This is a genomic window from Pseudomonas sp. IT-P176, assembly GCF_949767245.1.
Taxonomy (GTDB): Bacteria; Pseudomonadota; Gammaproteobacteria; order Pseudomonadales; family Pseudomonadaceae; genus Aquipseudomonas.
Genome location: NZ_CATKPN010000068.1, coordinates 222762 through 280432 on the forward strand (window position 1 = coordinate 222762; position 57671 = coordinate 280432).

General features: G+C 61.4%; 50 protein-coding genes (2 of these 50 cut by a window edge). 20 read left to right on the plus strand and 30 right to left on the minus strand.

Annotated features, from left to right (window positions below; genetic code table 11):
• Positions 1-387 carry the 5' portion of a 30S ribosomal protein S2 gene (gene rpsB, locus ACM6IP_RS20235; protein WP_003219330.1) on the minus strand. It extends 351 nt beyond the left edge of the window, so only the first 387 of its 738 coding nucleotides appear in the window; its start codon is at positions 385-387; its stop codon lies off the left edge, out of view.
• A 371-nt stretch (positions 388-758) separates the two neighbouring features.
• Here rpsB and map point away from each other — a divergent pair, with 371 nt between their 5' ends.
• From map to dapC, 3 genes are all read left to right on the plus strand, one after another.
• Positions 759-1541, plus strand: a complete 783-nt coding sequence (gene map / locus ACM6IP_RS20240; RefSeq protein ID WP_095166785.1) for a type I methionyl aminopeptidase — start codon at positions 759-761, stop codon at positions 1539-1541.
• Positions 1542-1579: 38 nt separating this feature from the next.
• Entirely contained in the window at positions 1580-4282 is a 2703-nt protein-coding gene (locus ACM6IP_RS20245) for a [protein-PII] uridylyltransferase (protein ID WP_095166783.1), read from the plus strand.
• A gap of 163 nt (positions 4283-4445) precedes the next feature.
• A complete protein-coding gene (gene dapC, locus ACM6IP_RS20250) occupies positions 4446-5645 on the plus strand; it encodes a succinyldiaminopimelate transaminase (protein ID WP_159994031.1) in 1200 nt (399 codons plus the stop codon).
• A gap of 7 nt (positions 5646-5652) precedes the next feature.
• Here dapC and ACM6IP_RS20255 read toward each other — a convergent pair whose 3' ends face one another.
• Positions 5653-7284, minus strand: a complete 1632-nt coding sequence (locus tag ACM6IP_RS20255) for a Na+/H+ antiporter (protein WP_414862162.1) — start codon at positions 7282-7284, stop codon at positions 5653-5655.
• Positions 7285-7573: 289 nt separating this feature from the next.
• Between ACM6IP_RS20255 and ACM6IP_RS20260 the strand changes: the two genes are divergently transcribed.
• The 6 genes from ACM6IP_RS20260 (at position 7574) to ACM6IP_RS20285 (ending at position 14186) form a co-directional block, all read left to right on the plus strand.
• Positions 7574-7882: an arsenate reductase gene (locus ACM6IP_RS20260; RefSeq protein ID WP_232534623.1), complete on the plus strand. Its 309-nt coding sequence runs from the start codon at positions 7574-7576 to the stop codon at positions 7880-7882.
• A gap of 33 nt (positions 7883-7915) precedes the next feature.
• Complete coding sequence (gene dapD, locus ACM6IP_RS20265; RefSeq protein ID WP_095166776.1) at positions 7916-8950, plus strand: 2,3,4,5-tetrahydropyridine-2,6-dicarboxylate N-succinyltransferase; 1035 nt, start codon at positions 7916-7918, stop codon at positions 8948-8950.
• Positions 8951-9102: 152 nt separating this feature from the next.
• Positions 9103-10308 (plus strand): aminotransferase class V-fold PLP-dependent enzyme, encoded by a 1206-nt coding sequence (locus tag ACM6IP_RS20270; RefSeq protein ID WP_414862163.1) that lies wholly within the window; start codon positions 9103-9105, stop codon positions 10306-10308.
• A complete protein-coding gene (locus ACM6IP_RS20275) occupies positions 10305-10721 on the plus strand; it encodes a SufE family protein (protein WP_414862164.1) in 417 nt (138 codons plus the stop codon). Before ACM6IP_RS20270 ends, ACM6IP_RS20275 begins: the two co-directional genes overlap by 4 nt.
• A gap of 550 nt (positions 10722-11271) precedes the next feature.
• Positions 11272-12471: a YcaO-like family protein gene (locus tag ACM6IP_RS20280; RefSeq protein ID WP_414862165.1), complete on the plus strand. Its 1200-nt coding sequence runs from the start codon at positions 11272-11274 to the stop codon at positions 12469-12471.
• Positions 12459-14186, plus strand: a complete 1728-nt coding sequence (locus ACM6IP_RS20285; protein ID WP_414862166.1) for an ATP-binding cassette domain-containing protein — start codon at positions 12459-12461, stop codon at positions 14184-14186. Before ACM6IP_RS20280 ends, ACM6IP_RS20285 begins: the two co-directional genes overlap by 13 nt.
• A gap of 24 nt (positions 14187-14210) precedes the next feature.
• Here ACM6IP_RS20285 and tcdA read toward each other — a convergent pair whose 3' ends face one another.
• Positions 14211-15023: a tRNA cyclic N6-threonylcarbamoyladenosine(37) synthase TcdA gene (gene tcdA, locus ACM6IP_RS20290; RefSeq protein WP_371917577.1), complete on the minus strand. Its 813-nt coding sequence runs from the start codon at positions 15021-15023 to the stop codon at positions 14211-14213.
• 220 nt (positions 15024-15243) lie between these two features.
• Here tcdA and ACM6IP_RS20295 point away from each other — a divergent pair, with 220 nt between their 5' ends.
• The 4 genes from ACM6IP_RS20295 to ACM6IP_RS20310 all read left to right on the plus strand — a co-directional run bounded on the left by ACM6IP_RS20295 (position 15244) and on the right by ACM6IP_RS20310 (position 20468).
• Positions 15244-17835, plus strand: coding sequence for a glycosyltransferase (locus ACM6IP_RS20295; RefSeq protein WP_401130075.1), 2592 nt, complete (start codon positions 15244-15246; stop codon positions 17833-17835).
• 210 nt (positions 17836-18045) lie between these two features.
• Positions 18046-19197 carry a succinyl-diaminopimelate desuccinylase gene (gene dapE / locus ACM6IP_RS20300; RefSeq protein ID WP_414862167.1) on the plus strand — a complete coding sequence of 384 codons (1152 nt, stop codon included), beginning with the start codon at positions 18046-18048 and terminating at the stop codon, positions 19195-19197.
• Positions 19197-20006 (plus strand): putative RNA methyltransferase, encoded by an 810-nt coding sequence (locus ACM6IP_RS20305; protein ID WP_414862168.1) that lies wholly within the window; start codon positions 19197-19199, stop codon positions 20004-20006. The genes dapE and ACM6IP_RS20305 overlap by 1 nt, the downstream gene beginning before the upstream one ends.
• 84 nt (positions 20007-20090) lie before the next feature.
• Positions 20091-20468: a hypothetical protein gene (locus tag ACM6IP_RS20310; RefSeq protein ID WP_065932867.1), complete on the plus strand. Its 378-nt coding sequence runs from the start codon at positions 20091-20093 to the stop codon at positions 20466-20468.
• Positions 20469-20724: 256 nt separating this feature from the next.
• On the opposite strand, the gene ACM6IP_RS20315 is transcribed toward ACM6IP_RS20310, so the two are convergent.
• Positions 20725-20934 carry a cold-shock protein gene (locus ACM6IP_RS20315; RefSeq protein WP_095166762.1) on the minus strand — a complete coding sequence of 70 codons (210 nt, stop codon included), beginning with the start codon at positions 20932-20934 and terminating at the stop codon, positions 20725-20727.
• 247 nt (positions 20935-21181) lie between these two features.
• Here ACM6IP_RS20315 and plsB point away from each other — a divergent pair, with 247 nt between their 5' ends.
• Both plsB and ACM6IP_RS20325 read left to right on the plus strand, forming a co-directional pair.
• A complete protein-coding gene (plsB, locus tag ACM6IP_RS20320; RefSeq protein WP_414862169.1) occupies positions 21182-23683 on the plus strand; it encodes a glycerol-3-phosphate 1-O-acyltransferase PlsB in 2502 nt (833 codons plus the stop codon).
• 51 nt (positions 23684-23734) lie between these two features.
• Positions 23735-24145, plus strand: a complete 411-nt coding sequence (locus tag ACM6IP_RS20325) for a YbaY family lipoprotein (protein ID WP_414862170.1) — start codon at positions 23735-23737, stop codon at positions 24143-24145.
• Positions 24146-24255: 110 nt separating this feature from the next.
• On the opposite strand, the gene ACM6IP_RS20330 is transcribed toward ACM6IP_RS20325, so the two are convergent.
• The 3 genes from ACM6IP_RS20330 to ACM6IP_RS20340 form a co-directional block, all read right to left on the minus strand.
• Complete coding sequence (locus ACM6IP_RS20330; protein WP_414862185.1) at positions 24256-25617, minus strand: Fic family protein; 1362 nt, start codon at positions 25615-25617, stop codon at positions 24256-24258.
• A 112-nt stretch (positions 25618-25729) separates the two neighbouring features.
• Complete coding sequence (locus ACM6IP_RS20335) at positions 25730-28789, minus strand: efflux RND transporter permease subunit (RefSeq protein ID WP_414862171.1); 3060 nt, start codon at positions 28787-28789, stop codon at positions 25730-25732.
• Positions 28790-28795: 6 nt separating this feature from the next.
• The gene (locus ACM6IP_RS20340) at positions 28796-29896 is read right to left on the minus strand and encodes an efflux RND transporter periplasmic adaptor subunit (protein WP_159994017.1); all 1101 of its coding nucleotides are present in this window, start codon (positions 29894-29896) and stop codon (positions 28796-28798) included.
• 94 nt (positions 29897-29990) lie between these two features.
• Between ACM6IP_RS20340 and ACM6IP_RS20345 the strand changes: the two genes are divergently transcribed.
• Positions 29991-30626 (plus strand): TetR/AcrR family transcriptional regulator, encoded by a 636-nt coding sequence (locus ACM6IP_RS20345; protein WP_159994015.1) that lies wholly within the window; start codon positions 29991-29993, stop codon positions 30624-30626.
• A 27-nt stretch (positions 30627-30653) separates the two neighbouring features.
• Here the strand turns inward: ACM6IP_RS20345 and ACM6IP_RS20350 are convergent, their stop codons facing one another.
• Positions 30654-31436, minus strand: a complete 783-nt coding sequence (locus ACM6IP_RS20350; protein WP_095166750.1) for a class I SAM-dependent methyltransferase — start codon at positions 31434-31436, stop codon at positions 30654-30656.
• A gap of 93 nt (positions 31437-31529) precedes the next feature.
• Between ACM6IP_RS20350 and ACM6IP_RS20355 the strand changes: the two genes are divergently transcribed.
• Positions 31530-32150, plus strand: a complete 621-nt coding sequence (locus tag ACM6IP_RS20355) for an energy transducer TonB (RefSeq protein WP_414862172.1) — start codon at positions 31530-31532, stop codon at positions 32148-32150.
• A 3-nt stretch (positions 32151-32153) separates the two neighbouring features.
• Here the strand turns inward: ACM6IP_RS20355 and ACM6IP_RS20360 are convergent, their stop codons facing one another.
• From ACM6IP_RS20360 to ppc, 7 genes are all read right to left on the minus strand, one after another.
• Positions 32154-32855 (minus strand): extensin family protein, encoded by a 702-nt coding sequence (locus tag ACM6IP_RS20360; RefSeq protein WP_414862173.1) that lies wholly within the window; start codon positions 32853-32855, stop codon positions 32154-32156.
• Between the two features lie 13 nt (positions 32856-32868).
• Positions 32869-33690 carry an isocitrate lyase/PEP mutase family protein gene (locus ACM6IP_RS20365; protein WP_159994009.1) on the minus strand — a complete coding sequence of 274 codons (822 nt, stop codon included), beginning with the start codon at positions 33688-33690 and terminating at the stop codon, positions 32869-32871.
• Between the two features lie 34 nt (positions 33691-33724).
• Positions 33725-34585 (minus strand): DUF72 domain-containing protein, encoded by an 861-nt coding sequence (locus ACM6IP_RS20370; RefSeq protein ID WP_401130086.1) that lies wholly within the window; start codon positions 34583-34585, stop codon positions 33725-33727.
• Complete coding sequence (locus ACM6IP_RS20375; RefSeq protein WP_095166743.1) at positions 34585-34881, minus strand: hypothetical protein; 297 nt, start codon at positions 34879-34881, stop codon at positions 34585-34587. The genes ACM6IP_RS20370 and ACM6IP_RS20375 overlap by 1 nt, the downstream gene beginning before the upstream one ends.
• Before the next feature lie 153 nt (positions 34882-35034).
• Entirely contained in the window at positions 35035-35709 is a 675-nt protein-coding gene (tsaB, locus tag ACM6IP_RS20380) for a tRNA (adenosine(37)-N6)-threonylcarbamoyltransferase complex dimerization subunit type 1 TsaB (RefSeq protein ID WP_095166741.1), read from the minus strand.
• Positions 35710-35802: 93 nt separating this feature from the next.
• Entirely contained in the window at positions 35803-36450 is a 648-nt protein-coding gene (adk, locus tag ACM6IP_RS20385) for an adenylate kinase (RefSeq protein WP_095166739.1), read from the minus strand.
• Positions 36451-36738: 288 nt separating this feature from the next.
• Positions 36739-39369, minus strand: a complete 2631-nt coding sequence (gene ppc, locus ACM6IP_RS20390) for a phosphoenolpyruvate carboxylase (protein WP_095166738.1) — start codon at positions 39367-39369, stop codon at positions 36739-36741.
• 215 nt (positions 39370-39584) lie between these two features.
• On the opposite strand from ppc, the gene ACM6IP_RS20395 reads away from it, so the two are divergent.
• From ACM6IP_RS20395 to ACM6IP_RS20405, 3 genes are all read left to right on the plus strand, one after another.
• Positions 39585-39929, plus strand: coding sequence for a pilin assembly protein (locus ACM6IP_RS20395; protein ID WP_095166736.1), 345 nt, complete (start codon positions 39585-39587; stop codon positions 39927-39929).
• 284 nt (positions 39930-40213) lie between these two features.
• Positions 40214-40627 carry a DUF4398 domain-containing protein gene (locus ACM6IP_RS20400; RefSeq protein ID WP_095166735.1) on the plus strand — a complete coding sequence of 138 codons (414 nt, stop codon included), beginning with the start codon at positions 40214-40216 and terminating at the stop codon, positions 40625-40627.
• 54 nt (positions 40628-40681) lie between these two features.
• Positions 40682-41470: an OmpA family protein gene (locus tag ACM6IP_RS20405; RefSeq protein WP_159994001.1), complete on the plus strand. Its 789-nt coding sequence runs from the start codon at positions 40682-40684 to the stop codon at positions 41468-41470.
• A gap of 157 nt (positions 41471-41627) precedes the next feature.
• On the opposite strand, the gene ACM6IP_RS20410 is transcribed toward ACM6IP_RS20405, so the two are convergent.
• The 15 genes from ACM6IP_RS20410 to ACM6IP_RS20480 form a co-directional block, all read right to left on the minus strand.
• Positions 41628-41957, minus strand: a complete 330-nt coding sequence (locus tag ACM6IP_RS20410; protein ID WP_095166731.1) for a hypothetical protein — start codon at positions 41955-41957, stop codon at positions 41628-41630.
• Positions 41954-42868 carry an alpha/beta hydrolase gene (locus ACM6IP_RS20415; protein ID WP_095166729.1) on the minus strand — a complete coding sequence of 305 codons (915 nt, stop codon included), beginning with the start codon at positions 42866-42868 and terminating at the stop codon, positions 41954-41956. The genes ACM6IP_RS20410 and ACM6IP_RS20415 overlap by 4 nt, the downstream gene beginning before the upstream one ends.
• 45 nt (positions 42869-42913) lie before the next feature.
• Positions 42914-44191 (minus strand): flavohemoglobin expression-modulating QEGLA motif protein, encoded by a 1278-nt coding sequence (locus ACM6IP_RS20420; protein WP_095166715.1) that lies wholly within the window; start codon positions 44189-44191, stop codon positions 42914-42916.
• Positions 44192-44217: 26 nt separating this feature from the next.
• The gene (locus ACM6IP_RS20425) at positions 44218-44778 is read right to left on the minus strand and encodes a hypothetical protein (protein WP_095166713.1); all 561 of its coding nucleotides are present in this window, start codon (positions 44776-44778) and stop codon (positions 44218-44220) included.
• A 53-nt stretch (positions 44779-44831) separates the two neighbouring features.
• Positions 44832-45548 (minus strand): TetR family transcriptional regulator, encoded by a 717-nt coding sequence (locus tag ACM6IP_RS20430; RefSeq protein WP_320333736.1) that lies wholly within the window; start codon positions 45546-45548, stop codon positions 44832-44834.
• A gap of 97 nt (positions 45549-45645) precedes the next feature.
• Positions 45646-47148, minus strand: coding sequence for a lysine--tRNA ligase (gene lysS / locus ACM6IP_RS20435; RefSeq protein ID WP_095166709.1), 1503 nt, complete (start codon positions 47146-47148; stop codon positions 45646-45648).
• 115 nt (positions 47149-47263) lie between these two features.
• Positions 47264-48359 (minus strand): peptide chain release factor 2 gene (prfB, locus tag ACM6IP_RS20440; protein WP_143501160.1). Its coding sequence is split into 2 segments (ribosomal slippage): positions 47264-48286 and positions 48288-48359, totalling 1095 coding nucleotides; the frame shifts between segments, so codons are not numbered across the junction.
• A gap of 107 nt (positions 48360-48466) precedes the next feature.
• The gene (locus ACM6IP_RS20445; protein WP_095166707.1) at positions 48467-49468 is read right to left on the minus strand and encodes a response regulator; all 1002 of its coding nucleotides are present in this window, start codon (positions 49466-49468) and stop codon (positions 48467-48469) included.
• Between the two features lie 48 nt (positions 49469-49516).
• Complete coding sequence (locus ACM6IP_RS20450) at positions 49517-50527, minus strand: chemotaxis response regulator protein-glutamate methylesterase (protein ID WP_414862174.1); 1011 nt, start codon at positions 50525-50527, stop codon at positions 49517-49519.
• Positions 50524-52815: a hybrid sensor histidine kinase/response regulator gene (locus ACM6IP_RS20455; RefSeq protein ID WP_320333735.1), complete on the minus strand. Its 2292-nt coding sequence runs from the start codon at positions 52813-52815 to the stop codon at positions 50524-50526. The genes ACM6IP_RS20450 and ACM6IP_RS20455 overlap by 4 nt, the downstream gene beginning before the upstream one ends.
• Positions 52812-53495 carry a chemotaxis protein CheW gene (locus ACM6IP_RS20460; protein WP_159993989.1) on the minus strand — a complete coding sequence of 228 codons (684 nt, stop codon included), beginning with the start codon at positions 53493-53495 and terminating at the stop codon, positions 52812-52814. Before ACM6IP_RS20460 ends, ACM6IP_RS20455 begins: the two co-directional genes overlap by 4 nt.
• Entirely contained in the window at positions 53492-54769 is a 1278-nt protein-coding gene (locus ACM6IP_RS20465) for a CheR family methyltransferase (protein ID WP_320333734.1), read from the minus strand. The genes ACM6IP_RS20460 and ACM6IP_RS20465 overlap by 4 nt, the downstream gene beginning before the upstream one ends.
• On the minus strand, positions 54766-55302 hold the full coding sequence (locus tag ACM6IP_RS20470) for a chemotaxis protein CheW (protein WP_095166697.1): 537 nt from the start codon (positions 55300-55302) through the stop codon (positions 54766-54768). Before ACM6IP_RS20470 ends, ACM6IP_RS20465 begins: the two co-directional genes overlap by 4 nt.
• Positions 55302-56924 carry a methyl-accepting chemotaxis protein gene (locus ACM6IP_RS20475; RefSeq protein ID WP_414862175.1) on the minus strand — a complete coding sequence of 541 codons (1623 nt, stop codon included), beginning with the start codon at positions 56922-56924 and terminating at the stop codon, positions 55302-55304. The genes ACM6IP_RS20470 and ACM6IP_RS20475 overlap by 1 nt, the downstream gene beginning before the upstream one ends.
• Positions 56925-57190: 266 nt before the next feature.
• Positions 57191-57671, minus strand: the 3' portion of a protein-coding gene (locus tag ACM6IP_RS20480) for a tellurite resistance TerB family protein (protein WP_401130101.1). 194 nt of this gene lie beyond the right edge of the window; 481 of the gene's 675 nt are visible here — the last part of the coding sequence; its start codon lies beyond the right edge, outside the window — the gene reads right to left on this strand; its stop codon occupies positions 57191-57193.

Genomic DNA, 57671 nt, shown 5'->3' on the forward strand with positions numbered 1-57671 from the left:
CAGCTTGGCGAAAGTACCGTCTTCGGCTTGCACTTCAAGGTCACGCAGACGCTTGATGGAAGCACGGATGGTTTTGAAGTTGGTCAGCATGCCGCCCAACCAGCGGTGATCGACGTACGGCGAACCGCAACGTGCTGCTTCTTCAGCAACGATCTTGCCAGCGGAACGCTTGGTGCCGACGAACAGAATCTTGTTTTTGCCCTGGGCCAGACGCTCTACGAAAGTCAGAGCTTCGTTGAACATTGGCAGGGTTTTTTCAAGGTTGATGATGTGGATCTTGTTACGCGCGCCGAAAATGTATTTACCCATTTTCGGGTTCCAGTAACGGGTCTGGTGACCGAAGTGCACACCGGCCTTCAGCATATCGCGCATGTTGACTTGGGACATGATAGTTCCTTAATAAGTCGGGTTTGGCCTCCACGTATCCCAATGACCAACCAGCAGCTTCAGCTGAAGGCACCCAGGTCATCGTGTCGACACGTGTGTGGATTTAAGCCTTTCGGGGCATCCCCGGAAAGCGGCGCATTTTATACCACAGCAAGGCTGAAAACGGAACCCGGTTTCTCAAAACCGGGCCAGCGCAGGTGTTCCAGCCCTTGGAATCGCTCCAGAATGCGCCATTCTATAGAGAGAAGCGATGCATGCCGCCACGGATTTGCCGTGATCGTCTGTTAGAATCGCCTTTTTCAGGCCTGCGCACCGCATCACGCAGAGCCCATTCCGTATAGCAAGCGCCACTGAGCGTAGAGAGAGCCTGTATGACCGTCACCCTCAAAACCCCAGAGGACATCGCCAAAATGCGTATCGCCGGCAAACTCGCCGCCGATGTGCTGGAAATGATTGCCGAACACGTCAAGCCCGGGATCACCACCGAAGAGCTCGACCGCATCTGCCACGACTACATCGTCAACGAGCAGCAGGCCATCCCTGCCCCGCTCAACTACAAAGGCTTCCCGAAGTCGATCTGCACCTCGATCAACCATGTGGTCTGCCACGGCATCCCGAACGAGAAAGCCCTGAAAGACGGCGACACCCTGAACATCGACGTCACGGTGATCAAGGACGGCTACCACGGCGACACCAGCCGCATGTTCCACGTCGGCAGCGTGCCGGTCTGGGCCGAGCGCCTGTCCCAGGTCACCCAGGAATGCATGTACAAAGCCATCGAGATCGTCAAACCCGGCTGCCGCCTGGGCGATATCGGCGAAGTGATCCAGAAGCACGCTGAAAAGAACGGTTTCTCGGTCGTGCGCGAGTTCTGCGGCCACGGCATCGGCAAGGTGTTCCACGAAGAGCCACAAATCCTGCACTACGGCCGTGCCGGTACCGGCATGGAACTGCAAGCCGGCATGACCTTCACCATCGAGCCGATGATCAACCAGGGCAAGGCCGACACCAAGGTCCTGGGCGATGGCTGGACCGCCATCACCAAGGACCGCAAGCTCTCGGCCCAGTGGGAACACACCCTGCTGGTGACCGAGACCGGCTACGAAATCTTCACCTTGCGCAGCGATGACACCATCCCTCGCGTTTCCGCCTGACCTGCCGTTCCCAGCCTTATAGAAAGGAAAGCCAATCGATGCCGCAGGTGGATCCCGAACTCTTCGACCGCGGCCAGTTCCAGGCTGAACTGGCCCTGAAGGCAAGCCCGATTGCGGCTTTCAAGAAGGCCATCCGCCAGGCTCGCGAGGTGCTGGATACGCGCTTTCGCAGTGGCCGGGACATTCGCCGGCTGATCGAGGATCGTGCCTGGTTCGTCGACAACATCCTGCAAAAGGCCTGGGACCAGTTCGACTGGAGCGAAGACGCCGACATCGCGCTGGTCGCGGTCGGCGGCTACGGCCGGGGCGAGCTGCACCCCTATTCCGATATCGACCTGCTGATCCTGCTGGACAGCGCCGATCACGAAGTTTTCCGCGACTCCATCGAACGCTTCCTGACCCTGCTGTGGGACATCGGCCTGGAAGTAGGCCAGAGCGTGCGCTCGGTGGACGAGTGCGCAGTGGAAGCCCGCGCCGACCTGACGGTTGTCACCAACCTCATGGAAAGCCGCACCATTGCCGGCCCCGAGCACTTGCGCCAGCGCATGCTCGAGGTCACCAGCACCGCACACATGTGGCCAGCCAAGGAGTTCTTCCTGGCCAAGCGCGCCGAACAGAAAGCCCGTCACCACAAGTACAACGACACCGAATACAACCTGGAACCCAACGTCAAAGGCTCGCCCGGCGGCCTGCGGGATATCCAGACGATCTTGTGGGTAGCCCGCCGCCAGTACGGCACCCTGAACCTGCGCGCCCTGGCTGGCGAAGGTTTCCTGGTGGAGAGCGAGAACGCCCTGCTGGCCTCCTCCCAGGAGTTCCTGTGGAAAGTCCGCTACGCCCTGCACATGCTCGCCGGACGCTCGGAAGACCGCCTGCTGTTCGACCACCAGCGTTCGATCGCCGGCCTGCTGGGGTTTCAAGGTGAAGACGCCAAGCACGCCATCGAAAATTTCATGCAGCAGTACTATCGGGTCGTCATGAGCATTGCCCAGCTCAGCGACCTGATCATCCAGCACTTCGAGGAAATCATCCTCGCCCCGGCCGACGAAGCGCCGCCGCAGCCGATCAACTCGCGCTTCCAGCTGCATGACGGCTACATCGAGGCCATCAACACCAACGTGTTCAAGCGCACGCCGTTTGCCATGCTGGAAATCTTCGTGCTGATGGCCCAGCAGCCGGAAATCAAGGGCGTACGCGCCGATACCATTCGCTTGCTGCGCGAACACCGGCACCTGATCGACGACACCTTCCGCAACGACATCCGCAACACCAGCCTGTTTATCGAACTGTTCAAGTGCAAGATCGGTATCCACCGCAACCTGCGACGGATGAACCGCTACGGCATCCTCGGCCGCTACTTGCCGGAGTTCGGTTTTATTGTCGGGCAGATGCAGCATGACCTGTTCCACATCTATACGGTCGATGCCCATACCCTGAACCTGATCAAACACCTGCGTAAGCTGCAGTACACCCAGGTGTCCGAAAAATTCCCGCTGGCCAGCAAGCTCATGGCCAAGCTGCCCAAGCCGGAGCTGATCTACCTGGCCGGGCTGTACCACGATATCGGCAAAGGCCGGCATGGCGACCATTCCGACATCGGCGCGGTGGACGCGGAAGCCTTCTGCCAGCGCCATCAGCTCCCTGCCTGGGACAGCCGCCTGATCGTCTGGCTGGTGCAAAACCACCTGGTAATGTCGACCACCGCCCAGCGCAAGGACCTGTCCGACCCGCAGGTGATCCACGACTTCGCCCAGGCAGTCAGCGACGAGACCCGCCTCGACTACCTGTATGTACTGACCGTCGCGGACATCAACGCCACCAACCCGACCCTATGGAACTCCTGGCGCGCCAGCCTGTTGCGCCAACTCTACACCGAGACCAAGCGCGCCTTGCGCCGTGGCCTGGAAAACCCGGTAGACCGCGAGGAGCAGATTCGCCAGACCCAAAGCGCGGCCCTGGACATCCTGGTTCGCGGCGGCACCGATCCGGACGACGTCGAGCAGCTCTGGTCGCAACTGGGCGACGACTACTTCCTGCGCCACACCGCCGGCGATGTCGCCTGGCACAGTGACGCGATCCTCCAGCAACCGGCCGACGGCGGCCCGCTGGTCCTGATCAAGGAGACCACCCAGCGCGAGTTCGAAGGCGGCACGCAGATCTTCATCTATGCACCGGACCAACACGACTTCTTCGCCGTGACCGTGGCCGCGATGGACCAGCTCAACCTGAACATTCACGACGCCCGGGTCATCACCTCGACCAGCCAGTTCACCCTCGACACCTATATCGTGCTCGACACCGATGGCGACTCGATTGGCGACAACCCGGCCCGGGTCAAGCAGATCCGCGACGGCCTGACCGACGCGCTACGCAACCCGGACGACTACCCGACTATCATCCAGCGTCGGGTGCCGCGCCAGCTCAAGCATTTCGCCTTCGCGCCCCAGGTGACGATCCACAACGACGCCCACCGCCCCGTGACCGTGCTCGAGCTCAGCGCCCCGGACCGCCCGGGCCTGCTCGCGCGGATCGGCGGGATATTCCTCGAGTTCGACCTGTCGCTGCAGAACGCCAAGATCGCCACCCTCGGCGAGCGCGTGGAAGACGTGTTTTTCATTACCGACGCCCACAATCAACCGCTCTCGGACCCAGAGCTGTGCCGCCGACTGCAGGATGCAATCGTCGAGCAGTTGAGCGTCAACCAGGAACCGGATATCAAGCTGTCGCGCCTGAGCATTTGACTCCCAGCTTCCCCCTGTGGGAGCGGGCTTGCCCGCGATGGCGCCAGCACATTCAAGACCCACAGTGGCTGATCCACCGCTATCGCGGGCAAGCCCGCTCCCACGCTGGATCTGCTGCATTACACAGATTGCATTCATTTAATGACGCCATCGAGACTCACCGATGAACAACGCTCTGAACCAGCTCCAGCCCTACCCGTTCGAAAAGCTGCGCGCCCTGCTCGGTGCTGTCACGCCCAACCCTGACAAGCGCCCGATCGCCCTGTCCATCGGCGAGCCGAAACACCGCTCGCCAAGCTTCGTCGCCGAAGCCCTGGCCAGCAATCTGGAAAAAATGGCGGTATACCCGACCACCCTCGGTATCCCGCAGCTGCGTGAAGCCATCGCCGGCTGGTGCGAGCGGCGCTTCAACGTACCCGCCGGTTGGCTCGACCCGGCGCGCAACGTGTTGCCGGTCAATGGCACCCGTGAGGCACTGTTTGCTTTCACCCAGACCGTGGTCAACCGTGGCGATGACGCGCTGGTGGTCAGCCCGAACCCGTTCTACCAGATCTACGAAGGCGCCGCGTTCCTGGCCGGGGCCAAGCCGCACTACCTGCCGTGCCTGGACGAAAACGGCTTCAACCCGGATTTCGACGCTGTTTCGCCGGACATCTGGAAACGCTGCCAGATCCTGTTCCTGTGCTCGCCAGGCAACCCGACCGGTGCATTGATCCCGGTGGACATCCTGAAAAAGCTGATCGCCCTGGCTGACGAATACGACTTCGTGATTGCCGCCGACGAGTGCTACAGCGAACTGTACTTCGACGAACAAACCCCACCACCTGGCCTGCTGAGTGCCTGCGTGGAACTGGGCCGCCAGGACTTCAAGCGCTGCGTGGTATTCCACAGCCTGTCCAAGCGCTCCAACCTGCCGGGCCTGCGCTCGGGCTTCGTGGCCGGAGATGCCGAGATCCTCAAGGGCTTCTTGCTGTATCGCACCTACCACGGCTGCGCCATGCCGGTCCAAACCCAACTGGCCAGCGTTGCCGCCTGGAACGATGAAGAGCACGTGCGCGCCAACCGCACCCTGTACCGCGAGAAGTTCGACGCAGTGCTGGCGATCCTCAGCCCGGTGCTCGACGTCCAGCGCCCTGACGGCAGCTTCTACCTGTGGCCGAACGTCGGCGGCGACGACGCCGCCTTCTGCCGCGACCTGTATGTCGAGGAGCACGTGACGGTAGTGCCGGGCTCTTATCTGTCTCGCGAAGTCGACGGCTTCAACCCGGGTGCCGGTCGCGTTCGCCTGGCCCTGGTTGCGCCCCTGGCCGAATGCGTGGAAGCCGCCGAGCGGATTCGCGCCTTTATCCAGCGCCACCCGTAAGCCGGCGTCACTTCACCGGCCCCAGGTTGGCCTCGCTCAAATCGAGGTCGGCCAGCACCTCGCGCAGCACGTCATCACCGATCTGGTGATGACGACTGAGCCGGTACAACTCCAGACTCTGGGCCCGCAGCGCATTCAAGCGCAGGCGCCGCTCCAGCAAGTCCATCTGAAACGCCAGGGCCTGGGCTTCGGCGGAATCGTTGAAAACCTCCAATTGATGCCGGTACTCGGACATGATCCGCGCCTTGAGCTCGGCAGCCAGTGCAGCCTGCGCCGCATCCTGCGGATTGGCCTCCTCGGCCTCCAAGGCATGAATCGCCGCCTCGGCGGTCTTGCGCCAGGCGTCGCGCACCTCTTGCCGGCGCTTGTCGTCCGGACTCTTCGGCAGGCCGCGCAACAGCAGCGGCAAGGCGATGCAGGCCGTCACCAGGGACAACAGGATCACCCCGGCGGCAATGAAGATCAGCAGGTCGCGTTCTGGAAATGCCTCGGCGCCCATCAGCATCGGCACCGACATCACACCCGCCAGCGTCACCGCCCCGCGCACGCCACCCACCGTCAACAGCCAGCAGGAACGAGCGGTCGGCACCTCGGTCAGCTCGCCCTTGCCACGCCAGCGCCGCAACAGCACCGACAAGCGCCAGATGCTCTGCACCCAGATAAAGCGCAGCATCAGCAAAGCGAGGAAAATCGCCAGCACTTCCAGGCAACGATAAAACAGGGTCGGCCACAGCGTGCTTTCGTGACTGACCACGGCCTTGATGATGTCCGGCAGTTGCAGGCCCAATAGCAGGAAAATCAGGCCATTGAAGGCGAACTCCAGCAGCGACCAGACACTGCGATTGAGCAGCCGGGTACTGGTCTGGCGCGGCAGCAGGTCAAGCCAGCTCTGCATCATCCCCGCCGCCACCGCCGACAGAATGCCCGAGACACCCAGGCGCTCGGCCAGCACATAGGCGGCAAACGGCAGTAGTAACATGAACACCACGTGGGTCGCCGGGTCGTCCCAGCCACGGGCGATCATCCAGGCCCGCAGACGGCCGACCAGCCAACTCAGGGCCACGCCCACCAACAGCCCGCCAATCGCCACCAGGACAAAGGTCAGACTGGCATTGGCCAGGGAGAACGCTCCGGTAATGGCGGCCGCCAGGGCAAACTTGAAGGTCACCAGGCCCGAGGCATCATTCATCAGGGCCTCACCCTGCAGCATGTGCATCAAGGGCGTAGGCAAGCGGTTCTGGGAGATTGCCGAGACTGCCACGGCATCGGTCGGCGACAACACCGCCGCCAGGGCGAAGGCCACCGGCAATGGAATGCTCGGCACCAGCCAGTGAATGAAGTACCCCGCCCCGACCACGGTGAACAACACCAGCCCCACCGCCAGGGTCAAGATCGGTCCACGCAACTTCCACAGCGCCCGCTTGGGCATGCGCCAGCCATCGGAGAACAGCAGCGGCGGCAGGAACAGAAACAGGAACAGTTCGGGATCGAGCGCCACATGCAGCCCCAGTGTCGGCCACGCGAGCAGTGCCCCGGCGGCAATCTGCACCAGCGGCAACGGCAGTGGAATCACCCGGCCCACCAGACGCGAGACACTGACCAGCATCAGCAGAATGAGGACGGTATAAGCGGTTTGCATAAAACAACAGTTCCCGGACAGTCGACGTGCAACAGCACACATCAGGCAACAAGTTGCCGTTGAAGTGCCATATTAGACGCTTAAGCTAGCCTTCGACCTTTGCACAAAGGTCGCACCTGACCCGGTAACCTGTCGCACAATCGTTTTATGGCCGTCGTCGCCGACGCCGAACCCCCTCGGTCATGGCATAATCCTTCACCTTTTAGTTCCAGCACCTCCAAAGGGGGGCAATTCCTTGACCGCTTCAAGCAAAACGTTGCACCTTTTCGGCATCAAAGCCTGCGACACCATGAAAAAGGCGCGCACCTGGCTCGATGAAAACGCTGTCAGCTTTGATTTCCACGATTACAAGACGGCCGGAATCGACCGTGAACACCTGACCCAGTGGTGCAACGAGCACGGCTGGCAAGTGGTGCTCAACCGTGCAGGCACGACCTTTCGCAAACTCGACGACGAACGCAAAGCCGATCTCGACCAGGCGAAAGCTATCGAACTGATGCTCGCACAACCCTCGATGATCAAGCGCCCGGTGCTCGATCTCGGTGACCGAACCCTGATTGGCTTCAAGCCAGATATCTACGCGGCCGCACTCAAGTAAGGCAGCCCGTTCAATTTTGTTAGAGGTAATTGCATGTCCACTACCCTGTTCAGCGTGGCCTTTGGTGTTGGTACCCAGAATCGTCAAGGCACATGGCTGGAAGTGTTTTACGCCCAACCCCTGCTCAACCCGTCGGCCGAATTGATCGCCGCCGTTGCCCCGATCCTCGGCTACACCGAAGGCAACCAGGCCATCGCGTTCACTACCGCCCAGGCCGCGCAACTGGCCGAAGCCGTGAAAGCCATCGATGCCACCCAGGCCGCCCTGCTGACCCGCCTGGCGGAAAGCCACAAGCCGCTGGTCGCCACCCTGCTGGCCGAAGACGCACAACTGAGCTCCACCCCTGAGGCCTACCTCAAACTGCACCTGCTGTCCCACCGCCTGGTCAAGCCGCACGGCCTGAACCTGGCCGGGATCTTCCCGCTGTTGCCTAACGTAGCCTGGACCAGCCAGGGCGCCATCGACCTCGGCGAACTGGCTGAACATCAACTCGAAGCGCGCCTGCGTGGCGAGTTGCTGGAAGTGTTCTCGGTGGACAAGTTCCCGAAAATGACCGACTACGTAGTGCCGGCTGGCGTGCGTATCGCTGACGCCTCGCGGATCCGCCTGGGTGCCTACGTGGGCGAAGGCACCACCGTGATGCACGAAGGTTTCGTCAACTTCAACGCCGGCACCGAAGGCCCGGGCATGATCGAAGGCCGCGTGTCGGCCGGCGTGTTCGTCGGCAAGGGTTCGGACCTGGGCGGCGGCTGCTCCACCATGGGCACCCTGTCGGGCGGCGGCAACATCGTGATCAAGGTCGGCGAAGGCTGCCTAATCGGCGCCAACGCTGGTATCGGCATTCCGTTGGGCGACCGCAACACTGTCGAGTCGGGCCTGTACGTCACCGCTGGGACCAAAGTGGCCCTGCTGGATGAAAACAACCAACTGGTCAAAGTGGTCAAGGCTCGTGAGCTGGCCGGTCAGTCCGACCTGCTGTTCCGCCGCAATTCGCAGACCGGCGCCGTGGAATGCAAGACCCACAAGTCGGCCATCGAACTGAACGAAGCGCTGCACGCTCACAACTAAGCGTCACTCGAATACCTGTGTAGGAGCGAGCATGCTCGCGATGGACGTCAACGATAACGCGGGAAAGCAGACAGCCCGCATCATCCATGCGTTTTTCGCGAGCATGCTCGCTCCTACAGGGGTTCGGCGTACCTCCTGCAGGGCCCGATAACATGTTGATCCTCTCACCCTGGCGCGCCGATTTCCCGGCCATCGCCGCCCTGCAACGGCAAGACCAGACCTATCTGGACAACGCCGCCACCACCCAGAAACCCCAAGCCCTGCTCGACGCGCTGGCGCACTACTACGCCAACGGCGCGGCCAACGTCCATCGGGCGCAACACCTGCCCGGCGCCCATGCCACGCAAGCGTTCGAAGACAGCCGCAACAAAGTCGCGCATTGGCTCAATGCGCAAACCAGCGGGCAAATCATCTTCACCCACGGCGCGACCTCTGCGCTGAACCTCCTGGCCTATGGCCTGGAACACCTTTTCCAAGCGGGCGATGAAATTGTCATCAGCGCCCTGGAACACCACGCCAACCTTTTACCCTGGCAACAACTGGCCAAACGTCGCGAGCTGAAACTGGTGGTACTGCCACTGGACGTCGACGGCGTAATCGACCTGCAGGCCGCCAGCACACTGATCGGGCCCCGCACCCGGTTGCTGGCAGTCAGCCAATTGTCCAACGTACTGGGGGCCTGGCAGCCACTGGCGCCCCTGCTGGCCCTGGCACAGGCCCACAACGCCTTGACCGTGATCGACGGTGCCCAGGGCGTGGTTCATGGCCGGCACGACGTGCAGGCGCTGGGCTGCGACTTCTATGTGTTTTCCAGCCACAAACTCTACGGGCCCGATGGCCTGGGGGTGGTATTTGGCCGCAACGCTGCCCTTGAGCAATTGCGCCCCTGGCAGTTCGGCGGCGAGATGGTGCTGGATGCCAACTACCACGACGCACGGTTCCGCCCGGCGCCCCTGGGCTTTGAAGCCGGGACCCCGCCGATTGCCAGCGTGATCGGCCTGGGCGCAACCCTCGACTACCTGGCAGGGCTGGATCAGGACGCGGTGTCGGCCCACGAAGCGGCGCTGCATGAGTACTTGTTGAAGGGCCTGCAGGCGCGCAATGGCATCCGGCTACTCGGCAAACCCCAGCTGGCACTGGTCAGCTTTGTCGTCGAGGGCGTGCACAACGCCGACCTGGCCCACCTGCTCACAGAACAGGGAATTGCCGTGCGCGCCGGTCATCACTGCGCCATGCCATTGCTCAAGAGCTTCGAGCTGGCCGGGGCCATTCGTGTGTCGCTGGCGCTGTACAACGACTCCGAAGACCTTGAGCGCTTCTTCGAAGCCCTGGACCAAGCCCTGGAGCTGTTGCGATGAACCTGCCCGCCGAGGCCGTCAACGCCCTGCACACCTTCCAGGCCGCCGCCGGCTGGGAACAAAGGGCGCGCCTGTTGATGCAATGGGGCGACCGCCTGCCGCCCTTGAATGAAGCCGACAAATCCGAAACCAACCGCGTGCACGGCTGTGAAAGCCAGGTGTGGCTGGTGGGTGAACTGCACGACGGTCACTGGCAGTTTGCCGCGAGCAGCGATGCACGGTTGATTCGCGGGCTGGTGGCATTGCTGCTGGCGCGGGTCAATGGCTTGTCCGCGCAAGAGTTGCAACAGGTGGACTTACCAGACTGGTTCAACCAACTGGGCCTCAGCCGCCAGCTCTCACCGTCCCGCAGCAATGGCTTGAACGCGGTGTTGCAGCGGATGAATGAGTTGGCAACAGCACTTTTTTTATAAAAGCTTCATCAACACCAAAGCGAGATCCCACTGCTTGCCTTCTCCCGCCATATATAGTCGAAATAACTGGATATGCTCAGACCTAAAATGGAGCTCAGAATAGTTAACACCACTCAAACCCATTAAACATCTTAAGCTTTTGAAATAACACAACAAAATCAAAAACCTCAACAAAAACAAAAAACATAAAAGATTCACCCCACCCAAACGTAGGAACAAACCCACATTCGCATGGGAAGTTTCGCAACACCTTTCGATTGTAAAACAATCTCCAAAAAGCATTAATAACTCACTTGCGACAATTCAGCGCAAGTGCGGCGCTTACTCAAAAGCACCGCCTTATCAAAAAGGGAGTTAACATCATGGGTAAAAGACGTACCGAGATAGTCCCTGGGGATGTAATGTCACAGGTAATAGGGAGGTCAGATGGATTCCTGAAAAGCGAAGAAAAATTCTTTGCCTTTCTGACAATCTGACACTCACTGCAAGGTACCAGTAACCAGTGCCGAAAGGACGACCTTTCGGCACTCATAGCCTCACGAGGTTACTTATGTCTGAACGAGAATTTACTCCCTCTATCGCGTTAACAAAAATCAGAAAAATCATTCAGTCACTAAACCTAAACTCAAAAACACATTACAGCGACAAACACAAACTAGTAGCGACCGCCGAACTTTTCGACGAGAACAACAAATACATACAGTCAGGCGCTGGAAAAGGACCCAACGCGCTTGTCGGAGCACTAGCTGAAAGCATCGAACACTACAGCACATTCCAACAAACCAAAAATCAAACAACTCATCAACATTGTGAGTTAATCGCCACACAAAAAGGAGCTGAGCATGACGGATTTTTAACAGGACTTCCATATAGAGCAGGCTCAATAGAAGCGTTCAAACTCACAACCCTAGACGACGAGAAGACACTTTATATTCCGAGTATTATTCTCAACCCAAACATTGAGAGAGACTCATGGGACGGTGACAATCCAAATATGCAATTCCTGTCTCGCTATTCATCCAACTCGGGGATTGCATTTGGCTGCACCAAAGCCGAGGCACTTCTGCACGGAACCAATGAAGTTGTTGAAAGGCACATTCTTTCTTGTTTTTTCATGGCAGTCTGCACGATCGGTCCACCCCTGAAGCTGTATACACCGTCAAAGGCATTACTCAGGAACGCATTAGAAAGTAATCCCCATGCCCTTTCAGTAGCTGAAAAATTACAAATAATCATCATCAAAGACGTGATGAACATTTACTTCTCTGTAGCGCTACCTAAATCTGGCCCTGGACATCTTCACCTTTCACCGATTGGCTCAGGTTGCTCGCTGGATATTTGCACCGCAGTTCAACGGGCTGTAACTGAACAACATCAAGTAAATACTCTATATGACGATGCGCAAGAAATAATCGACCGCAGATCGTTAGACTTCCTGAACAGATCAAAAGTACTAAAACACTTAATTGCCTTTGAAGCTGTAACACACCTTAAGCTTCCAACACTTGACTTGCCGACAACGAACATCGTCACGAACGTTCCACTGCAACTAAGAATCCTGGAAAACAACCTATTAGCCTCGGGCAGATCCATACACCACAGAATAGTTTCTCGATACTCAGACGACGGCATCGTTTGCCAAGCGTACGTTCCTGGATTAGAACGTTTTAATCTAATTAGAAATGGGTCTTGGGTTGCACCTCAAGAGATACTTCGGCAAGCACCAGCAGGCATCCAATGCAGACCCTAATTAGAACAACCTGCAAAAATCACTCAGCATTACTCATATCAACGACAGTTACAATAATAGCGCTAAAAATATTAGCACTAACACCGCCTCTATTATTGGGAAACATTGTCGACACTCTAGGCAATGAAGAACCATCAACTCTAAACACCCTCCTGTTTCTGACTACTGCTTTTACACTAGCCGGCTGCATCCAGGCACTTATCAATCCCTTACAAACATTTCTTTTATCAAGACTGGTCCAGCACGTAGTGAAAGACGCATCCATCCACTGGATCGCCCAATTAATGCGCAAGGAGTTCCTGCAGTTCAGCGCATGGCGTATCGGCCATTTTATAAAGTCAGTCGAAAGGGGAATTACCGCGCATGAACAACTGCTGACCTTCTTTGTGACCATCGGATTCCCATTGTGCCTCGAGTTTCTGATCGTCGCAGGGGCCTTCATCTATATGGGGGGAGCAGGCATCTTTTTCGCCATGGCCAGCTTGGGTGTCTTCTATCTGTTTATCGCCCATAGGATCATCCGGTGGCGCAGAAAACACATAGATGCCGTCAATGAGCAAGAAGATGAACTCAGCGCCGTGCTGTTCAATACCCTGAGCAGTGCCAAGACGATAAAACTGGAGCGTGCCGAGCACACGGCGACTGCGCCACTAAACCATGCGTTCAAGCGCTATGCCTTAGCGGCCGTGACCGTCGCAAGCTCAGGTGGGGTGTTGACCGGGGTCAAAACCTTGTTTGTGAGCTTCTCCATGGGCGGATTGCTCGCCTGGGGCATCCTCGATCAATTATCGGGTGAGCCCAGCATCAGCGTCGGTCAGTTGGTGGCTACCTTTTCCATTGCCGGTAGTTTCTTACTCAACATTACCGCCTTGACCGAGGGCTATCGGGTTCTTGATCAGTTTCTCGCTGACCAGCGCCGCTTCCAGCACTTGCTCTCGCTGCCAAACTTCGACGACGACATTCGAGCGGCAGACATCAACCCCCTGACGCCCTCGACGCTGGTGCTCGGCCCTGTTGTTGTGCATGACCACGAGGCTGTGCGGCTGTCCATCAACAACAGTATCGCGTTCACCCAAGGCCAATCGGTTGCCATCATCGGCCCCAGTGGTGCGGGTAAATCAACCTTGCTGGAAGCACTGGCGGGGTTGAATGTCATAGTGAGGGCGCGGCTAAGCATCGACGGGATGACTCTTTCCAGTCTCAACGCCCAGACCCACCTGAAGGTTCTGCGGTACTGCCCTCAGTCACCGCAGTTCCTTGAGGGGATTTTCGACAGGGCCGTTCTGTTCGGCATTACCTCGTCACCGGGCCTCAAGCACGCAATACAGCAACTGAACCTTGAAGAGGTGGTATCCGAGCGTTGCCTGACGGAAAACGCATCGAACATTTCAGGGGGGGAAGCCAAACGCCTGTCACTGCTGCGACTGATCAACCGACCAGGGCGATTTAATTTGTTTGACGAGCCCAGTGCATCGATTGAACCGAAACTGGCCGCGCCGGTGTGGGATTTGTTGTTCCAGACCTTCGCCGAGCGTGGGTTGATTTGTGTCACCCATGATGTGGAGCACTTGCACCGCTTTGATCGCGTCATCGTCATGCATGCCGGTTCGATCATTGACGACGGCCCCTGGTGTGAGCTCTCCAGCAAGGCTGTCGTCAAAGCGCTGTTGAGTGACGTTGCGACGCGCGACAACCTGATAGAAACCCCACATTAGCCATCGCCCCCACTCGGCAAGCTTTTATGCCTGAGGCTTGACCTTGTCCGCCGGCCGTCGTACACCCGCGACGATCTTGTCCACAGCCTTGGTCGCCGCGACCATGCCGAAGGTCGCGGTCACCATCATCACCGCGCCAAAGCCACCGGCGCAGTCGAGCTTGACGCCGTCGCCGACAAAACTCTTCTGCAGGCAGATGCTGCCATCGGGTTTCGGGTAGCGCAGTTGTTCCGTGGAGAACACGCACGGCACGCTGTAGTGGCGGGTCACGGTGCGGGAAAAGTTGTAGTCGCGACGCAGGGTCGAACGCACTTTTGAGGCCAGTGGGTCATTGAAGGTGCGGTTCAGGTCGCAGACCTGGATCAGCGTCGGGTCAATCTGCCCGCCAGCGCCGCCAGTGGTAATGATCTGGATCTTGCGGCGCTTGCACCAGGCGATCAGGGCGGCCTTGGCGTTGACGCTGTCGATGCAATCGATCACGCAGTCGATATTCGGCGTGATGTACTCGGCCATGGTCTCGCGGGTGACGAAGTCTGCCACCGCGTGCACCGTGCACTCGGGATTGATCCCGCGCAGGCGCTCCGCCATGACCTCGACCTTGGGTTTGCCCACCGTGCTGTCCAGGGCGTGCAATTGCCGATTGGCGTTGCTCACACAGACGTCGTCGAGGTCGAACAGGGAAATCTCGCCCACCCCGCAACGGGCTATGGCTTCCGCCGCCCAGGAACCTACGCCACCGACGCCGACAATCGCCACGTGGGCCGCGCGCAAGCGGGCCAGGCCTTCAATGCCATACAAGCGGGCGATGCCAGCAAACCGCGGATCTTCTGTACTCATGACCACTACCCTAAAAACCGGCGCGCATTATAGGGCCACGGGCCGACAAGTTTTCACCTTCTGGCTACAAGTGTAAGAACTAATGTGAAAGTAGGTTGCCCAATGTCCGGCATTTCCCTGTCTGCTATACGGTCAGTGAAGGCCCAGTGTAGGATGCGCGCCCTTTGGCGGTAAGCCGACCACCCCCCTCGTTCCGCACCTTTTGGAACCCGAAATAGCCATGTCATCGCGTAAATTTGGACTCAACCTGGTGGTAGTGCTGGCAATCGCCGCGCTGTTCACTGGTTTCTGGGCGCTGATCAACCGCCCGGTCACGACCCCCAACTGGCCAGAGCAGATCTCCGGTTTTTCCTACTCGCCGTTCCAGCAAGGCCAGTTCCCGCAGAAAAACCAGTTTCCGTCCGACGAAGAAATGCGTCGTGACCTGGAAATCATGAGCAAGCTGACCGATAACATCCGCACCTACTCCGTCGACGGCACCCTGGGCGACATTCCCAAGCTGGCGGAAGAGTTCGGCCTGCGCGTGACCCTCGGCATCTGGATCAGCCCGGACCTGGAACGCAACGAACGGGAGATCCTGCGCGCCATCGAGATTGCCAACACCTCGCGCAGCGTGGTGCGGGTAGTGGTCGGTAACGAAGCGATTTTCCGCAAGGAAATCACCGCCGAGCAGCTCAGCGTGATCCTCGATCGGGTGCGCGCCGCGGTCAAAGTCCCGGTAACCACCTCCGAGCAATGGCACGTCTGGGAAGAAAACCCGATGCTGGCCAAGCACGTCGACCTGATCGCCGCCCACGTCCTGCCCTACTGGGAGTTCGTCCCGGTGGACCAGGCAGGCCAGTTCGTCCTGGACCGCGCCCGCGACCTGAAGAAGATGTTCCCGAAAAAACCCCTGCTGCTCTCCGAAGTGGGTTGGCCGAGCAACGGTCGCATGCGCGGCGGTGCCGATGCCACTCCCGCTGACCAGGCGATTTACCTGCGCACCCTGGTCAACAAGCTCAACCGCCAGGGCTTCAACTACTTCGTGATTGAAGCTTTTGACCAGCCGTGGAAAGCCAGCGATGAAGGCTCGGTAGGCGCCTATTGGGGCGTGTTCAACGCTGCGCGCCAGCAGAAGTTCAACTTTGAAGGCCCGGTCGTCGCGATCCCCCAATGGCGGGTACTCGCCATCGGCTCCGTGGTCCTGGCGCTGCTGTCCCTGACCCTGTTGATGATCGACGGCTCGGCCCTGCGCCAGCGTGGCCGGACCTTCCTGACCTTCATCGCGTTCCTTTGCGGTTCGGTGCTGGTGTGGATCGGCTACGACTACAGCCAGCAATACAGCACCTGGTTCAGCCTGACGGTGGGCTTCCTGCTCGCGCTCGGTGCCCTGGGGGTGTTTATCGTGTTGCTCACCGAGGCCCATGAACTGGCCGAGGCGGTGTGGATTCACAAGCGCCGGCGCGAGTTCCTGCCGGTCCTGGGTGATTCGAACTACCGCCCCAAAGTGTCGATTCACGTGCCCTGCTACAACGAGCCGCCGGAAATGGTCAAACAGACCCTCGACGCCCTGGCCAACCTCGATTACCCGGACTTTGAAGTCCTGATCATCGACAACAACACCAAGGACCCGGCGGTCTGGGAACCAGTGCGCGACTACTGCGCAACCCTCGGCCCGCGCTTCAAGTTCTTCCACGTCGCGCCCCTGGCCGGTTTCAAGGGTGGCGCGCTGAATTACCTGCTGCCGCACACCGCCAAGGACGCCGAAGTGATCGCGGTGATCGACTCCGACTACTGCGTGCACCCCAACTGGCTCAAGCACATGGTGCCGCACTTCGCCGACCCGAAAATCGCCATCGTGCAGTCGCCACAGGACTATCGCGACCAGAACGAAAGCACCTTCAAGAAGCTCTGCTACGCCGAATACAAGGGCTTCTTCCATATCGGCATGGTCACGCGCAACGACCGCGATGCGATCATCCAGCACGGCACCATGACCATGACCCGCCGTACCGTGCTCGAAGAGCTCGGCTGGGCCGACTGGTGCATCTGCGAAGACGCCGAGCTGGGCTTGCGGGTATTCGAGAAAGGCCTGTCGGCGGCGTACTACCACGACAGCTACGGCAAGGGCCTGATGCCCGATACCTTCATCGACTTCAAGAAGCAGCGTTTCCGCTGGGCCTACGGCGCGATCCAGATCATCAAGCGCCACACCGCCAGCCTGATCCGCGGCAAGGACACCGAGCTGACCCGTGGCCAGCGCTACCACTTCCTCGCGGGCTGGTTGCCGTGGGTGGCCGACGGCATGAACATCTTCTTCACCGTGGGCGCCCTGTTGTGGTCGGCGGCGATGATCATCGTGCCGCACCGGGTCGACCCGCCGCTGTTGATTTTCGCGATCCCGCCCCTGGCGTTGTTCGTGTTCAAGGTCGGCAAGATCATCTTCCTCTACCGTCGTGCGGTGGGGGTCAACCTCAAGGATGCATTCTGCGCGGCGCTGGCCGGCCTGGCGCTGTCCCACACCATCGCCAAGGCGGTGCTGTACGGTTTCTTCACCAGCAGCATTCCGTTCTTCCGCACACCGAAAAATGCCGACAACCACGGCTTCTGGGTGGCCATCTCGGAGGCCCGTGAAGAGCTGTTCATCATGCTGCTGTTGTGGGGCGCGGCGCTGGGCATCTGCCTGGTGCAAGGCTTGCCAAGCAACGACATGCGCTTCTGGGTGACCATGCTGCTGGTGCAGTCGCTGCCGTACCTGGCGGCGCTGATCATGGCCTTCCTGTCGTCGCTGCCAAAACCTTCGGCCGAGGTGCAAACCCAACCAGCGGTCTAAATCTGTAGCGATGCACTAAACGGCGGCCAATGGTCGCCGTTTTGCTTTAAGATATCCGCCATTTTGCGCGCCCTGGCCCACAGCCTGACCACAATTACTGTGGGGGCGAGCTTGCTCGCGATGAGTCCGTCACATTCAACATCTATGTTGAGGCTGGTTGCGCTATCGCGAGCAAGCTCGCTCCCACATTTAGATCTTCCGGAGTCCTACATGACGGCCCACGCCGACCTTTCGCCGACCCTCCAACTCGCCATCGACCTGATTCGTCGTCCATCGGTGACGCCGATCGATGCCGATTGCCAGAAGCAGATGATGCAGCGTCTGGGCGATGCCGGTTTTCTACTGGAGCCGATGCGCATCGAAGATGTGGATAACTTCTGGGCCACCCACGGCCAGCAGGCAGGTCCGGTGCTGTGCTTCGCCGGTCACACCGACGTGGTGCCAACCGGTCCGGTGGCGGCCTGGCAGATCGACCCGTTCGACGCGTTGATCGACGAACACGGCATGCTCTGCGGGCGTGGCGCAGCCGACATGAAGGGCAGCCTGGCGGCAATGACCGTGGCGGCCGAACGGTTTGTCGCCGATTACCCGAACCACAAGGGCAAGGTTGCCTTCCTGATCACCAGCGACGAAGAAGGCCCGGCACACCACGGCACCAAGGCAGTGGTCGAGCGCCTGGCTGCGCGCCAGGAGCGTCTGGACTGGTGCATCGTTGGCGAGCCATCGAGCACCACCCTGGTGGGTGACGTGGTCAAGAACGGTCGCCGTGGCTCCCTGGGCGCCAAGCTGACCGTGGGCGGCGTGCAAGGCCACGTGGCCTATCCGCACCTGGCGAAGAACCCGATCCACCTCGCCGCCCCGGCCCTGGCCGAACTGGCTGCCGAGCACTGGGATCACGGCAACGACTTTTTCCCGCCGACCAGCTTCCAGATTTCCAACGTCAATTCCGGCACCGGCGCGACCAACGTGATCCCCGGCGACCTGGTGGCGGTGTTCAACTTCCGCTTCTCCACTGAGTCCACCGTTGAAGGCCTGCAACAGCGGGTCGCCGTGATCCTCGACAAGCACGGCCTGGACTGGCACATCGACTGGGCCCTGTCCGGCCTGCCGTTCCTCACCGAGCCCGGCGCTTTGCTGGATGCCGTTGCCTCGAGCATCAAGGACATCACCGGTCGCGACACCCACGCATCCACCAGCGGCGGCACGTCGGACGGGCGTTTTATCGCCACCATGGGCACCCAGGTGGTCGAGCTCGGCCCGGTCAACGCGACGATCCACCAGGTCAACGAGCGGGTCCTGGCCAGCGATCTCGACGTGCTGACCGAAATCTACTACCAGACCCTGATCAAGTTGCTCGCCTGATGCTCGCCTGCCCTATCTGCAGCGCGCCGCTGAGCGCGGTCGACAACGGTATGACGTGCCCGGCCGGGCACCGTTTCGACCGCGCCCGCCAGGGTTACCTGAACTTGCTGCCGGTACAGCACAAGAACAGCCGTGACCCGGGTGATAACCAGGCCATGGTCGAAGCCCGACGCGACTTCCTCAACGCCGGGCATTACGCCCCGGTGGCCAAGCGCCTGGCTGAACTGGCCGCCGAACGCGCGCCGCAACGCTGGCTGGATATCGGCTGTGGCGAGGGTTACTACACCGCGCAGATCGCCGCAGCCCTGCCCACCGCCGATGGCTATGCCCTGGATATCTCCCGCGAAGCGGTGAAGCGCGCCTGCAAGCGCAATCCACAGCTGACCTGGTTGATCGCCAGCATGGCCCGGGTGCCGTTGGCCGACGCCAGCTGCCAATTCCTGGCCAGCGTCTTCAGCCCGCTCGACTGGCAGGAGGCCAAGCGCCTGCTCAGCCCTGGCGGCGGCCTGATGAAAGTCGGCCCGACCAGCGGTCACCTGATGGAATTGCGTGAGCGCCTGTACGACGAAGTCCGTGAGTACACCGATGACAAGCACCTGGCGCTGGTGCCGCAAGGCATGACCCTGCAACACAGCGAGACCCTGGACTTCAAACTGAACCTGGTACACCCCCAGGATCGTGCCAACCTGTTGGCCATGACCCCCCACGGCTGGCGCGCCAGCGCCGAACGCCGGGCGGCCGTGATCGAACAGGCCGAGCCGTTCGAGGTCAGTGTGTCGATGCGCTACGATTACTTCGTACTGCAATAACCCTTTAACTTTTGGCCCCCGCCAATGGCGTGGGCCGGCTAAATCCGCGAATGGATTTTTCGAAACTTGCCGTGAGGAACATCCATGCGCCAACCCGATATCGAGATTTACCTCAAAGACGCCGACGTCGACTACAAGGCTATCGCTGCCTGGCTCGGCGCTGCGCTGGGCCCTTGCACCGACTGGGTGCAGAAAGGCCAGACCTATAAGTGCAAGGCCGGCAACGTGCCCGTTACCTGGCTGCCAAAAGCCGTGGGCAAGTGGAACAGCCTGTACCTGGAAAGCGACCAGACCCCATGGGACGACGACATCGCCTGCGCCCGCGCCGCGTTTGCCGCGCTGAACGTCGAAGTACGCTGCGCGCCGGGGACCTGGGTCGAGGAAGAAGGTGAGGAATCGGCTGATCGCTGGATGCGCATCAGCGCTGACGGTGAAGAAGAGATCACCTGGAAAACTGCTTAATCACCTGTGGGAACGGGCTTGCCCGCGATGGCGGTATGTCAGCCACCATCGATGTTGAATGGACCGGCCCCATCGCTAGCAGGCTAGCTCCTACATTGGTTCTGGGTGTTCGCAAATTTTGGGTACATCTACTCAACCTGTGGGAGCGGGCTTGCCCGCGAAGACGATGGCACATCCAGCATTGATGTGAGTGCCAAACCGCTTTCGCGGGCAAGCCCGCTCCCACACTGGTCTTGCGTGTACTGAGGACCTGAGCTTACAGCCCTACCACATCCTCAGCCTGCAACCCCTTCTGCCCGTCCACCACGGCGTATTCCACCTGCTGGCCCTCGACCAGCGAGCGGTGGCCTTCGCCACGGATCGCACGGTAGTGCACGAACACATCGGCTCCCCCCTCACGCTGGATGAAGCCATAACCCTTGGCGTCGTTGAACCACTTCACGTTGCCGGTCTCGCGCGTTGCCATCAATCAGTACTCCCATTTTTATTATTAAGTCGGCTTGTTCATGGACAAGCCTGTAATACGTTTGCCAGGACTCGATGATCGGTAAACATCCGGGTCGATAGTGGCAAACGGCTGGCCGAGTATATGCCAGCCGCAAAAACTCTCAACTCAACAATACTTCGCCACCTTTTTGCCGATTTTCGACGAATACGGCACACTAGCGGCCCCGAGCGCTTGCTCGGTTTATCCAACTCAAAGCAGAAGCCGTATGACCCGCTCCCCGCTCCGCCGTCTAGTGTTTGGCACCTTGCGCCGACTGTTGTACCTCTGGGTCCGCTCGGAGACGATCAACCAGTCGTCCTTTACCCTCAACCTCGACTGCAGTCGCCCGGTGTTCTACGTCCTGCAAAACCCCTCACTGACCGACCTCGCCGTGCTCGACACCGAGTGCACCAAGGCCGGTCTGCCGCGTCCGGTGCTGCCGGTATCGGTGGGCAGCCTGCTGGAGCCGGCCGCGTTCTTCTACCTGACACCGGAGCCGGACTGGCTCGGCCGCCAGGACAAACGCGGCGCACCGCCGACCCTGACCCGCCTGGTCAGCGCCCTGAGCCAGAACGCCGTCGAAGACGCGCAGATCATTCCGGTCAGCGTGTTCTGGGGCCAGTCGCCAGACAGCGAATCGAGCCCATGGAAGCTGCTGTTCGCCGACAGCTGGGCCGTCACCGGCCGCCTGCGTCGCCTGCTGAGTATCATGATCCTGGGACGCAAGACCCGGGTGCAGTTCTCCGCACCGATTCACTTGCGCGAACTGATCGACCACAACAAGGGCCACGAACGCACCGTGCGCATGGCCCAGCGCATCCTGCGGGTGCACTTTCGCAACCTCAAGGCCGCGGTGATCGGCCCGGACATTTCCCACCGCCGCAACCTGGTCAAGGGCCTGCTCAACCAGCCGCTGGTCAAACAGGCGATCCTCGACGAAGCCGAGCGCGAGAACATTTCGCCGGAAAAAGCCAAGGCCCAGGCCCTGCGGTACGGCAACGAGATCGCCTCGGACTACACCTACACCGCGATCCGTTTTCTGGAAGTGGTGCTGAGCTGGTTCTGGAACAAGATCTACGACGGCATCAAGGTCAACCACATCGAGGGCGTGCAGAAGGTCGCCCAGGGTCACGAAGTGATCTACGTGCCGTGCCACCGCAGCCACATCGACTACCTGCTGCTGTCCTACCTGTTGTTTCGCAACGGCCTGACCCCGCCGCACATCGCCGCCGGGATCAACCTCAACATGCCGGTGATCGGTGGCCTGCTGCGCCGTGGCGGGGCGTTTTTCATGCGTCGCACCTTCAAGGGCAACCCGCTCTACACCTCGGTGTTCAACGAATACCTGCACACCCTGTTCACCAAGGGCTTCCCGGTGGAGTACTTCGTCGAGGGCGGCCGCTCGCGCACCGGGCGCATGCTGCAACCCAAGACCGGGATGCTGGCCATCACCCTGCGCAGCTTCCTGCGCTCGTCGCGCATGCCCATCGTCTTCGTGCCGGTCTATATCGGCTACGAACGGGTGCTGGAAGGCCGTACCTACCTGGGTGAATTGCGCGGCGCGAGCAAGAAGAAAGAGTCGATCTTCGATATCTTCAAAGTCATCGGCGCACTCAAGCAGCGCTTCGGCCAGGTCGCGGTGAACTTCGGCGAGCCGATCAAACTGGCCGAGTTTCTCGACAGCGAGCAACCGGACTGGCGCAGCCAGGACCTGGGCCCGCAGTTCAAGCCCGCCTGGCTCAACGAAACCACCAACCGCCTGGGCGAGCGTGTAGCGCGTCACCTCAACGAGGCGGCGGCGATCAACCCGGTCAACCTGGTGGCCCTGGCATTACTCTCCACCAGCCGCCTGGCGCTGGACGACCGGGCCATGGCGCGGGTGCTCGACCTCTATTTGGCGCTGCTGCGCCGTGTACCTTACTCGCCGCACACCACCTTGCCGGAAGGCGACGGCCGCGCGCTGATCGAACACGTCAAGGACATGGACCTGCTGTCCGAACAAAGCGATGCACTGGGCAAGATTCTCTATCTGGATGAGCAAAACGCCGTCCTGATGACCTACTACCGCAACAACGTGCTGCACATCTTCGCCCTGCCGGCATTGCTCGCCAGCTTCTTCCAGAGCGCCTCGCGGATGAACCGCGAACAGATCCTGCGCTATACCCGCGCGCTGTACCCGTACCTGCAATCGGAGCTGTTCATTCGCTGGTCGCTGGACGAACTGGACGCGGTGATCGACCAGTGGCTGGAAGCCTTTGTCGAGCAAGGCCTGCTGCGCCTGGAAAACGATGTGTACCTGCGGCCGGCCCCCAGCTCGCGACATTTCGTGTTGCTGACCCTGCTGTCCAAGAGCATCGCCCAGACCCTGCAGCGTTTCTACATGGCCATCTCGCTGCTGCTCAACAGCGGCCAGAACACCCTCAGCGCCGAAGAACTGGAGGACCTGTGCACAGTCATGGCCCAGCGCCTGTCGATCCTGCACGGCCTCAACGCTCCCGAGTTCTTCGACAAGAGCCTGTTCCGCCACTTCATCCAGACCCTGCTCGACCTCGACGTGCTGCGGCGCGACGAAGCCGGCAAGCTCAGCCATCACGAGTTGCTGGGGGAGTTGGCCGAAGGCGTGGCCAAACGTGTATTACCGGCGGAAATTCGCCTGTCGATCCGCCAGGTCGCGCTGCATCGCAGTGAAGACGCCGCCGATCAACCTGAAACGCCACCGACTGTCTAAATGAATCAGGGCGCCAGTCTGATACTGGAGCCCTCGCTACGGAGATCCGTGATGAAAAAACTCACCCTGCTCGCCGCCGCAGCCCTGCTTACCGCTTGCCAGACACCCTCCTCCGAGCCCAAGGCGTCCCTGGACGGGGAGGTCTTCTACCTGCAACGCATTGCTTTGCCGCCGACTGCGACCTTGAGTGTCAGCCTGCAGGACGTGTCCCTCGCCGATGCACCGGCCCGGGTGATCGACGAACACAAAGGTCCGGTTCAAGGCCAGGTCCCCCTGAAGTTCCACCTCAGCTACGATCCCCTGCAAGTTGAACCTGGCCACCGCTACTCGGTGAGCGCGCGGATCGAAAACGACGGCAAGCTGCTGTTCATCACCACCGAACATCACGCCGTGCAACTGGACGGCAAGGATCCCCAGCCGCTGCAAGTGCGCGTCGACGCCGTACGCCAAGGAACTCTCTAGCAGCTGCCGAGCCCGCGAGGCTGCGTTCGAGGACGAAGTCCTCGCTGGGCTAATGTGGCTCCTTGGCGTCTGCTTCGCAGCCGAACGCAGCCTCGCAGGCTCGACAGCTGCTACGGGCTGCTTCGGTCTGCTTGGATGTGCAATGCGTCACGCAGAAAGAACACCCACTCGCGCCCCATCTTTTTCTTCTCGAACACCTTGAGTTCGACCAGACCGTTCAGTGTGCTGGCAGCGGTGTTGTAAGAGCAGTTCAGGTTCTCCTTCACATTGACGGCGGTGAACTCTTTGGCCATGCCACTCTTGGCTACCTGAAATACCGTTCGTTGCTTGTCCGTCAATTGCTTGAACAGTCCCGACTCCTCAAGCCAACGATCAAATCCTTGGGCATAGACCAGACTCTTGCGATACACCGCCGAAAACTCGGTGACTGCGCGCAATATGACCGAGCACTGATGGTCGATGAAATACGTCAGGTCCAGCCCATCACTTTCGGTAGCCAGGTAGGAGCGACCGTACTTCACGGGTGCATTGCGCAACAGAATGCTGATAGCAATGTAGCGAAACGCGGAAAAATCATTCTTGAACATGAACCAGTAAAACAGCGCCCGCGCCACCCGACCGTTGCCATCGCGAAATGGATGCTCATAACCCATCGCAAAATGCAGGGCGATAGCCTTGATCATCGGGTGCACATAGTCGGCCTGCAACGGGTCGTTTTGCGACTGGTTGATCCAATGTGCCAAACCGCTGAGGCGAGCGCCGATGCCTGATGCCGGAGGTGGGGTATGGACGGTATTGCCCTCACCGTCCTGCACCACGACGTCATCATTGCTGCGAAAAAGCCCCGGCGAATACTGCGCATCATCGATATCTTCAACCCCCACGCGATGAAGCTGGCTGATGAGTTCGAGGCTCAACGGCTCATAACGTTTCTCCCAGGCAAACGTCATCATCTTGTAGTTGCCAATGACCATCCGCTCATCAGCAGAACGAGGCAGGCGATTGCGCTTGAGCATGTCCTTGGCCACCTGCGTGGTGGTCGCAGCACCTTCTAGCTGGCTACTGCTGATGGCTTCGTCTTCGATCAGGTCATTGAGCAAGTAGGCGAAATGCGCCGTCTCACCGATGTGATGAGTCATGTACTCCAGCGCGGCAGTGGTTGCCTGACGGTCGACCACCGACAGGGTTTTCTGCGCCAGCGGGGTGACGATGAAGTGAGTCCATTGGTTGGGCTCCCCCAATGGCAGCAGTTGGCTGTACTGGGCCATGCGCGCCTTTTTCACCAAGGCCCAACACAGCGTCGTATCCAGGCCTGGCGGCCAGCGATAACGCAGCTCATCGAATGGCAGATAACGACCCTGACTATCCAGTGGCTTGAGCAGGGCCAAATATTGCACGAGCTTTTCTTTGTAGGGTGAGATCCCAAGTTTTTCTAGAACGTCGGGATCTACGATGGGCGGACCCTTGATCATCTCTGTCTCAAAAAATAATAAAACTGAGACAGAAGTACAACACACCAACGACCTTGTCTCAACATTCTTAAATATTGAGACAAGGAACGCCGATCAACTGCCAGTCAAATCCTCACTCTCTCTTCACCCTGAACCACGCCGCATACAGTGCCGGCAGGAACAATAGGGTCAGTGCCGTGGCGACGATCAGGCCGCCCATGATGGCCACGGCCATCGGGCCGAAGAACACGCTGCGCGACAGCGGGATCATCGCCAGCACGGCCGCCAGCGCCGTCAGCACGATGGGCCGGAAGCGTCGCACCGTGGCTTCGATGATCGCCTGCCAAGGCTTGAGACCGGCCCGAATGTCCTGTTCGATCTGGTCCACCAGGATCACCGAGTTACGCATGATCATCCCCGACAGGGCGATGGTGCCCAGCATCGCCACAAAACCGAACGGCTGGCGAAACACGATCAGGAACAAGGTGACACCGATCAGCCCCAGCGGCGCCGTCAGGAACACCATCGCGGTGCGCGAGAAGCTGCGCAATTGCAGCATCAGCAAGGTCAGCACCACCACAATGAACAGCGGCACACCGGCCTTCACCGAGTTCTGGCCGCGGGCCGAGTCTTCCACCGTGCCGCCGACATCCAGCAGGTAGCCGTCGGGCAGTTCGGCGCGAATCGGCGCCAGGGTCGGCAAGATCTGCTGGACCAGGGTGGCCGGTTGTTCCTTGCCGTAGATATCGGCGCGCACCGTCACGTTGGGCAAGCGGTCGCGGTGCCAGATGATGCCCTCCTCAAAGCCGTATTCCAGGGTCGCGACCTGGGACAGCGCCACGCTCTTGCCGTTATCGGTCGGCACCGCCAGGCTCGACAGCAGCGACAGTTCGCTGCGTTCGTGCAAGGTGCCGCGCAAGAGGATTTCGATCAACTCGTTGTCTTCGCGGTACTGACTGACGCTGGAACCGGTCAGCGAGCTTTGCAAAAACTTCGACAGGTTGGCCGTGCTCACGCCCAGTGCCCGGGCCCGGTCCTGATCGACATTGAGGTACACCACCTTGCTCGGCTCTTCCCAATCCAGGTGCACATTGACCACATGGGGGTTCTCACGCACCTTGGCCGCCACTTTGCGGGCCAGGGCACGCACCTCCTCGATGTGCTCGCCGGTCACCCGGAACTGCACCGGGTAACCCACCGGCGGGCCGTTTTCCAGGCGCGTCACCCGTGAGCGCAATGCCGGGAACTGCTCGTTGAGGGTTTCGATCAGCCAGGTCCGCAGGTTCTCCCGCTCCTCGATGGTATTGGCCAGCACCACGAACTGGGCAAAGCTCGCCGCCGGCAATTGCTGGTCCAGTGGCAGGTAGAAACGCGGCGAACCGGTGCCGATGTAGGCCACGTAGTTTTCGATGCCGGCGTGTTCCTTGACCAATGCCTCCAGGCGCTTGACCTCAGCGGTGGTATTGCTCAGCGAGGCACCTTCGGCCAGCTTCAGGTCGACCATCAACTCCAGGCGGCCGGAGGCTGGAAAGAACTGCTGCGGGACAAACCGGAACAGCACCACCGAGGCCACGAACAGCACGATGGTCAGTGCAATCACCGTTTTACGCCGGCGCACGCACCACTCCACCAACCGTCGGACCCGTTGATAGAACGGCGTGCCATAAGGATCGGGCTGGCCAGCGCCGTGCTTGGCGGCGTGAATCTTTGCCAGGTCCGGCAGCAGCTTTTCGCCCAGGTACGGCACGAACACCACCGCCGCCACCCAGGACGCCAGCAACGCGATGGTCACCACCTGGAAGATCGAGCGGGTGTATTCGCCGGTACCCGATTGCGCCGTGGCAATCGGCAGGAAGCCGGCGGCAGTGATCAAGGTGCCGGTGAGCATTGGGAAGGCGGTACTGGTCCAGGCATAGCTGGCGGCCTTGAAGCGGTCGTAGCCCTGCTCCATTTTGATCGCCATCATTTCCACGGCAATGATCGCGTCGTCCACCAGCAGCCCCAGGGCCAGCACCAGCGCCCCCAGGGAAATCTTGTGCAGGCCGATGCCCAGGTAATACATGCAGGCAAAGGTCATCGCCAGCACCAGGGGGATAGCCAGGGCAACCACCATGCCGGTGCGCACGCCGAGCGAGAAGAAACTCACCAGCAGGACAATCGCCAGCGCTTCGGCCAACACTTGCACGAACTCACCGACACTGGTTTTCACCGCCGCCGGCTGATCCGAAACCTTGCGCAGCTGCATGCCGGCCGGCAAGTTGTTCTGGATGCGCTCGAACTCCAGTTCCAGGGCCTTGCCCAGTACCAGGATGTCGCCGCCGTCCTTCATCGCCACTGCCAGACCGATCGCATCTTCACCCATGAAGCGCATGCGCGGCGCCGGTGGATCGTTGAAACCGCGACGCACATCGGCCACGTCGGCAATCCGCAACGTCCGGTCGCCGACCCGGATTGGAAACCGCTGGATCTGCTCCACCGTCTCGAAGTTACCCGTGACCCGCAGTTGCAGGCGCTCGCTGCCGGTTTCAAAGAAGCCGGCATTGGACAGCGCGTTCTGCTCCTCCAGCGCCTGCTGCACAGCAGCCAGGGGCAAGCCCAGGGTGGCGAGCTTGACGTTGGACAGCTCGATCCAGATCTTCTCGTCCTGCACCCCGAGCAGCTCGACCTTGCCGACATCCTTGACCCGCTGCAGCTGGATCTGGATCCGGTCGGCATAATCCTTGAGCACCGCGTAATCAAACCCCTCGCCGGTCAACGCATAGATGTTGCCGAAGGTGGTGCCGAATTCATCGTTGAAGAAGGGTCCCTGGATTCCTGGTGGCAGGGTCTGGCGAATGTCGCTGACCTTCTTGCGCACCTGGTACCACAGCTCGGGAATCTGCTGCGAGTGCATCGAGTCGCGGGCAATGAACGTCACCTGGGATTCGCCGGGGCGCGAAAACGAGACAATGCGCTCGTACTCGCCGGTTTCCATCAGCTTCTTTTCGATGCGTTCGGTGACCTGGCGCGAGACCTCCTGGGCGGTTGCCCCGGGCCAATTGGTCTTGATCACCATGGCCTTGAACGTGAACGGCGGGTCCTCGCTCTGCCCCAACTTGGTGTAGGACAGGGTGCCAACGACGGCCAGCAGGATCATCAGGAACAGTACGATCTGGCGATTGCGCAACGCCCATGCGGAAAGATTGAAACCCATTGGGTATTACTCCTTGCCCGCCAGATTGACCACGCGGTTGGAGCGATCCACCGGCCGCACCTGCTGGCCGTCGAGGAGCACATGCACACCGGCCGCCACGACCCAGTCGTCGGGGTTCAAGCCCTCGAGCACTGGCACGGTTTTTTCACCAAACGCGCCGACCCGCACCGGGACTTTTTTCAGCTTGTTGTTGGCGCCCACGACCCATACGTAGGTGGCTCCGTTCTCGGCCGTAAGCGCCGACAGCGGCACGGTGAGCGCGACCGCATCGGCGCTCTGAATGAACACTCGGGCACTTTGCCCAAGTTCGGCCGGAACCTTGCCGGCGGTAAAGGTGATACGCGCAGCGAAGGTCCGCGACTTGGGATCGGCGGCGGGCGACAGCTCGCGAATCGTCCCGGCGAAACGCTGGCCCTGTTGGGTCCAGAGTTCGACCGTGACCGGCTGGCCGACCTTGAACCGGCCGAAATGCTGCTCCGGCAGGCTGATCAGCACCTCACGCTCGCCGTCGGTTGCCAGGGTAAAGACCGTTTGCCCGGCACCCACCACTTGCCCGACTTCCACTGCGCGCTTGGCCACCACCCCATCCTGGGGCGCGCGCAATACCGCGTAGCTGGCCTGATTGCTGGCCACATCGAACTCCGCCTTGATTTGCTTGAGGCGTGCTTCACCCGCGCGGTAGAGGTTCTCGGCATTGTCGTACTGCGAGCGGCTGACCATCTGCCGCTCCATCAGGGTCTTGTACCGATCGCGTTCGGCGCGAACCAGGTTGAGATTGGCCGCTGCTGCTGCAACCTGGGCCCGGCTCGCGTCCAGTTGCAGGCGCACGTCCTCGGGGTCGAGTTCGGCCAGTGCCTGGTTGGCCTTGACCCGCTGCCCTTCATCTACCAGTCGTCGGCTGACTTTGCCACCGATGCGAAATGCCAGGTCTGGCTCATAACGCGCTCGGACTTCACCGGGGTAGCTGTCCAGCGCCTGCGCCGAAGGCTCTGGCTGGACCACCATGGCCGGGCGCACGGTGGCCTGCACCGGCTCTTCGTGACCGCATGCCGTTAATAACAGCGCCAGGCTGACTGGCAACGCGAGGGGCAAGGCATAGCGGAACATGGTGAACGACCTTTCGCTAATGGTGCTAGGAATAATTATACTGGGCAGTATGTTATTAATAGCAAACTCACCAGTCCAGTATTAAAAGCGAAAAATGTCCGACAATCTTTCTCCTTCCAACGGCCCCGGCCGCCCCAAAGATCTCGCCAAGCGCGAAGCGATCCTCGAGGCAGCCAAGCGCCTGTTCCTGAGCAACGGTTATGCGAGCACCAGCATGGACGCGGTGGCGGCTGAGGCCGGCGTATCAAAACTGACCGTCTACAGCCACTTCAATGACAAGGAGACGCTGTTCAGTGCCGCGGTCATGGCCAAGTGCGAAGAGCAATTGCCTACCCTGTTCTTCGAATTGCCCGAAGGCATGCCGGTAGAAAATGTGTTGCTGAACATTGCCCGGGGCTTTCATCAACTGATCAACAGCGATGAGTCGGTCAACCTGCACCGCCTGATCATGGCCCTGGGTAGCCAGGACCCGAAGCTCTCGCTGATCTTCTTCGACGCCGGCCCGCAACGAATGCTCAACGGTATGGAACGCTTGCTCGGCAAGATCGACCAACTGGGGGCCTTGCGCATCGACAAGCCGCGCAATGCCGCCGAGCACTTCTTTTGCCTGCTCAAGGGCGCGGGGAATTTCCGCCTGCTCTATGGCTGCGGTGAGCCGCCCATCGGCGAGGCGGCCGAAGCCCATGTGCAGGAAGTGGTGGGGTTGTTTATGCGGGCCTATCGGCCATAGGCAGCTGCAAGCTGCATGCTATGTGGCTTACGACTTGAGGGCTTTTTTCGGATAGATGTCATACCGGCTGGACTTGCCATCCAACGCATGACTCGGCTTGGGCCCGGCAATGCACGGGGCCTTGCGTGGGCGCTTGACCACGACCCGGTGGCTGGCCAGGGCCAGGGCAGCTTCCAGCAGGGCCGGGGCATCCGCGTCGTCCCCCACTAACGGGCGAAACAGGCGCATTTCCTTTTTCACCAGTGCGGTTTTCTCACGGTGCGGGAACATCGGGTCGAGGTAGATCACCTGCGGCGGTTCGCCTTCCCAGTTGCGCATCAGCTCGATTGAATTGCCCTTGAGCAAGCGCATCCGCGCGACAATCGGCGCTACCTCGAAATCCTCTGCCGCCCGCGCCAGACCATCCTCGAGCAAGGCGCCAATCAACGGCTGGCGTTCGATCAGGCTGATTTCACAGCCCAGGCTGGCCAACACAAAACCGTCCTTGCCCAGTCCCGCCGTGGCATCCAGCACCCTGGGGCGCACGCCTTGGGCGACGCCTACCGCCTTGGCGATCATCTGCCCGCTGCCGCCACCGTACAACCGCCGATGGGCCGCGCCACCCTCGACGAAATCCACCCGCACCGGACCGGGCGCATCCGCTCCCAGTTGCTGCAACTGCAAGCCCTGCTCACCCACTTGCAGGGCGAACTCGGCATCGTCCAGCTGCAGCGGCAGGCCCAGGCGCTCGGCCCAATGCAAGGCTTGCGCCTGAAAGCCATCCGCCAGGGCCTGGACTTTGATGCGGCTGGCCGCAGGTTGCTCACTCATCAGAAAACACACTCAAAAAATTAATGATCGGCAAAAACGGCCGATAACCAAACTATCGAGCATTTTGCCAGAGCTGAGCGTCGACCGAGAAAAATGTCAGACATTCAACACGTACCCGCCGGGTTTATTTCGCCTTACCGTGAATTCAGCCGGCACAACACCCAAACACTGAGCGGCGTCAGTCACCTGTGGCAGGATTTTTTTGCCCAGGCCCTGGCCGATCAGTTGGGTGACCGGGTACCGGCGGCAGGTGACTACACGCCCGTTGCCATCGATAGCTCGGTTGAGCCCGCTGGCGGCTCCGAGTTGCTGAGCGAGATCGTCAGCCAGCGTGCGTGCAACATCGTCGATACCGAGATCCGCCCGCCCGAACCGTTGTTCCTGCCGATCGCCGAATTCGAGATGCAACTGCTGGACCCGCCAGCCCCGCCCTTCCCGGCTGATGAGATAGTCGCCCAGCAAGCGCAACAGGACTTCGACCACGAGTGGCTGCGTCCGCTGGTGCTCACGGCCGGCCAACCCCTGCCACCCCCAGGCCCGGCTCCGCAACCGCGGGCGCTGTTCCTGCCGATCGCCGAGTTCGAACTGCAACTGCTGCCGCCGCCTGCGCCGCCCTATCCGCCGGAAGAACAGGTCGAACAACAGAAACAACTGGACTTCGACACCCGCTGGGCGCGGCCGATCGTCCTGCACAATCTGCGCATCGCCGCCTGACTCTCAGCGACAGCCCCACCAGGGCCCCGTATCCAGGTGAAAATGATTGCGATGAGCGGCGTTGTAGTCCGGGCTCAGCACCACGTTGAACACCTCACAGGCGTCATCGCGCACCTGGCGCAAAAACCCCGCGTCGGCGTTGTCCTGTGGCCAGTCCCGCAGCACGTTGACTGTGCGCCCATCGGCCAGGCGAAAACCGGCAATGTCCAGGGCATTGGCCGTGGCGTGCTGGCTGCGTGCAGCTTTTTCCCGGTTGTACATATTGCGACAGGCAAAGCTGCCCAGGTGATCGACCCGCGCCACCGCCTGGCCGTAGACCGACTGAGCCGCTGGCTGCAGCGCGTGGCGCTGAAACACGGCGAAGGCCACAGCCAGGGGACAACTGGCGAGAAAGCTGCTGCTCAGCGCCACCTCGCCACCTGACACCCGCAAGGTGTTGTGCAACGGGCAGGTGGCATCGGTCGGGCTGTCCGCCTGGCGGCTGAACTTCAGGCCGGAGGTAGCGAGTACCTGGTCACAGAGTGCCGGGTTATCACGCAGGCGCATCAGCTTGTAGCGCGTCAGCAGGTTCGGTGCCGCCTGCACCTCCAGCGGCGCCCAGGGATTCCACGCCGAGGACACAGGCAACCAGCCCCGCCACACACCGAACAACCCAGCCCCCACCAGCAATAACAGCAGCACCAGGACTTTCAGCCACTTCACCATCACGCCCCGTCAGTCAGCCTTTGAACAGTTGATTGGCCTGCGCATACGGCATCGAGCGCTCGGTGAAGCCAAAGGTGCCGTGTTCCTGAATCTCCCGGGCGGCGCGGAAGAACTCGCCATAGGCCGCCAAGGCCATGGCCGAGCCGACGCTGATACGCTTGACCCCCATCTCGTTGAGTTGCGCCACGTTAAGCTTGAGCCCCCCGGACATCAACACGTTGACCGGTTTGGGCGCCACCGCCCGCACGACCGCCAGCACTTCTTCAGCCGTACGCAGGCCGGGGGCATACAGCACATCGGCGCCCGCCTCGGCGAACGCTTGCAGGCGGCGGATGGTATCGGCCAGGTCTGGATTGCCGTGCAGATAATTCTCCGCGCGCGCGGTCAAGGTGAAGGGAAATGGCAGGCTGCGCGCGGCCGCCACCGCCGCCTCGATGCGCGCCACGGCATGCTCGAAGCAGTAGATGGGAGCGTCTTCGCGGCCCGTGGCATCTTCGATCGAGCCGCCGACGGCCCCGGCACTGGCGGCACGCAGCAGGCTTTCGGCGCACTGAGTGGGATCATCGGCAAAGCCGTTTTCAAGGTCGACGGCGACCGGCAAGTCGCTGGCCGCGACAATCGCCCGGACGTTGGCCAGGGTGTCCTCAAGCTTCAGTGCGCCGTCGGGGCGAGCCATGGAAAACGCGTAGCCGGCACTGGTGGTTGCCAGCGCCTGGTAACCCAGGCTGGCGAGCATCCTGGCCGAACCGGCATCCCAGGGATTGGGAATCACAAAGGTCCCGGGACCTTCATGCAAGGCTTTGAACGCTTGGGCTTTGAAGATTTGCGTGGCCATTGGCTCGCTCCTGTCGCGGGGGGGTGGCCCGTCGTCAGAGCAAACCGAGCTGCTCGGCGGCGGGTTCTCTATATAGCTCAGGCAGCGCCGGCAAGCCAGGCAAACGCGTCATCAACCGAGCATGAAAGTGCTGTGCCAACGCGGCTGCCTGCAGGTTGTCGGCAGTGTGCAGGAAGATGTACGGCGTGCGTCCCTCTTCGATCCACTGGGCGATTTTCTCGACCCAGGGCGTCAGGAACGGATCATTGGCCAGCAGCAGCGGATGACCGATGAAGCGCACCTGCGGGCACTGGGTGAACGCTGCCGGGCGAGTCGGCACGTTAGGTTTCTTCGACTGCGCATGCAGGACCCCAGGGTCACTCGAGGTGCAACTGAACAGCGCTCGCGGATCCAGGCAGATCCGCTCAACGCCACGCGCAAGCAACAGGCGATTGAGCTGGCGCTCGGCATCGCCCTTGGCAAAAAAATCCCGATGCCGCACCTCCACCGCCAGGGGCCGCTGCAAACCGTCGATAAACCCGGCGAGTTCCGGCAAGCGTTGCGGGGTGAAGGCCTTCGACAGCTGCAGCCAGAACGGCGCCACCCGCTCACCCAGCGGGCTGAGCAATTGCACGAAAGACTCTGCAGCCGTCAGTTGCTCACGCAGGTCACCGCCGTGGCTGATATCGCTGGGGAACTTGGCGGTAAAACGAAAGTGCCTGGGCATGGTTTGCGCCCAGCGCTCCACCGTCGCCGGTGCTGGGCGCGCATAGAAGGTGGTGTTGCCTTCAACAGCGTTGAACACCTGCGAGTACAACTCCAGGAATTGGTTGGGACGGGCGTCTTGCGGATACAGATACTGGCGCCAGGCGTTTTCGCTCCAGGATGGGCATCCGAGGAAATACGGCAGCGACATCAGATGTGCAGGTCGAGACCCAGCACTTCCATGTCCCAATCGACGAAAGCGGCGGTACTCAGGTAACTGGCCAGGGCCAGCGAGACATGCCGGCTCATCGCACGGTGGTAGAGCAGGTCTTGCGGGCGCGCGGGCAGATTGCTCTGGCGCTGGGCAGCGCGGGCGGCCAGTTGCTCTTCAGAGGGCACTTGCGGTTCGTCGTCGTGGTCCAGGACGGAGTCGTCCACCGTCGCACTGCCCTTGCGAGGCTTGCGGGGGATGGGATAGGACTGCGAGGAAAAACCGTCTACGCGCATAGAGATAAACTCGTTATCAATGATGGCAATTTAGCGGCACTTACTGCGACGCGCAAATTGCCAAGTGATAACTAGAACACATAAAAGGCAAAAGGTTTAAAAGCCCGGGCTGAAAACTGACGATTGACGTCACGTACTGACCCTGACGAGGGCTTAGCGGGCCTTGGGCGTCGCCACTTTGTCGCGCAGGTAAACCGGCTGGGCGTTGTCGGCGACAATCGCTTCACCACGCTCCCAGGCGAACTGCGCCAGGCTCAGCAAGTCCTGGGCGTGGGGCAGCATGCCGGCGTCCTGGCCACTCAGGCTGACGGCGATGCGCTCGGCATAACCCCAACCGGTGCCGGCACCAAACCAGTCGCCCGCCGCATCAGCAGGCAGAGCCGCGACTTCCGGTGGCAGCACCGCCTCGGCGCCGACCAGGCGCATTTCACCGGCGGTTTCGCGGTAGCAACCCCAATAGACTTCATCCATGCGGGCATCGATGGCGGCCGCCACCTGGGTCGCGCCGTGCTCGCGCAACGCGCGCTGCGCCAGCACCGCCAGGTTGGACACCGGCAACACCGGGCGGTCCAAGGCAAACGCCAGGCCCTGGACCACGCCGATGGCAATCCGTACCCCGGTAAACGCCCCCGGCCCACGGCCAAAGGCAATCGCATCGACCGCCTGCAAGGTGGTGCCGGCCTCGGCCAGCAATTGCTGGATCATCGGCAGCAGCTTCTGCGCATGCAGCCGCGGGATCACCTCGTAATGGCTGGTTACCTTGCCGTTATGCAGCAAGGCAACGGAGCAAGCTTCAGTCGCGGTGTCCAGGGCCAGCAAGGTACTCATCGATGTTTCCGTCAACGTGGTAGAAAAAAGTCCGTCAGTATAAACAACAACGGCCCGCAAGCGGGCCGTTGAACGTAAAGCCAGTGAGCTTTATCAGCTCAGTGCTTCAAGCACCTTGCCGGTGATGGCTTCAACCGAACCAACGCCTGCAATGTGGCTGTACTTCGGCTTGCCCTGGGCAGCCGCGAGATTCTGGTAGAACGCCACCAAAGGCTTGGTCTGGTCGTGGTAGACCGACAGGCGATGACGCACGGTTTCTTCGGTATCGTCTTTGCGCTGCACCAGCTCTTCGCCAGTGATGTCGTCCTTGCCAGCCAGTTTTGGCGGGTTGTAGACGGTGTGGTAAACGCGGCCGCTGGCTTCGTGGACACGACGACCGGCGATACGCTGGACGATTTCTTCGTCGTCGACGGCGATTTCCACCACGTGATCCAGCTCGACGCCTTCGCTGACCAGTGCTTCAGCCTGCGGGATGGTGCGCGGGAAACCGTCGAACAGGAAACCGTTGGCGCAATCTGGCTGCGCGATACGGTCCTTGACCAAGGCGATGATCAGGTCGTCGGAGACCAGGCCACCGGCATCCATGATGCCCTTGGCCTTGATGCCCAGCTCGGTGCCAGCCTTGACCGCCGCACGCAGCATGTCGCCGGTGGAGATCTGCGGAATGGAGAATTTTTCGGTGATGAACTTAGCCTGAGTACCTTTACCGGCCCCGGGAGCTCCCAGCAGAATGACGCGCATCGATGTGCTCCTCAATTTCTTATTTATAAACGATCGGATTCGCCGCTTGGGGCCAATCTCAGAATAGGGTCGTGGGCCGCCCAAACGGCCAAAGGCTGATCAAGATACACAGCAGGCACGGCCCACACAAGCCGCCGAAAGTCGGAGGAACCCGCGCCGGTCCTGCCGTTGCGACGAGGTATTCCAAGTCGCAACCCCATAACAAAGTGTCGCCTGCCAGGCCCCGGCAGCCCTCCTCACCTGCCGGTTGGCGAGGCAGAACGGACTGCCGAGGTTGCCCATCGGCCCTTAGCCGGTGTTGCGCAAACCGGCGGCAATCCCCGCTACAGACACCAGCAACGCCTGTTCCACCGGGCTGCCCTGCGCCACGTCCTGCTGTCGCGAGCGGGCCAGCAGCTCGGCCTGCAATAGATGCAGCGGATCGAGGTAGGTGTTGCGCAGGCGAATGAATTCCAGGGTGTCAGGGCTATGGGCAAGCAACTGCGACTGGCCAGTCAGGCCCAGGACCACGGCGCAGGCCTGCGACAATAGGTCGCGTAAATGCGCCCCCAAAGGCAGCAAATCGGCCTCCACCAGACGCTCGTCGTAGGACCTTGCGATGTCCGCGTCGGCCTTGGCCAGGACCATTTCCAACATGTCGATCCGGGTGCGGAAGAACGGCCATTGCTCGCGCATCTGCGCCAACAGTTCACCCTCGCCACGGGCCAGCGCCTTGCTCAGCGCCGCTTCCCAACCCAGCCAGGCCGGTAGCATCAGGCGGGTCTGGGTCCAGCCGAAGATCCACGGGATCGCCCGCAGGCTTTCAATGCCTCCGGCCCGGCGCTTGGCCGGGCGACTGCCCAGGGGTAGCCGCCCCAGTTCCTGCTCGGGGGTGGATTGGCGGAAGTATTCGACGAACTGCGGATTCTCCCTTACCACCGCGCGATAAGCGCTCACGCCATCGGCGGCCAGTTCATCCATCAAGCCCCGCCACGCGGGTTCCGGCGGCGGTGGCGGGAGCAATGTCGCCTCCAGCACAGCGGCCAGATAGAGGTTCAGGTTTTGCTCGGCGATGTCCGGCAGGCCAAATTTGAAGCGAATCATCTCGCCCTGCTCGGTGGTACGGAAACGCCCTGCCACCGAGCCCGGCGGCTGCGACAGAATTGCCGCATGCGCCGGACCACCGCCACGGCCCACGGTCCCACCACGACCATGGAACAGCAGCAGCTCGACTTGCTGCTCACGGCAGATATCCACCAGCCGCTCCTGCGCCCGGTATTGGGCCCAGGCCGCGGCGGTGGTGCCGGCATCCTTGGCCGAATCGGAGTAGCCGATCATCACTTCCTGGGGGCCTTGCAAACGCGCGCGATAACCGGGCAGCAGCAACAGCTTTTCGATCACCGGCCCGGCGTTGTCCAGGTCCGCCAGGGTTTCGAACAGCGGCACCACGCGCATCGGCCGCAGCACCCCGGCTTCCTTGAGCAGCAGTTGCACGGCGAGCACGTCGGAGGCGGCGCCGGCCATGGAGATCACATAGGAGCCCAGCGAAGCCGCCGGTGCAGCGGCGACTTCGCGGCAAGTCGCGAGGACCTCTGCGGTATCGGCCGAAGGCTTGAAGTGGCTGGGCAGCAGCGGCCGGCGATTGTGCAGCTCAGTCATGAGGAACGCGATGCGCGCCTCCTCGTCCCAATCTTCATACCGCCCCAGGCCGAGGTAATCGGTGATCTCGGTCATCGCCGAGCAATGCCGGGTGGAGTCCTGTCGTACGTCCAGGCGCACCAGGAACAGGCCGAAAGTCACGGCCCGGCGCACACAGTCGAGCAGCGGGCCATCGGCAATCACGCCCATGCCGCATTCGTGCAGCGACTGGTAGCACAGCTCCAGCGGGTCCAGCAGGTCGCGGTTGTTGTGCAGCACATCGGCCCCGGCCGGGGTATTCGCCGTCAACGAGACCTGGGCCCAGTTGCGGGTCGCCCGCAGGCGTTCGCGCAATTGCTTGAGCACCGCCCGGTAAGGCTCGGCACTGTCGCCGGCCTTGGCCTGCAGCGCCGCGCTGGCCTGTTGCATCGACAGGTCGGCTGCCAGTTGATCGACGTCACGCAGGTACAAGTCTGCCGCCATCCAGCGTGCCAGCAGCAACACCTCACGGGTCACCGCCGCCGTCACGTTGGGATTGCCGTCGCGGTCGCCGCCCATCCAGGAGGCGAAGCGGATTGGCGCGGCTTCCAGTGGCAAACGCAGGCCGGTGGCGGTCTGCAGGGCCAGGTCGGCCTTGCGCAGGTAATTGGGAATTGCCTGCCACAGCGAATGTTCGATCACCGCGAACCCCCACTTGGCTTCGTCCACGGGTGTGGGTCGGGTGCGGCGGATTTCTTCGGTGTGCCAGGCCTCGGCGATCAAGCGCTGCAAGCGTTGGTGGATCTGCTCGCGTTCGGCACTGGTGAGGTCGCGATGGTCCTGCGCGGCCAGTTGCGCGGCAATTGCGTCGTACTTCTGGATCAGGGTCCGGCGCGCCACTTCGGTGGGGTGCGCGGTGAGCACCAGCTCGATCTCCAGCCGGCCCAATTGCCGCGCCAGTGATTCGCCACTGTGACCCTCGGCCCGCAGCCGGGCCAGCAGTTGCGGCAGGACCCGCGCCTCGAACGGCGCCGGCTGCGACTCTTCGCGGCGATGGATCAACTGGTACTGCTCGGCGATGTTCGCCAGGTTGAGGAACTGGTTGAACGCCCGCGCTACCGGCAGCAGTTCGTCCTCACTCAGCTGGTTGAGGCTGGCGCTCAGTTCGGCGTCCATGGAGCCACGCCGGTCAGCCTTGGCACCCTTGCGAATCTGCTCGATCTTGTCGAGAAACCCATCCCCGTACTGTGCGCGGATGGTGTTGCCCAACAGCTCACCCAAGAGGTGAACATCTTCGCGCAAGCGTGCATCGATATCGGTCATCAGCAGTTCTCCAGCGAGTGGCGGTCAGCTATCAGGCGCAGTCCTTGAGGCTCAAGAGTGCCGCTCGCAGCCGGTTCTTACAAGCAGGCGACGAATCGACTTTAAACCTTCGCGGTTGCGGCTAGTCTCATGAGTAAGCCGTACCCAGGCTTGCTACCGGCCACCGCCGGAGACTCATCACAACCTGTCACGAGCAGGTGATTATTGAGGTCATTATGAAAATTCGTGAACTGGCCCTGCATTGGGAAGAAACCGCCAAAGGCCGTTTGACCAAGACCGGCTACAGCATTCACCTGGACGTCGAAGCCGCTGCACGCCTGGCGGCACTCAGCGAAATGTACCCCAAGCGCCACCCCGAAGAGTTGCTCGGGGAACTGATTGGCGCCGCCCTGGAAGAGCTCGAAGCAAGTTTTCCCTACATCAAGGGCCAGCAGGTGATCGCCACCGACGAAGAGGGCGATCCGCTCTACGAGGACGTCGGCCCTACCCCGCGTTTCCTCGCCCTGTCACGGCAACATCTGCATGATCTTTCGGCTGCAGCCGGCAAGCAGAAACACTAGGCGGCACCCCGTTCGACCCTCCTGAAACCGCGTATTCCCGAGCCCTTGGTGGCTTGGGAATACTCCTGCGCGGGGCAAAAGTTCCCGGTTTAGAGCCTCGCAAAAGTCCTCGAAGTTTTTTCGGGCGATACGCCATCTTTTCTGAACTTTGAAAAAAAGCCTCGGGTCACACCCAGTAACCATCACTGGAACAGCCGTACCACAACCCGCTGTCACAGGCCTCGTCTCATCGCTCTCACGGCTCCACGACCAGGATGGATTTGACGATTTTCAGGAGTTATCCAATGGAGTTGAAGACCATGAAAACCAGCACCGCCACAACCACGTCCACATTCCCGCGCGGTCTCAAGTTGGCCGCCCTGGCACTCGGTTGCAGCTTCGTCCTGGCGGGATGCGCCGGCAACCCGCCGACCGAGCAATACGCCGTCACCCAATCGGCAGTCAACAGCGCTGTCAGCGCCGGCGGTACCGAGTTTGCCGCCGTGGAGATGAAGGCCGCCCAGGACAAGCTCAAACAAGCCGAACTGGCCATGCACGACAAGCAATACGACCAGGCTCGACTGCTGGCCGAACAGGCTGAGTGGGATGCCCGCGTCGCCGAACGCAAAGCCCAGGCGATGAAAGCCGAACAGTCGCTCAAGGACTCTCAGCAAGGCGTTCAGGAACTGCGCCAGGAAAGCCAGCGCAGCGTGCAATAAGCCCTGCCCTCACGCCCCTGTGCCCCCGCGAATCGATAGAAAGGACGAACCACTATGCGTAAGCAATTGATGATCCCAGCTCTCCTGGCCGCCAGCGTTGCCCTGGCCGCTTGCTCGACGCCACCCAATGCCAACCTGGAACAGGCCCGGACCAACTACTCGGCCCTGCAGGCCAATCCACAAGCGAGCAAAGTCGCGGCCCTGGAAACCAAGGAAGCCAGTGACTACCTGGACAAGGCCGACAAAGCCTTCCAGGAGCGCGAGAAGACTGAACAGGTCGATCAACTGGCGTACCTGACCAACCAACGTGTTGAAGTCGCCAAGCAGACCATCGCCCTGCGTACCGCTGAAGCCGACCTGAAAAATGCTTCGGCGCATCGGGCCCAGGCCCGTCTTGATGCCCGTGACTCGCAGATCAAGCAACTGCAGGACAGCCTCAACGCCAAGCAGACCGATCGCGGAACCCTGGTGACCTTCGGCGATGTGCTGTTTGCGACCAACAAGGCTGAACTGAAATCCAGCGGCTTGGTGAACATCAACAAACTGGCGCATTTCCTCGCCGAGAATCCGGACCGCAAGGTAATTGTCGAGGGCTACACCGACAGCACCGGCGCTGCCAATTACAACCAGAGCCTGTCCGAGCGCCGCGCCAACTCAGTGCGCATGGCCCTGGTGAAAATGGGCGTCGACCCAGCGCGCGTGGTTGCCCAGGGTTACGGCAAAGAGTACCCAGTGGCCGAGAACAGCAGCGTCTCGGGCCGGGCGATGAACCGTCGGGTGGAAGTGACCATTTCCAACGACAACCAGCCGGTGATCCCACGTTCGGCAGTGAGCGCCAACTAAGGATTTAGCGCGGTAACGCAAAAGCCCCGCCTGATGTGATCAGGCGGGGCTTTTTTGCAGGACATTGTTGGAGCGGTGCGCCCATGGATTGGGTCTGGCCAGATGGCCTCATCGCGAGCAAGCTCGCTCCCACAGGGTTTGCAGCGGATTCATGGACTCAGGGTTCGAGCTGCTGCGGGGTTTCCTCGCCCATGCAGCGTACGGCCTTTTTCTTGGCGTTGATCAGTACACCGGTCAGGCCTTTCTGTTCGGTGTCGAACAATACCAGCACGCCGTCGATGCACTGCGCGACCTGGGCCGCCGGCTCCAGGGAGACTTTGTAGTCTTCGCCCGGCACGGTCTTGAGCATGGTGAACTCGTTGAGCAGCAAGGCGTCTTCCGGCTTGGCAAAGTGCAGGTAGCCGTACCACCACAGGGCAGCGACCGTGCCCAGGATGCTGCAGATACCGGTGATGATCAGCGGGATGGCGTTACGTTCTTCACTCATTGCGGGCTCTCTTGCGGTTGATCGGGTGAATGGCTGGGGGCCGGGTAATTGGGGATCTCTCCCAGGCGGCGCACACCATTGAAGTGCTGCGGATCGTCCAGATAGCGCAGCATGACGGTTCGCCAGACCGGGTCGGCGAATGTCTGCACATGGCCACCGCGGGTCAATTGCAGCACCTTTGGCGGGGGCGCAGCTTGATACAGTCGGATGCCGTTGGAAAGAGGCACGATGGGATCGTCGATGCTGTGGTAGATCAATTTCGGTACAGCGTTGACTTGGGGCATGGCGCGGATTGCGCTGTCAGCGTCCGGCACCAGCCACGACAACGGCACCTGGAACGGCCAGGTCAGCCAGGAAGTGCTGAGGGCAAACTGGCCCACTTCGCGGTAACTGGCCGGCACGCCGTCGAGCACCAACGCCTTGAGTTGAACCTGGCGCTGCGGGTGTTCGGCCAGGTAGTGCAGCGCCATGGCGCCGCCCAGGCTCTGGCCGAGCACAATCAGCGGCGTGCCCTGTACCTGCGGCGCCTGGTCCAGCCATTTGAAGGCCGCATCGATATCTTGATAGACCTGCGGCAAACCTGGCTCGCCTGCCGACAGGCCATACCCGCGATAGTCCAGCAGCAGCACTTGATAACCCTGCTTGGGCAACCACCAACTGCCCCCCAGGTGCGCCGCCAGGTTGCCGCCGTTGCCGTGCAGATGCAGGACCGTGCCCTTGACCGCGACACCCTCTTTTGCCGGCAGCCACCAGGCATGCAGCTTGACCCCGTCGGCCGTGGTCAGGCTTACGTCGCGGTACTGCAGCCCGGCTTTATCCGGGGTGAACGGCAGGCCGGGCTCAGGATAGAACAGCAGTGAGCTGCAGCCGTTGAGGGTCAGGAACAGGCACAGGATGCCGAGGATTCTCATCCGTTTGAAGCCTCGCAATGGGCTCAGGGTGGTACCACCCCGGGGTTACAGAATGTTCGAGTAGTCCGCTTCGATCCGGTCCAGGCTCAGGTGGTTGAGGAAGTTGGAGAAGCACATCCAGGCCGACAGCGCGTTCATGTCACGGAACTGCGCAGGCAGGTACTTGGGCGGCTCCACCAGGCCTTCATCCACCAACTGGCGCAGGGTTCGCATGTCTTCCAGGGTGGTCTTGCCGCAAAACAGCAACGGGATCTGCTCAAGCTTGCCTTTGCGCACGGCCAACTGAATGTAGTTGTAAACCATGATAAAGCCCTTGAGATAGGACAAGTCTTTGGTAAATGGCAGGCCGTTTGGCACTGATCCACGGAATACCCGACTGGCATTGCCATAACTTTCGGCCATTTCGAAGCCCTGCTCACGGAAGAACTCGAAAATCTGCAGGAAGTCCGCGCCCTCCTCGACCATGTGGATCGCCCGGGTACGGTTGGTCAGCTTGCGCAGGCGGCTCGGGTAGGAGGCGAAGGTGATGATCTCCATCAGGATCGCCAGGCCTTCCTGAGTCACGGTCGAAGACGGCGGGCCCTTGGACAGGAAGGTGCAGATTGGCTGGTTCAGCCCGTTGAGCGTGGTGCCAACGTGCACCAGACCCTCATGCACCTCCAGCGCTCGCACGTCACGCTCGTTGAACATCGCATCGGTGCGGATCTTGATGTAGTCGGCGCCAGCCGCCGCGTCGGCGACGATCCCGTCTGACTCGAACACCCGGATGGTTTCCTCGGCCTCGCCGAACACCTTGTTCAAGCGGGTCTGCAGCAGGTGTACCGCCTCTTTGGCAGTGAGGATCTTCGGCTCGTCCTTGAGGTCGCCGCGGCCATCGATGTTGTTCAAGTAGTCGGACATCATCAGGCCCAGATCGGCCAGGGTCGGGTCACCGGCATGGAACGCATCGGAGGCCGCGCCATACAGCTCCTGGGAAATCAGCCCGAAGTCCTCGGTGCCACGGGCCTCGAGCATCCGCACCACCATGCGGTACTCCTTGCACATGCGCCGCATGATCTGCCCGACCGGGTTGAACTGGCCGAGCTGGCGAGTGATGTCGCGCTCGATGTTCTGGAACTCCAGCTTGACTTTGCTCGAATCGAAAGCCAGTGGCCGATTGAGGTAATAGTCCCGGTCCACCGCCGGCATTTCCTTGCCCTTGGCCTTGAGGAACCCCTTGCGGATGCTGTCGTCCCACTTCACCGCATCAAGGACCCGAATCGGCGTTTGCGCCAGCACTATGCGATCAGACAAGGTGCGTATCGTCTGCTGGTAATCGTCCACCGGTTGCTCCCTTGGTTAACCGTTGCCTACTGCGCTGATTGAGTGGTGTGCGGTCGTTGATACCGCGCGGCCTCGACGAACACGTCGGAATTGGCCGGATCGTCGAGGTAGGCGAACACCTGGTCCATGCTGCTGTTGATCAGTACGCCGTCACCATCGTCGGTGCTGAACGGCTCACCCTTGAGTTGTTGCCCAAGCGCCTGGCGGATCTGCTCGAGATCGAGGTTGTAGATCACCAGTTCCTGTTTATCGTTCAGTTCAAACCCGGCGATAGTGAAGTTGCCACCGTACTGGGCCGGCACCTTGGCCGAGAGGTACCAGCGATTGCCGTGGCGCGCCACCGTGAACGGATAGGCCTCGCGCTCCTTGGGCTTGGCCTTGAAGTAGCTGACCGCCTGGTAGCGGTCCGGGCCGACACGGGTCAGGTCCAGGTTCTGTGCTTCACCCCAGGCATTCTTGCTGGTCCATTTACCGAGCAACCCCGCCGGCGCAGCCTCGCTGCCCGGCATGGCCTGCTTGAATGACACCAGGCAGCCGCTGAGCAGCAGGAACGACAGGGTGATCACCACGACACGCCAGTACTTCATTCAAGACTCCTAGTCAGCACACACCGACAGCGCAATCTGCCCTCCCCCGAGGGTTACACCGAGGCCAGCACCAAGTGCATATACCGCGTGAGGATTCCGAGCATTTCATCCTCCGCCAGCGGCTGCGCCTCGTTGAGCAGGCCTTGATATTCCATCCGTCCGATTATCGCCGTCAACACTTTGGCATCCTGTTGCGGTTCCGGCGAGCCCAGCACCTGGAATAGCTGGCAGGTACCCTGCAGGAGAATCTGCTGATGGGAACGCACCAGCAACGCCAGGCGCGGGTTGAGCAAGGCCTCCTGGCGGAACGCCTGTTCCGCCATCAGGTGCTCGCGGCGGTTGAGCAGTTGCCGGTGCACATAGTCGGCGGTAAACCGGGCGATGTCGTCGGCCAGCCGCGAACGCGACTCGGGGCTGCCATCCCCGCTGTCGACCATCTCGTGCAGCAGCCCTTCATGATTGGCCCACAGCTTGGCCATGTAGGCCGCGCTACGCTCCACGTACTGGGCAAAGGTATCGGTGAGCAGGTCATCGATGTCCTTGAAATAGTAGGTGGTCGCCGACAATGGCACGCTGGCCTCGGCGGCTACGGCGCGGTGCCGCACCGCCCGCACACCGTCGCGCACGACAATGCGCATCGCGGCGTCGAGGATGTCCTGTCGACGCTGTTCACTGCCCTGTCGGCTGGCCTTGCGGCCCTGGTACTGAACACTTTCAGCGACCGCCGTAGCGACCCCCGCTGCTCCTTCTTGAGCATTTGCACGATTCACCGGTCTTACCTCGCAGTTGGAAGCAACAAGTTGATACGTTTGTTCCATACAGGCAATAAAAAGCCGCCTGATATAGGCGGCTTTTTCACTGCGGCATTTACGCTTGCGGTCGCATGTGCGGGAACAGGATCACATCGCGGATCGACGGTGAGTTGGTCAACAACATCACCAGGCGATCGATACCGATGCCCTCACCCGCCGTCGGCGGCATACCGTATTCCAGCGCACGTACGAAGTCGGCGTCGTAGTGCATGGCTTCGTCGTCACCGGCGTCCTTGTCGGCCACCTGGGCCATGAAACGCTCGGCCTGGTCTTCCGCGTCGTTCAACTCGGAGTAGGCGTTGGCGATTTCGCGACCACCAATGAACAGCTCGAAGCGGTCGGTGACGTTCGGGTTGTCATCGTTGCGACGAGCCAGCGGCGACACTTCGAACGGGTACTGGGTAATGAAGTGCGGCTGCTCCAGCTTGTGCTCGACCAGTTCTTCGAAAATCATCACTTGCAGCTTGCCCAGGCCTTCGAAGCCCAGCACCTTGGCCCCGGCTTTCTTGGCGATGGCGCGCGCCTTGTCGATGTCGGTCAGGTCGTCGGCGGTCAGCTCAGGGTTGTACTTGAGGATCGAGTCGAAGACCGACAGACGCACGAACGGCTCGCCGAAGTGGAACACCTTGTCGCCGTACGGCACGTCGGTGCTGCCCAGGACCAGCTGTGCCAACTCGCGGAACAGTTCTTCGGTCAGGTCCATGTTGTCTTCGTAGTCGGCGTACGCCTGGTAGAACTCCAACATGGTGAATTCAGGGTTGTGACGAGTCGAAACGCCCTCGTTACGGAAGTTGCGGTTGATCTCGAAGACTTTCTCGAAGCCACCGACAACCAGGCGCTTGAGGTACAGCTCAGGCGCGATGCGCAGGAACATTTCCATGTCCAGGGCATTGTGGTGCGTTTCGAACGGCTTGGCCGCAGCACCACCAGGGATGGTTTGCAGCATCGGCGTCTCGACTTCAAGGAAGTCGCGCTGCATCAGGAAGCTACGGATATGGGCGATGACTTGCGAACGCACGCGGAACGTCTGGCGCACTTCGTCATTGACGATCAGGTCGACGTAGCGCTGGCGATAACGCTGTTCGGTGTCGGTCAGGCCGTGGTGTTTGTCTGGCAGTGGGCGCAGCGACTTGGTCAGCAGGCGCACGCTGGTCATTTCCACGTACAGGTCGCCCTTGCCGGAACGGGCCAGGGTGCCTTCGGCGGCAATGATGTCGCCCAGGTCCCAGGTTTTCACCGCGGCCAGGGTTTCTTCGGACAGGGTCTTGCGGTTGACGTAGACCTGGATGCGCCCGGACATGTCCTGGATCACCATGAACGAGCCACGGTTGAGCATGATGCGACCGGCAACCTTGACCGGGATTGCAGCCTCTGCGAGCTCTTCCTTGGTCTTGTCCGCGTACTGCTTCTGCAGGGCATCGCAGTAGTTGTCACGGCGGAAGTCGTTCGGGAAGGCGTTGCCCTTGGCGCGCTCGGCAGCAAGCTTTTCCTTGCGCAGGGCGATCAGGGTGTTTTCTTCCTGTTGCAGGGCTTGCGGGTCGAGTTCTAGGTCGCTCATGTCTTCAAAAATTCCATCACGGGTTCGTTGCCCCCAGGCCAGCGGCCTGGGGATCGCCGGCAAGCCGGCTCCTACAGAGGATCGCGGTGAGTCAGGCGATCCCGTGTTGCATGTCTTACAAGCCTTGCTTCAGGCTGGCCACCAGGTATTCGTCGATGTCGCCGTCGAGCACCTTGTCGCAGTCGCTGCGTTCGATGTTAGTGCGCAGATCCTTGATCCGCGAGGCATCGAGCACGTACGAGCGGATCTGGTGACCCCAGCCGATGTCCGACTTGGTGTCTTCCAGGGCCTGCGAAGCGGCGTTGCGTTTCTGCACTTCCTGCTCGTACAAGCGCGCCCGCAACATTTTCATCGCGGTGTCTTTGTTGGCGTGCTGGGAGCGTTCGTTCTGGCAGCTGACCACGGTGTTGGACGGTACGTGGGTGATACGTACGGCCGAGTCGGTGGTGTTAACGTGCTGACCACCGGCACCCGAGGAGCGGTAGGTGTCGATACGCAGGTCCGACGGGTTGATGTCGATTTCGATGTTGTCATCGATTTCCGGCGACACGAACACGGCCGAGAACGAGGTATGGCGACGGTTACCGGAGTCGTACGGGCTCTTGCGCACCAGGCGGTGCACGCCGATTTCGGTACGCAACCAGCCAAAGGCGTATTCGCCCTTGATGTGCACGGTGGCGCCCTTGATCCCGGCGACTTCACCGGCCGACAGTTCCATGATGGTCGCGTCGAAACCGCGTTTGTCCGCCCAGCGCAGGTACATGCGCAGCAAGATGTTGGCCCAGTCCTGGGCCTCGGTGCCGCCAGAACCGGCCTGGATGTCCAGGTAGGCGTTGTTGGCGTCCATCTCACCGCTGAACATGCGGCGGAACTCGAGCTTCTCGAGGGCCTCGCGCAGGCGTTCGACTTCGGCTGCAACGTCGTCGACGGCAGCCTGGTCTTCTTCCTCGGCAGACATCAACAGCAGGTCCTTGGCATCAGCCAGACCACTGGACATCTCATCGAGGGTTTCTACGATCTGGGCCAGCAGCGAACGCTCGCGACCCAGGTTCTGAGCGTACTCAGGGTTGTTCCAGACAGCCGGATCTTCAAGCTCGCGATTGACTTCGGTCAGACGCTCATGCTTTTGATCGTAGTCAAAGATACCCCCGAATAGTTTCGGAGCGCTCGGACAGGTCCTTGATACTGTTAAGGATCGGGTTGATTTCCATGGCGGGCAGCACTCGTTGGCGAACTTTTGAAAGCCGGCGAGTATAACGTAATCAGGCCGCCACGGCAGCCCGCCTGGCGGCTATTGAGCCACCAAAACGGCTGTTTTTTACTCGATCCCCACCTGATTGCGCCCATTGTGCTTGGCCAGGTACAAGCCCTTGTCTGCCGCCAAAATCAATTGCCGGCAGTCGCTACCCTGCTGTGGGGTGATGGTCGACAGGCCGATGCTGATGGTCAGGCTCGCGCCTTCGGCCGGGGCGATGTGTGGAATTTTCAGGGCGGCGACGGTCTGACGGAGTTTTTCCGCCACCAGTCGTGCGCCACCCGGCGAGGTGTTGGGCAGCACCAGGGCGAACTCTTCACCACCATAACGCGCGGGCAGGTCCGAGGGCCGGCTACTGGCATCGCGGATCGCGGTCGCCACCTTGCGCAGGGCTTCATCGCCCTCAAGATGACCAAAACTGTCGTTATAGGACTTGAAGTAGTCGACATCGATCATCAACAGCGACAATTGGGTCTGGTCACGCAACGAGCGCCGCCATTCCAGCTCCAGGTACTCGTCGAAGTGCCGGCGGTTCGACAGGCCGGTCAGGCCGTCGGAGTTCATCAACCGTTGCAGCACCAGGTTGGTGTCGAGCAACTGCTGCTGGCTGACCCGCAATGCCCGATAGGCTGCATCGCGCTGGATCAGCGTGGTGTAGGAGCGCGAGTGATAGCGAATGCGCGCCACCAGCTCGATGTTGTCCGGCAGTTTCACCAGGTAATCGTTGGCCCCGGCGGCAAACGCCGCGCTCTTGATCAAGGGATCTTCCTTGGTCGACAGCACAATGATCGGGATGTCCTTGGTCGCCGGGTGGTTGCGGTAGTCGCGCACCAGCGTCAGGCCGTCCAGGCCAGGCATCACCAAGTCCTGCAGGATCACCGTCGGCTTGATGCGAATGGCCTGGGCGATGGCCTGGTGCGGGTCGGCGCAGAAATGGAAGTCGATGTTGTCTTCGTTCGCCAGACCCCGCCGCACGGCTTCGCCGATCATCGCCTGGTCGTCGACCAGCAGCACCATCGCGGCATTTTCATCGTTCTTGAAATCGTCGAGCTGTAACTCATCCATGGGGGTTCACCTGAAATACTACTTGGCCCGTACCGCTGCGGATGTCATTCATTTTGCAAAGATCTCCAGCAATCGTGGCGCTATTTTTTCCAGCGGGCGAATTTCCACCGCGGCGTCGATGGCGGCGGCGGCCTTGGGCATACCGTACACCGCGCTGCTGTGCTGATCCTGAGCGATGGTCAGGTAGCCCTGCTGGCGCATCAATTTGAGTCCCTGGGCTCCATCGCGGCCCATTCCGGTGAGTAGCACACCTACTGCATCACCGTTCCAGTAACTGGCCACACTTTCGAAGAACACATCGATCGAGGGCCGGTAGATTTCGTTGACCGGCTCGGCGGTGTACGCCAGCGTGCCGTTTTTCAACAAGCGAATATGGTGGTTGGTGCCAGCCAGCAACACCGTGCCACTTTGCGGCGGCTCGCCCTCCTGGGCCAGGCGTACGTTCAGGCCACTGACACTGCTGAGCCATTGCGCCATGCCGGCGGCGAACACCTGGTCCACGTGTTGCACCAGCACGATGGCCGCCGGGAAATGGCGCGGCAGGCCCTTGAGCAGCACTTCCAGCGCCGCCGGACCGCCAGCCGAGGAGCCAATGGCGACCAGGCGCTGGCGCGAGGCCGAACTGCGCAGCGGGCTGGGTGCCGGGCGTTCGCGGTTGCCCTTCTCGCCGATCAGCCAGCCAATGTTGATGATTTTACGCAGCAGCGGTGCGGCGGCTTCCTGGGCATTGCCGGCCCCCAGGGCCGGCGTGTCGACTACATCCAGCGCGCCGTACCCCATGGCCTCGAACACCCGATGCACATTCTGCTGGCGATCGACCGTGACGATGACGATGGCGCACGGCGTATCCGCCATGATCCGGCGGGTCGCCTCGACCCCGTCCATGACCGGCATGATCAGGTCCATGAGGATCAGGTCCGGCGTCAGTTCGGCGCAACGCTGCACCGCCTCCTTGCCATTGCTGGCCACCCACACCACCTGGTGCGCCGGCTCGAACGCCAGGGCCCGGCGCAGCGCTTCCACAGCCATCGGCATATCGTTGACGATTGCGATCTTCATGCCCGCGCTCCTCCTATGAGCTCTACCACTGCGTCGAGCAGCGCATCGTCATGAAAGCTGGCTTTGGCTAGATAATAGTCGGCTCCAGCGTCCAGTCCACGGCGCCGGTCCTCTTCACGGTCCTTGTAGGACACCACCATCACTGGCAGTGACTGCAGGCGATTGTCGCGGCGCAACAGCGAGACCAGCTCGATCCCGTCCATGCGCGGCATATCGATATCAGTAATCAACAGGTCGAAGTCCTCGGCGCGCAGGGCGTTCCAGCCGTCCATGCCGTCAACGGCGACGGCCACGTCATAACCTCGGTTGAGCAGCAGCTTGCGTTGCAACTCGCGCACCGTCAGCGAGTCATCGACCACCAGGATCCGCTTGCGGGCCACCTGCGCGGCTTGCTGGCTGTGCCGGGCGATCCGCTCCAGGCGCCCGGTATTGAGCAGTTTATCCACCGAGCGCAGCATGTCCTCGACGTCGACGATCAGCACCACTGAACCGTCATCCAGCAAGGCCCCGGCGGAAATATCCTGGATCTTGCCCAGGCGCTCATCCAGCGGCAGCACCACCAGGGTGCGCTCGCCGATAAAACGCTCGACGGCGACACCGTACACCGCATCGCGCTCACGGATCACCACCACCTTGAGGGTGGCGGCGCTGTTCTGGCTCACCGGCCGTTGCAGCAACTGGGTGGCAGCCACCAGCCCGACATGCCGGCCCTCGTGCCAGAAGTGCTGGCGCCCCTCCACCTGCACGATATCCTCTGGCGCCAGGTCGCACATGCGCTCGATGTGCGCCAGCGGGAAGGCGTAGGCCTCCTCGCCGACTTCCACCACCAGGCTGCGCACCACCGACAGGGTCAGCGGCACTTCAAGGTGGAAACGACTGCCCTCGCCCGCCTTCTGCTCCAGCACCACCGCGCCGCGCAACTGGCGCACCATGTGCTGGACGGCGTCGAGGCCGACGCCACGGCCGGAAACTTCAGTAACTTTGTCGCGCAGGCTGAAGCCGGGCAGGAACAGGAACGTCAGCAGTTCCTCTTCACTCAATTGCGCCGCGGTCTCGGCCGGCGACAGTTGACGCTGGACGATGCTGCGCCGGACCCGCTCCAGGTCCACGCCGTTGCCGTCGTCGCTGAGTTCCAGCACCAGCAGGCCCGCCTGGTGGGACGCCCGCAGGCGGATCAGCCCTTCGGCCGGTTTGCCGGCCAGCAAGCGCTGCTCCGGCGACTCGATGCCGTGGTCCACCGCATTGCGCAACAGGTGCGTCAGCGGTGCTTCGAGTTTTTCCAGCACGTCGCGGTCGACCTGGGTCTTTTCGCCCTCGATCTCCAGGCGCACCTGTTTGCCGAGGCTGCGGCCCAGGTCGCGGACCATCCGCGCCTGGCCGGTCAACACGTCGGCAAACGGCCGCATGCGGCAGGCCAGCGCAGTGTCGTACAGCACCTGGGCACGCTGGCTGGCTTGCCAGGCAAACTCGTCCAGCTCTGCCGTTTGCTCCGCCAGCAATTGCTGCGACTCGGCCAACAGCCGCCGCGCATCCTCCAGGGCCTCCTCGACTTCCAGGCTCAGGCTCTGCTCCTTAAGCTGGGCATTGAGGTTTTCCAGGGCGCGCAGGCCGTTGCTTTGCATACGCTTGAGGCGCTGCAGGGTCGCCAGATAGGGTTTCAAACGCTGGGTCTCGACCAGCGATTTACTCGACAGGTCGAGCAGGCTGTTCAGGCGCTCGGCAGTCACCCGTAGCACCCGCTCGCCGCCCTCGGTGACCCGTTTGGCAGGCTTGGCGAGTTCCGCCAGCAGAGGCTCCGGCTCCGACAGTTCGAAGCGCGCGGCCGGCGGTTCGAGTTGCAACTCGGCCATCGGCAGCTCCGGCGCCAGCGGTGGCAAGCTCACCGGTGTCGGTGCCGACGCGGGATCGAGCAACTGCCCCATCAACGCCACATAGGCGTAGATATCACTGGGCCCGACCTCGTTGCCAGGCGTGGCGATGCGCATCAGCAGGTCGGTGCCTTGCAGCAACGCGTCAATGTGCTCGGGGCGCAGCAGAAGCCGGCCTTCCTGGGCACTGACCAGGCAATCCTCCATCACATGGGACACTTCGACCCCGGCATCGACGCCAACAATCCGCGCCGCGCCCTTGAGCGAGTGGGCGGCGCGCATGCAGGCTTCCAGGTGATCGGCCTGGGTCGGATCACGCTCCAGCGCCAGCAACCCGGCGCTGAGTACTTGGGTCTGGGCCTCGGCCTCCAGGCTGAACAACTCCAGCAGCGACGCGTCGCGCATTTGCTCGGGGGTCATGTGAGGCTCCGGGTCACGGCGGACAGCAACTGCTCTTCATCCAGCCAACGCAAACTGCGACCGTTAAATGGCAATACGCCTCGGGTGTACTTCGCGCTGGCCTGCTGGCCCGAGCGCGAGGCTGCGTCGAGCAGCCGTTGATCAATCGCATGGATCCCATCGACCTCGTCCACCGGTACCACCACCGGACCGCCGTGGGCGGCAATGATCAACATGCGCGGCATGACCCGCGCACCGGACGCGGTCGCCGTCGAGGCCTCCAGCCCCAGCAACTCCACCAGCGACAGGCAGGCCACCAGTGCGCCGCGCACATTGGCCACCCCCATCAGCGCCCGCGAGCGCTGGTGGGGCAAGGAATGCACCGGCTGCAAAGGCGCCACTTCCACCAGGCTGCGGGTGCTCAGCGCCAGCCACTCTTCGCCCAGGCGAAACATCAGCAATGAACGGGTGGCGACCTGTACCTCGACCGTCGCCGAGCCATGGGCCTGGTCGTCCTGCTGCAGCGCATAGCGGTCCAGCAAGCGGGTAGCCGCGGCCGAGTAGACCGCGCAGTTGCGGCAATGAATATGCTCGGCCAGCAACCCACAGGACTTGTCACCGTGGACGCCGATGCGGTTCCAGCAGTCGTCGATGGCCTGGGCATCGGCGTGGGTTACGTTCAACGAAACTGAACCGGTCATCGTTTGCGCTCACTGTCAGCGGTACGTTCGTTGCGCGCCGCGCGCTCCTGCAAGCGTCGGCTCCCAGCCACATCGCCCTGGGACGCGAGCAACGCGGCCAGGTGCATCAGGGCTTCGGGGTGTTGCGGCTCCAGGTACAACGCCTTGCGATAAAACCCCTGGGCTTCCAGCACGCTGCCAGCCACATCACTGAGCAGGCCTAACCAGTAGAACACTTGCGCCACCGGGCCGTGGCTGCGCAGGTACGCCTCGCAGGCGGCACGCGCTTGCGGGCTTTTGCCTTCGTTGGCCAGGGTCGCAATGTGTGCCAGCAGCACCGCCGCATCGCCAGCATCTGGCTGCTCGGCCCGCGGCGACACTGGGCGGGCTACGGTTGCAAAGGGTCGACTGCGCACTGGCGGCGCAGGCGCGCGGCGCACCGGCAAGCTCACTGGCAGCGCTGGCGCAATGTAGGCCGGCAGTGGCTGGGGTTCAGGTTCGCTGTGGCGGCTGAAGGCAAACGACTGGGGAATGCCGATCGAGCGCATGCCCAGGCGCCCCAGCAGACTGCCTTCGGCCGGGCCGATGAACAGCACGCCATCGACATGGGTCAGGCGCTTGAGCACTTCAAAGACCTGGGTCTGGGTCGGCAGGTCAAAGTAGATCAGCAAGTTGCGGCAAAACACGAAGTCATAGGCCGGTTCATTGGCCAGCAAGCTTGGGTCCAGTAGGTTGCCGACCTGCAAACGCACTTGTTCGCGAACCCGCTCGCTGAGGCGATAACCGTCGTCTTCAGCGCTGAAATGCCGCTCGCGAAAATCGCCCTGCTCTCCGCGAAAGGAGTTCTTGCCATAGCACGCCCGCTTGGCCCGCTCCACCGACAACGGGCTGACGTCCAGGCCGTCGACCTTGAACTGATGAGGTGCCAACCCAGCATCGAGCAAGGCCATGGCAATCGAATAGGGCTCCTCGCCGGTGGAGCACGGCAGGCTGAGGATGCGCAGAGCCCGCATGTTATTGAGCTCGCCCAGGCGTTTGCTTGCCAGCCTGGCCAGGGTGGCAAAGGATTCCGGATACCGGAAAAACCAGGTCTCGGGCACGATCACCGCTTCGATCAGCGCTTGCTGTTCGTCTCGCGAACCCAGCAAGCGTTGCCAGTATTGATCGGCCGTTTGCACCTGCTGCGCGGTCGTGCGCTGGCGTACCGCGCGCTCGATGATCGCCGGCCCGACGGAGGTCACGTCCAGGCCGATGCGTTCTTTGAGGAAGTCGAAAAAGCGCTGGTCGCTGCTCATGCTCGATCCTCAAGCATTGACAGGTCCAAGGGTGGCGACGGAAACAGCAGGGCCTGCACCTGGGCATCCAGCAGGTCCGCGACCCGCACCCATTGCAGCAGTCCCTGGGCATCTTCGCGCACGGGCCCCAGATACGGCGCCTGGCGATTGTCCAGGCCGTAGGGTTGAAACTCCGCCGGATTGCAGCGCAAGGTGTCGGTGGCCTGCTCGAGAATCAATCCCAGCAGTTGCGCTGGCAGCGTGGCATCGGGTCGATAGTGCACCAGCACCAGGCGGGTGCTGGTGCGTGCTTCGGCAGCCAGGCCGAAGGTCAGCGCGCCGACATCGATCACCGGCACCACCGTCCCGCGGTAGCCGAACACCCCGGCGACCCAATGCGGCGCCTGGGCAATCGGCTTGAGCGGCAGGCGTGGCAGCACCTCCGCCACCTCGACGGCCTGCAAGGCATAACGCTCGCCACCGATGCGAAACACCAGGAACAGCGCTTGTTTCGGGGCCACACCCGCGCCCCGCTTGACCACGAGCTCGCTCATCAGACTTTGAATCGCGAGACGCCGCTGCGCAGCCCGACGGCCACCTGGCTCAATTCGTCGATGGCGAAACTGGCCTGGCGCAGCGACTCGACGGTCTGGCTGCTGGCATCGCCCAACTGCACCAGCGCGTGGTTGATCTGTTCGGCGCCGGTGGCCTGGGCCTGCATGCCTTCGTTGACCATCAGCACCCGCGGCGCCAGCGCCTGGACCTGATGGATGATCTGCGACAGTTGTTCGCCGACCTGCTGCACCTCGGACATGCCGCGGCGCACTTCTTCGGAGAACTTGTCCATGCCCATCACACCGGCCGAGACCGCCGACTGGATCTCACGGACCATCTGCTCGATGTCATAGGTGGCAACGGCCGTCTGGTCGGCCAGGCGCCGCACTTCGGTGGCGACCACGGCAAAACCGCGACCGTACTCACCGGCCTTTTCCGCCTCGATAGCGGCGTTCAGCGACAGCAGGTTGGTCTGGTCGGCGACCTTGACGATGGTCACCACCACCTGGTTGATGTTGCCGGCCTTCTCATTGAGGATCGCCAGCTTGGCATTGACCAGGTCGGCCGCGCCCATCACCGAGTGCATGGTGTCTTCCATGCGTGCCAGGCCCTGCTGACCGGAGCCGGCCAGTACCGAAGCCTGGTCGGCAGCGGTGGACACTTCCGTCATGGTGCGCACCAGGTCGCGGGAGGTCGCCGCGATTTCCCGCGAGGTCGCCCCGATTTCCGTGGTGGTCGCCGCAGTTTCGGTGGCCGTGGCCTGCTGTTGCTTGGAGGTGGCGGCGATCTCGGTCACCGAGGTGGTGACCTGTACCGAAGAACGCTGGGCCTGGGACACCAGCGCGGTGAGCTCGGTCATCATGTCGTTGAAGCCGCTTTCCACAGCGCCGAACTCATCCTTGCGGTCGAGGTTGAGGCGATTGCTCAAGTCCCCGGTGCGCATGATTTCGAGGATCTTCACGATGCGGTTCATCGGCGCCATGATCGCGCGCATCAGCAGCAGACCGCAGAGCGCCGCCGCCAGCACCGCCACCAACAACGACACGCCCATGCTGATTTTCGCGGCGACGACGGCGTCGTCGATGGCGGTGGTCGCGTGGTCGGCAACCGCCTTGTTCTCACGGATGACGTCATTGAGCTTCAGGCGGCCGGTAATCCAGGCTGGCGTCAACTGCTCATTGAACAGCTTGATTGCCTCCTGCTCCTGGTGGTCTTTATGCAACTCAAGAACGGAGGCTAGAATCCGGTTGAAATTCTGATGCGCTTTCTCGAAGGCATCGAACTCGGTGCGGTCCTCGACACCATGAATAGTCGCGGCGTAGTTGGCCATTTGTTCTTCGAGACGCTGCTCGAAGGCCTTGAAATCGGCGAGGTCTTGCTCAGTGACCCCCTGCCCTTCCTCCAGACCGAGCATTTTCTGGATCTTGAGGTAGCTGTCGACCCAGGCACTGCGAATCATCGAGCTGTAGTAGACCCCAGGCACGGCATCGTCGCGAACGCTGTTCTCGCTGGCTTCGATCTTCAGTAGACGTGAATAAGAGACGACCACCATCAACAACATGATGGCGATAATCACCGCAAAGCTCGCCAAAATGCGTTGGCGCAACGTCCAGTTCTTCACAGTCAGTCCTCGGGGCCATTCAAATGGTGGGGAGTATAGCCGAGGGCGCGCTGGGTTTAAGCAGCGGTTGCGCACTGCGTCTCATCCCGAGCGAAAAGTCTGGATCCGCTCTGGGACGGCTACTTTCCGTCAGATGGGTTGGGGGCCGCCAGTGATATTTGTGTAGAAACAGACGGTGGATTGGCCATTGCGGGCGAGCCGGCGAGGCTGCGTTCGAGGACGCAGTCCTCGCCGTGTTTCACTTGGCGATGGCTCACCTGCGACACTCAGAGACGCACCTGCCGCTCCAGCTCGGCCTTCAATCCTGGCTCCAACTTGAGCTGGCGGGCCAGTTCGTCGAGGTAGGACTTCTCCATGAAGTTCTCCTCGTCCACCAACATCACGCTGGCGATGTACATCTCGGCGGCCATTTCCGGGGTGCTGGCGGCGCGGGCGACGTCGGTCGGGTCCAGTGGTTTGTTGAGTTCGGCGTGCAGCCAGTGCTGCAGTTCCTGGTCGCTGTCCAGCTTGCGGAACTCGCCCTCGATCAGCTCACGCTCACGCGCGTCGACATGCCCATCGGCCTTGGCAGCAGCCACCAGGGCCTTGAGGATGGCCTGGCTGTGCTGCTCGACCTGCGCCGGCGGCAGGCGATCTAGGGTTTGCGGCTCGGTCTGCGGCGCCGTGCCCTGCTGGGCCTGCCAGTTGCCGTAGGCCTTGTAGGCAATCACGCCGAGTGCCGCGAGGCCGCCATAGACCGCCACCTTG

What these genes read in the sequence shown, in the direction of transcription:
- map (WP_095166785.1), top strand. Translation starts at nt 759, where the DNA reads ATGACCGTCACCCTCAAAACCCCAGAGGACATCGCCAAAATGCGTATC.
- ACM6IP_RS20245 (WP_095166783.1), top strand. Translation starts at nt 1,580, where the DNA reads ATGCCGCAGGTGGATCCCGAACTCTTCGACCGCGGCCAGTTCCAGGCT.
- dapC (WP_159994031.1), top strand. Translation starts at nt 4,446, where the DNA reads ATGAACAACGCTCTGAACCAGCTCCAGCCCTACCCGTTCGAAAAGCTG.
- ACM6IP_RS20255 (WP_414862162.1), bottom strand. Translation starts at nt 7,284, where the DNA reads ATGCAAACCGCTTATACCGTCCTCATTCTGCTGATGCTGGTCAGTGTC.
- ACM6IP_RS20260 (WP_232534623.1), top strand. Translation starts at nt 7,574, where the DNA reads ATGAAAAAGGCGCGCACCTGGCTCGATGAAAACGCTGTCAGCTTTGAT.
- dapD (WP_095166776.1), top strand. Translation starts at nt 7,916, where the DNA reads ATGTCCACTACCCTGTTCAGCGTGGCCTTTGGTGTTGGTACCCAGAAT.
- ACM6IP_RS20270 (WP_414862163.1), top strand. Translation starts at nt 9,103, where the DNA reads ATGTTGATCCTCTCACCCTGGCGCGCCGATTTCCCGGCCATCGCCGCC.
- ACM6IP_RS20275 (WP_414862164.1), top strand. Translation starts at nt 10,305, where the DNA reads ATGAACCTGCCCGCCGAGGCCGTCAACGCCCTGCACACCTTCCAGGCC.
- ACM6IP_RS20280 (WP_414862165.1), top strand. Translation starts at nt 11,272, where the DNA reads ATGTCTGAACGAGAATTTACTCCCTCTATCGCGTTAACAAAAATCAGA.
- ACM6IP_RS20285 (WP_414862166.1), top strand. Translation starts at nt 12,459, where the DNA reads ATGCAGACCCTAATTAGAACAACCTGCAAAAATCACTCAGCATTACTC.
- tcdA (WP_371917577.1), bottom strand. Translation starts at nt 15,023, where the DNA reads ATGAGTACAGAAGATCCGCGGTTTGCTGGCATCGCCCGCTTGTATGGC.
- ACM6IP_RS20295 (WP_401130075.1), top strand. Translation starts at nt 15,244, where the DNA reads ATGTCATCGCGTAAATTTGGACTCAACCTGGTGGTAGTGCTGGCAATC.
- dapE (WP_414862167.1), top strand. Translation starts at nt 18,046, where the DNA reads ATGACGGCCCACGCCGACCTTTCGCCGACCCTCCAACTCGCCATCGAC.
- ACM6IP_RS20305 (WP_414862168.1), top strand. Translation starts at nt 19,197, where the DNA reads ATGCTCGCCTGCCCTATCTGCAGCGCGCCGCTGAGCGCGGTCGACAAC.
- ACM6IP_RS20310 (WP_065932867.1), top strand. Translation starts at nt 20,091, where the DNA reads ATGCGCCAACCCGATATCGAGATTTACCTCAAAGACGCCGACGTCGAC.
- ACM6IP_RS20315 (WP_095166762.1), bottom strand. Translation starts at nt 20,934, where the DNA reads ATGGCAACGCGCGAGACCGGCAACGTGAAGTGGTTCAACGACGCCAAG.
- plsB (WP_414862169.1), top strand. Translation starts at nt 21,182, where the DNA reads ATGACCCGCTCCCCGCTCCGCCGTCTAGTGTTTGGCACCTTGCGCCGA.
- ACM6IP_RS20325 (WP_414862170.1), top strand. Translation starts at nt 23,735, where the DNA reads ATGAAAAAACTCACCCTGCTCGCCGCCGCAGCCCTGCTTACCGCTTGC.
- ACM6IP_RS20330 (WP_414862185.1), bottom strand. Translation starts at nt 25,617, where the DNA reads ATGATCAAGGGTCCGCCCATCGTAGATCCCGACGTTCTAGAAAAACTT.
- ACM6IP_RS20335 (WP_414862171.1), bottom strand. Translation starts at nt 28,789, where the DNA reads ATGGGTTTCAATCTTTCCGCATGGGCGTTGCGCAATCGCCAGATCGTA.
- ACM6IP_RS20340 (WP_159994017.1), bottom strand. Translation starts at nt 29,896, where the DNA reads ATGTTCCGCTATGCCTTGCCCCTCGCGTTGCCAGTCAGCCTGGCGCTG.
- ACM6IP_RS20345 (WP_159994015.1), top strand. Translation starts at nt 29,991, where the DNA reads ATGTCCGACAATCTTTCTCCTTCCAACGGCCCCGGCCGCCCCAAAGAT.
- ACM6IP_RS20350 (WP_095166750.1), bottom strand. Translation starts at nt 31,436, where the DNA reads ATGAGTGAGCAACCTGCGGCCAGCCGCATCAAAGTCCAGGCCCTGGCG.
- ACM6IP_RS20355 (WP_414862172.1), top strand. Translation starts at nt 31,530, where the DNA reads ATGTCAGACATTCAACACGTACCCGCCGGGTTTATTTCGCCTTACCGT.
- ACM6IP_RS20360 (WP_414862173.1), bottom strand. Translation starts at nt 32,855, where the DNA reads ATGGTGAAGTGGCTGAAAGTCCTGGTGCTGCTGTTATTGCTGGTGGGG.
- ACM6IP_RS20365 (WP_159994009.1), bottom strand. Translation starts at nt 33,690, where the DNA reads ATGGCCACGCAAATCTTCAAAGCCCAAGCGTTCAAAGCCTTGCATGAA.
- ACM6IP_RS20370 (WP_401130086.1), bottom strand. Translation starts at nt 34,585, where the DNA reads ATGTCGCTGCCGTATTTCCTCGGATGCCCATCCTGGAGCGAAAACGCC.
- ACM6IP_RS20375 (WP_095166743.1), bottom strand. Translation starts at nt 34,881, where the DNA reads ATGCGCGTAGACGGTTTTTCCTCGCAGTCCTATCCCATCCCCCGCAAG.
- tsaB (WP_095166741.1), bottom strand. Translation starts at nt 35,709, where the DNA reads ATGAGTACCTTGCTGGCCCTGGACACCGCGACTGAAGCTTGCTCCGTT.
- adk (WP_095166739.1), bottom strand. Translation starts at nt 36,450, where the DNA reads ATGCGCGTCATTCTGCTGGGAGCTCCCGGGGCCGGTAAAGGTACTCAG.
- ppc (WP_095166738.1), bottom strand. Translation starts at nt 39,369, where the DNA reads ATGACCGATATCGATGCACGCTTGCGCGAAGATGTTCACCTCTTGGGT.
- ACM6IP_RS20395 (WP_095166736.1), top strand. Translation starts at nt 39,585, where the DNA reads ATGAAAATTCGTGAACTGGCCCTGCATTGGGAAGAAACCGCCAAAGGC.
- ACM6IP_RS20400 (WP_095166735.1), top strand. Translation starts at nt 40,214, where the DNA reads ATGGAGTTGAAGACCATGAAAACCAGCACCGCCACAACCACGTCCACA.
- ACM6IP_RS20405 (WP_159994001.1), top strand. Translation starts at nt 40,682, where the DNA reads ATGCGTAAGCAATTGATGATCCCAGCTCTCCTGGCCGCCAGCGTTGCC.
- ACM6IP_RS20410 (WP_095166731.1), bottom strand. Translation starts at nt 41,957, where the DNA reads ATGAGTGAAGAACGTAACGCCATCCCGCTGATCATCACCGGTATCTGC.
- ACM6IP_RS20415 (WP_095166729.1), bottom strand. Translation starts at nt 42,868, where the DNA reads ATGAGAATCCTCGGCATCCTGTGCCTGTTCCTGACCCTCAACGGCTGC.
- ACM6IP_RS20425 (WP_095166713.1), bottom strand. Translation starts at nt 44,778, where the DNA reads ATGAAGTACTGGCGTGTCGTGGTGATCACCCTGTCGTTCCTGCTGCTC.
- lysS (WP_095166709.1), bottom strand. Translation starts at nt 47,148, where the DNA reads ATGAGCGACCTAGAACTCGACCCGCAAGCCCTGCAACAGGAAGAAAAC.
- ACM6IP_RS20445 (WP_095166707.1), bottom strand. Translation starts at nt 49,468, where the DNA reads ATGGATGAGTTACAGCTCGACGATTTCAAGAACGATGAAAATGCCGCG.
- ACM6IP_RS20450 (WP_414862174.1), bottom strand. Translation starts at nt 50,527, where the DNA reads ATGAAGATCGCAATCGTCAACGATATGCCGATGGCTGTGGAAGCGCTG.
- ACM6IP_RS20455 (WP_320333735.1), bottom strand. Translation starts at nt 52,815, where the DNA reads ATGACCCCCGAGCAAATGCGCGACGCGTCGCTGCTGGAGTTGTTCAGC.
- ACM6IP_RS20460 (WP_159993989.1), bottom strand. Translation starts at nt 53,495, where the DNA reads ATGACCGGTTCAGTTTCGTTGAACGTAACCCACGCCGATGCCCAGGCC.
- ACM6IP_RS20465 (WP_320333734.1), bottom strand. Translation starts at nt 54,769, where the DNA reads ATGAGCAGCGACCAGCGCTTTTTCGACTTCCTCAAAGAACGCATCGGC.
- ACM6IP_RS20470 (WP_095166697.1), bottom strand. Translation starts at nt 55,302, where the DNA reads ATGAGCGAGCTCGTGGTCAAGCGGGGCGCGGGTGTGGCCCCGAAACAA.